Annotated in this window: 52 protein-coding genes and 1 other RNA gene (2 of these 53 running past the window's edge); 17 read left to right on the forward strand and 36 right to left on the reverse strand. The window is 58.9% G+C overall.

Features of this window, described 5'->3' with window-relative positions; all coding sequences use genetic code 11:
* Both sco and QE432_RS22755 read right to left on the reverse strand, forming a co-directional pair.
* A protein-coding gene (gene sco, locus QE432_RS22750; protein WP_003513179.1) for a cytochrome oxidase assembly protein Sco crosses the window boundary here: on the reverse strand, positions 1–496 show its 5' portion. 104 nt of this gene lie to the left of the window's left edge; the window shows 496 of its 600 coding nt (coding positions 1–496); its start codon is at positions 494–496; its stop codon lies beyond the left edge, outside the window.
* Positions 497–639: 143 nt separating this feature from the next.
* Complete coding sequence (locus tag QE432_RS22755) at positions 640–936, reverse strand: hypothetical protein (RefSeq protein WP_306625819.1); 297 nt, start codon at positions 934–936, stop codon at positions 640–642.
* An 85-nt stretch (positions 937–1,021) separates the two neighbouring features.
* On the opposite strand from QE432_RS22755, the gene QE432_RS22760 reads away from it, so the two are divergent.
* Positions 1,022–1,489, forward strand: coding sequence for a chemotaxis protein CheW (locus tag QE432_RS22760; RefSeq protein WP_003513183.1), 468 nt, complete (start codon positions 1,022–1,024; stop codon positions 1,487–1,489).
* A 208-nt stretch (positions 1,490–1,697) separates the two neighbouring features.
* Here the strand turns inward: QE432_RS22760 and QE432_RS22765 are convergent, their stop codons facing one another.
* Genes QE432_RS22765 through gcvA form a run of 3 tightly spaced genes read right to left on the reverse strand, consistent with a single transcriptional unit; the run spans position 1,698 to position 3,790 of the window.
* Positions 1,698–2,189: a CreA family protein gene (locus QE432_RS22765; RefSeq protein ID WP_003513184.1), complete on the reverse strand. Its 492-nt coding sequence runs from the start codon at positions 2,187–2,189 to the stop codon at positions 1,698–1,700.
* 46 nt (positions 2,190–2,235) lie between these two features.
* Positions 2,236–2,844: a 3'-5' exonuclease gene (locus tag QE432_RS22770; protein WP_003513186.1), complete on the reverse strand. Its 609-nt coding sequence runs from the start codon at positions 2,842–2,844 to the stop codon at positions 2,236–2,238.
* A 43-nt stretch (positions 2,845–2,887) separates the two neighbouring features.
* Complete coding sequence (gcvA, locus tag QE432_RS22775) at positions 2,888–3,790, reverse strand: transcriptional regulator GcvA (RefSeq protein WP_306625821.1); 903 nt, start codon at positions 3,788–3,790, stop codon at positions 2,888–2,890.
* Positions 3,791–3,987: 197 nt separating this feature from the next.
* Between gcvA and QE432_RS22780 the strand changes: the two genes are divergently transcribed.
* Together QE432_RS22780 and QE432_RS22785 are read left to right on the forward strand one after the other, a co-directional pair.
* Complete coding sequence (locus tag QE432_RS22780; protein ID WP_025594031.1) at positions 3,988–4,920, forward strand: DMT family transporter; 933 nt, start codon at positions 3,988–3,990, stop codon at positions 4,918–4,920.
* A gap of 187 nt (positions 4,921–5,107) precedes the next feature.
* A complete protein-coding gene (locus QE432_RS22785) occupies positions 5,108–5,638 on the forward strand; it encodes a GNAT family N-acetyltransferase (RefSeq protein WP_112154024.1) in 531 nt (176 codons plus the stop codon).
* Between the two features lie 4 nt (positions 5,639–5,642).
* Here QE432_RS22785 and QE432_RS22790 read toward each other — a convergent pair whose 3' ends face one another.
* The gene (locus tag QE432_RS22790) at positions 5,643–6,536 is read right to left on the reverse strand and encodes an aminoglycoside phosphotransferase family protein (protein WP_306625823.1); all 894 of its coding nucleotides are present in this window, start codon (positions 6,534–6,536) and stop codon (positions 5,643–5,645) included.
* 64 nt (positions 6,537–6,600) lie between these two features.
* Positions 6,601–8,775, reverse strand: a complete 2,175-nt coding sequence (gene ligA / locus QE432_RS22795; protein WP_306625825.1) for an NAD-dependent DNA ligase LigA — start codon at positions 8,773–8,775, stop codon at positions 6,601–6,603.
* Between the two features lie 130 nt (positions 8,776–8,905).
* Here ligA and QE432_RS22800 point away from each other — a divergent pair, with 130 nt between their 5' ends.
* Entirely contained in the window at positions 8,906–9,520 is a 615-nt protein-coding gene (locus tag QE432_RS22800) for a LysE family translocator (protein ID WP_306625827.1), read from the forward strand.
* Here QE432_RS22800 and recN read toward each other — a convergent pair.
* The 7 genes from recN to QE432_RS22835 form a co-directional block, all read right to left on the reverse strand.
* Entirely contained in the window at positions 9,517–11,190 is a 1,674-nt protein-coding gene (gene recN / locus QE432_RS22805; RefSeq protein WP_111803746.1) for a DNA repair protein RecN, read from the reverse strand. The genes QE432_RS22800 and recN overlap by 4 nt on opposite strands.
* 15 nt (positions 11,191–11,205) lie before the next feature.
* Positions 11,206–12,072 (reverse strand): outer membrane protein assembly factor BamD, encoded by an 867-nt coding sequence (locus QE432_RS22810; RefSeq protein ID WP_003513201.1) that lies wholly within the window; start codon positions 12,070–12,072, stop codon positions 11,206–11,208.
* Positions 12,073–12,307: 235 nt separating this feature from the next.
* Positions 12,308–13,264 carry a UDP-3-O-acyl-N-acetylglucosamine deacetylase gene (lpxC, locus tag QE432_RS22815; RefSeq protein ID WP_003513204.1) on the reverse strand — a complete coding sequence of 319 codons (957 nt, stop codon included), beginning with the start codon at positions 13,262–13,264 and terminating at the stop codon, positions 12,308–12,310.
* A gap of 271 nt (positions 13,265–13,535) precedes the next feature.
* A complete protein-coding gene (gene ftsZ, locus QE432_RS22820; protein ID WP_003513206.1) occupies positions 13,536–15,281 on the reverse strand; it encodes a cell division protein FtsZ in 1,746 nt (581 codons plus the stop codon).
* 92 nt (positions 15,282–15,373) lie between these two features.
* Positions 15,374–16,705 carry a cell division protein FtsA gene (gene ftsA / locus QE432_RS22825; RefSeq protein ID WP_003513208.1) on the reverse strand — a complete coding sequence of 444 codons (1,332 nt, stop codon included), beginning with the start codon at positions 16,703–16,705 and terminating at the stop codon, positions 15,374–15,376.
* On the reverse strand, positions 16,702–17,634 hold the full coding sequence (locus QE432_RS22830; protein ID WP_003513210.1) for a cell division protein FtsQ/DivIB: 933 nt from the start codon (positions 17,632–17,634) through the stop codon (positions 16,702–16,704). Before QE432_RS22830 ends, ftsA begins: the two co-directional genes overlap by 4 nt.
* Complete coding sequence (locus QE432_RS22835; RefSeq protein ID WP_112154028.1) at positions 17,622–18,548, reverse strand: D-alanine--D-alanine ligase; 927 nt, start codon at positions 18,546–18,548, stop codon at positions 17,622–17,624. The genes QE432_RS22830 and QE432_RS22835 overlap by 13 nt, the downstream gene beginning before the upstream one ends.
* A 542-nt stretch (positions 18,549–19,090) precedes the next feature.
* On the opposite strand from QE432_RS22835, the gene QE432_RS22840 reads away from it, so the two are divergent.
* Positions 19,091–20,395: an MFS transporter gene (locus QE432_RS22840; protein WP_003513212.1), complete on the forward strand. Its 1,305-nt coding sequence runs from the start codon at positions 19,091–19,093 to the stop codon at positions 20,393–20,395.
* A gap of 69 nt (positions 20,396–20,464) precedes the next feature.
* On the opposite strand, the gene QE432_RS22845 is transcribed toward QE432_RS22840, so the two are convergent.
* From QE432_RS22845 to mraZ, 13 genes are all read right to left on the reverse strand, one after another.
* Complete coding sequence (locus tag QE432_RS22845; protein ID WP_306625832.1) at positions 20,465–20,998, reverse strand: GGDEF domain-containing protein; 534 nt, start codon at positions 20,996–20,998, stop codon at positions 20,465–20,467.
* A gap of 510 nt (positions 20,999–21,508) precedes the next feature.
* Entirely contained in the window at positions 21,509–22,474 is a 966-nt protein-coding gene (murB, locus tag QE432_RS22850; protein WP_003513214.1) for a UDP-N-acetylmuramate dehydrogenase, read from the reverse strand.
* Entirely contained in the window at positions 22,471–23,886 is a 1,416-nt protein-coding gene (murC, locus tag QE432_RS22855) for a UDP-N-acetylmuramate--L-alanine ligase (RefSeq protein WP_306625834.1), read from the reverse strand. The genes murB and murC overlap by 4 nt, the downstream gene beginning before the upstream one ends.
* Positions 23,883–25,019: an undecaprenyldiphospho-muramoylpentapeptide beta-N-acetylglucosaminyltransferase gene (gene murG / locus QE432_RS22860; RefSeq protein ID WP_306625836.1), complete on the reverse strand. Its 1,137-nt coding sequence runs from the start codon at positions 25,017–25,019 to the stop codon at positions 23,883–23,885. Before murG ends, murC begins: the two co-directional genes overlap by 4 nt.
* Positions 25,020–25,025: 6 nt before the next feature.
* Positions 25,026–26,180 carry a putative lipid II flippase FtsW gene (gene ftsW / locus QE432_RS22865; protein WP_003513223.1) on the reverse strand — a complete coding sequence of 385 codons (1,155 nt, stop codon included), beginning with the start codon at positions 26,178–26,180 and terminating at the stop codon, positions 25,026–25,028.
* A 4-nt stretch (positions 26,181–26,184) separates the two neighbouring features.
* Entirely contained in the window at positions 26,185–27,594 is a 1,410-nt protein-coding gene (gene murD, locus QE432_RS22870) for a UDP-N-acetylmuramoyl-L-alanine--D-glutamate ligase (RefSeq protein ID WP_306625838.1), read from the reverse strand.
* Between the two features lie 3 nt (positions 27,595–27,597).
* Positions 27,598–28,698 (reverse strand): phospho-N-acetylmuramoyl-pentapeptide-transferase, encoded by a 1,101-nt coding sequence (gene mraY, locus QE432_RS22875; RefSeq protein WP_003513226.1) that lies wholly within the window; start codon positions 28,696–28,698, stop codon positions 27,598–27,600.
* A 23-nt stretch (positions 28,699–28,721) separates the two neighbouring features.
* Positions 28,722–30,155 (reverse strand): UDP-N-acetylmuramoylalanyl-D-glutamyl-2,6-diaminopimelate--D-alanyl-D-alanine ligase, encoded by a 1,434-nt coding sequence (locus QE432_RS22880; protein WP_112682113.1) that lies wholly within the window; start codon positions 30,153–30,155, stop codon positions 28,722–28,724.
* Entirely contained in the window at positions 30,152–31,612 is a 1,461-nt protein-coding gene (locus QE432_RS22885) for a UDP-N-acetylmuramoyl-L-alanyl-D-glutamate--2,6-diaminopimelate ligase (protein ID WP_013636513.1), read from the reverse strand. The genes QE432_RS22880 and QE432_RS22885 overlap by 4 nt, the downstream gene beginning before the upstream one ends.
* 59 nt (positions 31,613–31,671) lie before the next feature.
* Positions 31,672–33,414: a peptidoglycan D,D-transpeptidase FtsI family protein gene (locus tag QE432_RS22890; protein ID WP_003513230.1), complete on the reverse strand. Its 1,743-nt coding sequence runs from the start codon at positions 33,412–33,414 to the stop codon at positions 31,672–31,674.
* On the reverse strand, positions 33,414–33,974 hold the full coding sequence (gene ftsL / locus QE432_RS22895) for a cell division protein FtsL (protein ID WP_019565277.1): 561 nt from the start codon (positions 33,972–33,974) through the stop codon (positions 33,414–33,416). The genes QE432_RS22890 and ftsL overlap by 1 nt, the downstream gene beginning before the upstream one ends.
* A 1-nt stretch (position 33,975) precedes the next feature.
* A complete protein-coding gene (rsmH, locus tag QE432_RS22900) occupies positions 33,976–35,001 on the reverse strand; it encodes a 16S rRNA (cytosine(1402)-N(4))-methyltransferase RsmH (protein WP_013636514.1) in 1,026 nt (341 codons plus the stop codon).
* A 14-nt stretch (positions 35,002–35,015) separates the two neighbouring features.
* The gene (gene mraZ, locus QE432_RS22905; RefSeq protein WP_003513235.1) at positions 35,016–35,456 is read right to left on the reverse strand and encodes a division/cell wall cluster transcriptional repressor MraZ; all 441 of its coding nucleotides are present in this window, start codon (positions 35,454–35,456) and stop codon (positions 35,016–35,018) included.
* 621 nt (positions 35,457–36,077) lie between these two features.
* Here mraZ and QE432_RS22910 point away from each other — a divergent pair.
* Genes QE432_RS22910 through QE432_RS22920 form a run of 3 tightly spaced genes read left to right on the forward strand, consistent with a single transcriptional unit; the run spans position 36,078 to position 38,244 of the window.
* A complete protein-coding gene (locus QE432_RS22910; RefSeq protein WP_003513245.1) occupies positions 36,078–36,479 on the forward strand; it encodes a DUF350 domain-containing protein in 402 nt (133 codons plus the stop codon).
* Positions 36,480–36,488: 9 nt separating this feature from the next.
* A complete protein-coding gene (locus QE432_RS22915; RefSeq protein WP_306625840.1) occupies positions 36,489–37,085 on the forward strand; it encodes a DUF1190 domain-containing protein in 597 nt (198 codons plus the stop codon).
* A gap of 1 nt (position 37,086) precedes the next feature.
* Positions 37,087–38,244, forward strand: a complete 1,158-nt coding sequence (locus QE432_RS22920; RefSeq protein WP_112682117.1) for a glutathionylspermidine synthase family protein — start codon at positions 37,087–37,089, stop codon at positions 38,242–38,244.
* Positions 38,245–38,270: 26 nt separating this feature from the next.
* Here QE432_RS22920 and rnpB read toward each other — a convergent pair.
* From rnpB to QE432_RS22950, 6 genes are all read right to left on the reverse strand, one after another.
* Positions 38,271–38,676: RNase P RNA component class A (rnpB, locus tag QE432_RS22925), an RNA gene on the reverse strand.
* A gap of 56 nt (positions 38,677–38,732) precedes the next feature.
* Positions 38,733–39,923: an FAD-dependent oxidoreductase gene (locus QE432_RS22930; RefSeq protein ID WP_306625842.1), complete on the reverse strand. Its 1,191-nt coding sequence runs from the start codon at positions 39,921–39,923 to the stop codon at positions 38,733–38,735.
* 66 nt (positions 39,924–39,989) lie between these two features.
* Positions 39,990–41,177 (reverse strand): FAD-dependent oxidoreductase, encoded by a 1,188-nt coding sequence (locus QE432_RS22935; RefSeq protein ID WP_306625844.1) that lies wholly within the window; start codon positions 41,175–41,177, stop codon positions 39,990–39,992.
* 186 nt (positions 41,178–41,363) lie between these two features.
* A complete protein-coding gene (locus QE432_RS22940) occupies positions 41,364–41,903 on the reverse strand; it encodes a lytic transglycosylase domain-containing protein (RefSeq protein ID WP_003513258.1) in 540 nt (179 codons plus the stop codon).
* A gap of 247 nt (positions 41,904–42,150) precedes the next feature.
* Positions 42,151–42,930, reverse strand: coding sequence for an N-acetylmuramoyl-L-alanine amidase (locus QE432_RS22945; protein ID WP_038491639.1), 780 nt, complete (start codon positions 42,928–42,930; stop codon positions 42,151–42,153).
* Positions 42,927–43,667 (reverse strand): J domain-containing protein, encoded by a 741-nt coding sequence (locus QE432_RS22950; protein WP_013636520.1) that lies wholly within the window; start codon positions 43,665–43,667, stop codon positions 42,927–42,929. Before QE432_RS22950 ends, QE432_RS22945 begins: the two co-directional genes overlap by 4 nt.
* Positions 43,668–43,985: 318 nt before the next feature.
* On the opposite strand from QE432_RS22950, the gene QE432_RS22955 reads away from it, so the two are divergent.
* The 7 genes from QE432_RS22955 to QE432_RS22985 all read left to right on the forward strand — a co-directional run bounded on the left by QE432_RS22955 (position 43,986) and on the right by QE432_RS22985 (position 51,720).
* Positions 43,986–45,197 carry a pyrophosphate--fructose-6-phosphate 1-phosphotransferase gene (locus QE432_RS22955; RefSeq protein WP_003513264.1) on the forward strand — a complete coding sequence of 404 codons (1,212 nt, stop codon included), beginning with the start codon at positions 43,986–43,988 and terminating at the stop codon, positions 45,195–45,197.
* 51 nt (positions 45,198–45,248) lie between these two features.
* Positions 45,249–45,884, forward strand: a complete 636-nt coding sequence (locus tag QE432_RS22960; protein WP_111783565.1) for a LysE family translocator — start codon at positions 45,249–45,251, stop codon at positions 45,882–45,884.
* Positions 45,885–46,009: 125 nt separating this feature from the next.
* Positions 46,010–47,089 (forward strand): lytic transglycosylase domain-containing protein, encoded by a 1,080-nt coding sequence (locus QE432_RS22965; RefSeq protein WP_038491642.1) that lies wholly within the window; start codon positions 46,010–46,012, stop codon positions 47,087–47,089.
* A 293-nt stretch (positions 47,090–47,382) separates the two neighbouring features.
* On the forward strand, positions 47,383–48,633 hold the full coding sequence (locus QE432_RS22970; protein WP_111783566.1) for a DUF3419 family protein: 1,251 nt from the start codon (positions 47,383–47,385) through the stop codon (positions 48,631–48,633).
* Entirely contained in the window at positions 48,630–49,346 is a 717-nt protein-coding gene (locus tag QE432_RS22975) for a class I SAM-dependent methyltransferase (RefSeq protein WP_162686693.1), read from the forward strand. Before QE432_RS22970 ends, QE432_RS22975 begins: the two co-directional genes overlap by 4 nt.
* 245 nt (positions 49,347–49,591) lie before the next feature.
* On the forward strand, positions 49,592–50,371 hold the full coding sequence (locus QE432_RS22980; RefSeq protein WP_013636525.1) for a glycoside hydrolase family 25 protein: 780 nt from the start codon (positions 49,592–49,594) through the stop codon (positions 50,369–50,371).
* 122 nt (positions 50,372–50,493) lie between these two features.
* The gene (locus QE432_RS22985) at positions 50,494–51,720 is read left to right on the forward strand and encodes a lytic murein transglycosylase (RefSeq protein WP_003513276.1); all 1,227 of its coding nucleotides are present in this window, start codon (positions 50,494–50,496) and stop codon (positions 51,718–51,720) included.
* Positions 51,721–52,185: 465 nt separating this feature from the next.
* On the opposite strand, the gene metF is transcribed toward QE432_RS22985, so the two are convergent.
* The 3 genes from metF to ettA form a co-directional block, all read right to left on the reverse strand.
* Positions 52,186–53,091 carry a methylenetetrahydrofolate reductase [NAD(P)H] gene (gene metF, locus QE432_RS22990; RefSeq protein ID WP_013636527.1) on the reverse strand — a complete coding sequence of 302 codons (906 nt, stop codon included), beginning with the start codon at positions 53,089–53,091 and terminating at the stop codon, positions 52,186–52,188.
* Position 53,092: 1 nt separating this feature from the next.
* A complete protein-coding gene (locus QE432_RS22995; RefSeq protein ID WP_019565268.1) occupies positions 53,093–54,106 on the reverse strand; it encodes an ArsR/SmtB family transcription factor in 1,014 nt (337 codons plus the stop codon).
* 163 nt (positions 54,107–54,269) lie between these two features.
* Complete coding sequence (gene ettA / locus QE432_RS23000) at positions 54,270–55,919, reverse strand: energy-dependent translational throttle protein EttA (RefSeq protein ID WP_003513287.1); 1,650 nt, start codon at positions 55,917–55,919, stop codon at positions 54,270–54,272.
* 127 nt (positions 55,920–56,046) lie between these two features.
* Between ettA and QE432_RS23005 the strand changes: the two genes are divergently transcribed.
* Together QE432_RS23005 and QE432_RS23010 are read left to right on the forward strand one after the other, a co-directional pair.
* Positions 56,047–57,018 (forward strand): alpha/beta fold hydrolase, encoded by a 972-nt coding sequence (locus tag QE432_RS23005; RefSeq protein WP_174075427.1) that lies wholly within the window; start codon positions 56,047–56,049, stop codon positions 57,016–57,018.
* A 100-nt stretch (positions 57,019–57,118) separates the two neighbouring features.
* Positions 57,119–57,671 carry the start of a CaiB/BaiF CoA transferase family protein gene (locus QE432_RS23010; protein ID WP_080798121.1) on the forward strand. Its footprint extends 650 nt past the window's final position, so 553 of the gene's 1,203 nt are visible here — the first part of the coding sequence; the start codon lies at positions 57,119–57,121; its stop codon lies off the right edge, out of view.

Genomic DNA, 57,671 nt, shown 5'->3' on the forward strand with positions numbered 1-57,671 from the left:
AAGCCGTGTGATCCATGGTGTAGTCACCATTCGGATCCTTGTCATCGACCGGCACCTTCTTGGCATAGATGCGATAGCCTTTCAGCGTTTCGGCAATCTTGTCGGCCGGACCGGTGATGCCGGTGATCCGCTTCGAGACGTTGGAGACATATTGCTGCATGAGCTCAGGCGTATCGCGCTCGGGGTCTACGGATACGAAATAGGCCTGCAGCTTGTCGCCGGCCGGGTCTACCTTCTCCATCCAGCCGTTCAGCTCGAACAACGTCGTTGGGCAGACTTCCGGGCAATGGGTGAAACCGAAAAAGAGCGCCGTGGGCTTGCCCTGAAACGCCTTTTCGGTGATCGGCTGACCGTTCTGCGCCGTGAGTTCGAACGGCACGCCATAGGCCGTTTCCACCATTTCCTCACGGGTCTTGGTCATTTCGAGCGTCAACCAGCTGACGACACCGACAAGAACGACAACCACGGCCCACAATACGATGCGAATATTTCTCATTGTCCTAATCCTACCCCCGAAGCCCGGCCGCATGACGTGGGCCTCCATCGTCTGATAACGAACAGCGGTGGCGACGGCAAATCAACTGGGCGTATTTGCGTAAACCGCGCTGATTTGTCACAAAGCCGGGACGGGACGGCAGATTACAGACACCAGGCGATGCCGCTTTGCACGGCGGAGAGGAAAATATCCGTGCCGTGTCGCACCCAGCCATCAAAGGCAAAAAGCACGACGGCAAGCGAGGCCGCTACCGCAAGGCTTGCAAGAATAAACTTCAGCGGATTGGCAACGAGTGCGTTCATGCGTCTGTTATAACCTGTTTGCACCGGCACGAAAACCGCCAAAATACTGGGTTTTGCGAGCGCGGCACCGTCAATTGTTAGGGAAAGTTTAAAATCTTGCTGTGCAATATGGCCATAGCGGTTTTTAAGTTCCGACATGATGTCTCCCGGTCCACTCCGGCCACCGCATAAAGCTCAATCATGCATGGGCCTGCCTAAGAGCCGCCAGAGGAAACCTGCCGTCATGTCCAACGCCATCAAGCAATCCGGCGCATATCTCGAAATCGTTTCCTTCCATCTCGGCGGTCAGGAATTCTGCATCGACATCATGGCGATCCGCGAAATCCGCGGCTGGGCACCGGTTACCCCGATGCCGCACACGCCGCCTTATGTTCTCGGCCTCATCAACCTACGCGGCGCCGTCATCCCCGTCATCGACATGGCAGGCCGCCTCGGCATGAAAATGACCGAACCCTCCGAGCGCTCCGCCATCATCGTCACCGATATCGGCGGCAAGCTGGTCGGGCTTCTGGTGGAACAGGTCTCCGACATGATGACCATCCGCTCCGAAGATCTGCAGCCCGCGCCCGACATCATTCCCGAAGAACAGCGCAACTTCTGCCGCGGCATCGTGGCGCTGGAAAAGAGCATGGTGTGCTTCCTCAACCTCGACACCGTGATTGCCGACGAGCTGGCGCGCGAAGCGGCTTAATAGAGCCGGTGAGGTTTTGATAATATAACGGCAGGTTCCACAGCTTGCCCTGAGGGGCACGGCAGGGTCGGAAACCTCTCCTCCGTCATGCTCGGGCCTGTTCCGAGCATCTAAAACCTATCGATTTTACGATACGTGATTGTATCCTCGGGACAAGCCCGAGGATGACGTCGCGGGTTATGGTGTCAGCAGTACCGAGGGCAAAGCCTCAAGGCTTGCCCTTTTCCCACGTCACCTGCTGGTTATAGAGAGGCACCGTCGAAATCGCCATCTTGGCCGAGCCATCCTTCAGCTCGCGCGCATGGACCAGATAGATCAGCGTGTCATTCGCCTTGTCGTAAACGCGACTGACGACCAGCTTCTTCCACACCAGCGACATGCCCTGCCGGAACACCTCTTCGCCGCCCTTCGACAGATCGATATCACCGATTTCGACCGGTCCCGTCTGGCTGCACGAAATGGCGTTGTTGGAAGGGTCCTCAAACCAATTGCCATTCTTCAGCCGGTCGATGACGCCACGATCGAAATAAGTGACATGGCAGGTCACGCCCTTGATCTTGGGATCGGCAATAGCCTCGATGACGATATCGTTGCCGATCCAATCGACACCGACCTTACCGACGACCTCCGAATGCGCAACCGTCACCGGAAACAATACCAGAAAGCCTGCAAACAAACCCGAGAGCGTTTTCATCGTCATCGCATGTTCTCCGTTATGCTACTTCAAACATAAGTGCCGGGAACGGTTACGCAACCCGCGAGACAACACGTTTTTTCATGCTGCACGGCTGATAGCCCGTGGGAGTAAGACGGCCGGCAACCATGCCGATCTTTTCCGGCAGGTCACGGATATGGTCAACGCGCAACGCCCTGGCCGCCGCAATCGATGCCGCAGCGCAGACGACAGCATCTTCGGCGGCGTTATGGTGCACGAAACGCAGCTGGAGGTGATGGGCAATCACATTCAGCTTGTGCGACGCCAGCTGCGGCCAGACATGGCGGGCAATCTTGACGCTGCACAGATAGGAAAGATCAGGATAGGACTGCCGGTATTTGTCGAAGGATGCCCGCATGACGCTGAAATCGAAGGCGGCATTGTGGGCAATCATCGTGGCGCCGTGGAAATCGTCGATGAATTCTTCCATCACATCAGGGAATTCCGGCGCATCCTCTACATCGGCAGGGCGAATACCGTGCACGGCAATATTGAAGGGCGAGAACCGCATGTCCTTCGGCCGGATGAGCCGTTCCTCGACGCGAACGATCTCACCGTCTTCTATCCACGCAAGCCCGATGGAGCAGGCGCTACCCCGTTCCTCATTGGCGGTCTCGAAATCGATGGCGATGGTTTTCAAGAGTGATTCCCGTTGTTTCATTCCGGCATAGACCGGATTGGCGTCAAAGAGAACCGGCTTCGGCAGATCCCGCTTCCGCAAGCATCCAGTCAAGCAACCTCACAAGATCGGGATTATCAAGCATGCGCCGCGGATAAACCAGGAAATAGGCAAGCGTGCTGGCAATGTCCGTGCCGAAGGGAGCTATCAGCGCTCCCTCGGCAAGTTCGCGGGAAACAAGCGAGCGTCGCGTCAGCGCAACACCATGCCCGGCCTTGGCCGCGTCCAGCGCGCCGTTGCTGTCGATGAACACGGTGCCCCCGGAAGCATCGACCTCTGTAGCCCCCGCCGTTTCCAGCCAGCGCCGCCACTCGTTGCGGTTTTCATCGTGCAGAAGCGGCACGCATTTCAGATCACCGGCCACCCGAAGCGGGCCATATTTTTCAAAAAGTTGTGGTGAGCAGACCGGCAAGGTGCTGTCGTCTATGAATCGGATGCTTTCCAGCCCTTCATAGCGACCAAAACCGTGACGCACGGCCAGATCGACATCGTCCCTTGAGAAATCCACCAGCCGGTTCGTCACGCTGATACGAACATCGACTTGCGGATGTTGTTGCTGAAAGCCGGGCAATCTCGGCATCAGCCATTGCACCGCAAAAGTTGGCGTGCAGCTTAACGTCAAGACCGTAATCTCTGATCGCGCCGTCAGTTCCGCCGTCGCCTCGCGCATCATTCGGAATGCGGTGCGAAGGGAACCGTAATACCGCTCCCCTTCCCTCGTCAGCTGGATGCTGCGCGGCTTGCGGACAAACAGCTGCACGCCAAGGCGGGCTTCCAGCTCCCGGATTTGCAGGCTGACCGCGCCGGGGGTGACGTTCAACTCGTTGGAGGCAAGCGTGACACTGCGGTAGCGCGCCGCAGCCTCAAAGGCCTGCAATCCTTTCAAGGAAGGGAGTTCTGCAACCATGGTTTAGCTGAGCTCAATTATCCGACGAGAAACTATCGTTTGAAAACAGCATAATATGAGGAGTAAATAGATGCAACGGGCACGGACGGAACCAAGATTGCCAGACGACTGATTGAGCTAAACTCAACCGATATCGGGTGGCTGAACGTGGCGTTCTCTGTGACTATTTCAATTTTCCAGCGGTGGGAGAGACGAAGGTGGCAATACAAAAACAGATGGATGCCAGCGAATGGGGGATGCTTGTGGCGCTCTCGCTGCTGTGGGGCGGATCGTTCTTTTTCATCGGCATTGCCGTCAAGGAACTGCCGCCCGTCACCATCGTCACGCTGCGTGTCAGCCTCGCTGCCACGGCACTGCTGATCGTCTGCCGCATCATGGGCCTTCATCTGCCACGGCAATGGGCCGTATGGCGCGCCTTTTTCGGCATGGGCCTGCTCAACAACATCATTCCCTTCTGCCTGATCGTCTGGGGCCAGACCCATATTGCCAGCGGGTTGGCCTCGATCCTCAATGCGACGACGCCGCTCTTTACCGTCATCGTCGCCCATTTCCTCACCGCCGACGAGAAGATGACGGGCAACAAGCTGGCGGGTGTTCTCATCGGTTTTGCCGGCGTGGCGACAATGATCGGCCCGGCAGCCTTTGGCGGTGCGATCTCCGGCCTCTGGGGTCAGATTGCCATTCTCGGCGCAGCGATCTCCTATTCTTTCGCGGGCATATTCGGCCGCCGCTTCAAGGCCATGGGCGTGCCGCCACTGATGACCGCCACCGGCCAGATATCGTCTTCGACACTGATGCTGATCCCCGCCGCGCTCCTCATTGACAAGCCTTGGACGCTTGCCATGCCGAGCCTCGGCACCTGGGGCGCACTCATCGGTATCGCGCTCTTGTCCACGGCCCTGGCCTACCTCATCTTCTTTCGCATCCTTGCAACTGCCGGCGCCACCAATCTCGCGCTCGTCACCTTCCTCATTCCCGTCAGCGCCATCCTTCTCGGTTCGCTCATTCTCGGAGAACAGCTGGAAATCAAGCACTTCGCTGGAATGGCGATGATTGCCGCCGGCCTTGCCGCGATTGACGGCAGGCTGCCGGCAAAACTAAGAGATTTCCTGCGCAAGGCACCCGCTTGACAGTGACAGTTCGTAAAAGCATTCTCGCCATCATGATCGCTATCAAAACGACGACCACCCGCCATATGACGATGACCGGTCAACCGGCAGGGAAAGGCATGTCCGCGCACTGAGCGATCAACATCCACCCCTGCCGATAAGAGCAGGGGTGTCACGCCTGCTCCGAACGCGGCACAAGGAGACAGGCATGAACATGAAACCAGCGGATATTACAAACAAGCCATTCGATCTGAAGGACGTTGTCCTGCGCGCCACCCGGCTTGAAGACGTCGAAGCTTTGACGGAAATGCTCAACCTTCCCGGCGTCCGGCACGGCACGCTTCGGCAGCCTTTCCAGACAATTGAAAAGACGAGAAAATCGATAGAAAACCGAGCCCCTACCGACATCGTCATCGTCGCGGAGTGGCACGGAAAACTCGTTGGTAACGCCGGATTATACCGCAGAACGGGCAGACAGTACCATGTCGCCGATCTTGCGATGTCCGTTCACGACGATTTCGCCGGAAAGGGCGTCGGTTCAAGGCTTCTGACGGCACTCATCGACGCGGCCGACAACTGGCATGATATCCGCCGCATCGAACTGAATGTCTTCACCGACAATCTCGCCGCCCTCCGGCTCTATGAGAAACTCGGTTTCGAACGCGAGGGCACCTTGCGCAACGATGCCTATCGCGACGGCAAATATGTGGATGCCTACGTCATGGCGCGTCTGCGCTGATGTTTCAGGCGGACAAATGATCGGCAATCACTTCCCGAATGGTCCGACGTGACCATTCGGCCAGTTTCTCATCACGTCCACGTTGAGCCTCAAGCGTGATCAACGCCTTCCACAGCGCCCAGCCGCGCCCGCGCTGCCATGTGGCATTGTCGAGATCCATCGCCTGGCGAAAGACGTTCCGGCTTTCGGCGTCGAGCACGTTCCATGCCAGAATGAGATCGGAAGATGGGTCTCCGACGCCGGAACTGCCGAAGTCTATGACGGCTGAGAGGCGGCCATCTCTCACCAGCAGATTGCCTTCGGCAATATCGCCATGCACCCAAACGCCCTGGCCCTGCCAGCTGCTCGAAAGAGCAAGCTGCCATATTTCCATGGCCAGCCTCTGATCGACCTCATCGGCGAGGCGCAACGTCGCCGCCCTCGCCTCGCCGTCATAGACCGCAAGCGACCCACCGCGGTGGAAATTTTGCTCGCCCGCAAGCGGACCATCCGTCGCATCGATGCCCTGCAGGGATTTCAAAAACGCTGCTACGTCGACGGCTATTGTTGCGAGATTTATATGCCCAAGATGCCGGGCGAGAGGCTCGCCATCAAGCCAGCCATAAACGGACCATGGAAACGGATAATCTTGTCCCGGCTCCCCAATCGCCAATGGCTTTGGGATCGGAAGAGGCAAAAGAGGCGCAAGCTTCGGCAGCCAGCGATGCTCCTTCTCCACCTGTGCCACATAGCGGCCAGCGCTCGGCAGGCGAACGAGCATATTATCACCAAGGCGGAAGCTGCGATTATCCCAGCCGCTCAGTTCCACTGGCCTGACATCAAGCTCCGCCCATTGCGGAAACTGGCTTGCGATCAGCGCTCGCACCTGCTGCCTAGAGATGACGATGCGGTCATCCATGTCCCGTCCCCCGTTTCAGGATGAGACCCATAGCGGCGCGAAACAACGAGGCGATGACGGTGCTTCAGCCACCGATCAGCGCCAGCCACTCGTCCTCGTCCATGGTCTGAACGCCCAGCTCCGCCGCCTTGGCAAGCTTGGAACCTGCCCCCGGCCCGGCCACCAGAATATCCGTCTTCTTCGATACGGAGCCGGCCACCTTGGCGCCCAGACTTTCCGCACGGGCCTTGGCCTCGTCGCGCGTGAATTTTTCCAGAGACCCCGTAAAGACCACCGTCTTGCCCGCTACCGGGCTGCCTTCGGTCGAGGGCTTCTCGGCCTCCTTCGGCCGCAGCTCTCGTATCAGCCGGTCGATGACATCGAGATTGCGCGGTTCCTTGTAGAATTCGATGATGGCGCGCGCCACGACCTCGCCGATGCCATCGATACTGTTGAGTTCGGCCCAGGCATCGCTCGCCGGGTCGGCTGCCGCCTTCATGGCTTCCTCGAAATGCTCATAGGTGCCATAGGAACGCGCCAGAAGCTTCGCCGTGGTTTCACCGACATGACGAATGCCGAGAGCGAAGATAAGCCGATGCAGATCGATCTCGCGGCGGGCATCGATGGCATCGAACAGTTTCTTGACACTGACCTTGCCGAAGCCATCTATGTTTTCGAGCTTGGTAAGATGCGATGCCTCCTGCCGCGCCTTCAGCGTGAAAATATCAGGCGCGGTCTTGATGGAGAGGGCCGGATCCTCGCTTTCGAAGAAGAAATCGATCTGCTTGGTACCCAACCCCTCGATATCGAAGGCATTGCGCGAAACGAAATGTTTCAGATGCTCGACCGCCTGCGCCCGGCAGACGAAACCGCCGGTGCAGCGCGTGACCGAATCGAGCTTGCCGGTCTTTTCATTGCGCTCCCGCACCGCATGGCTGCCGCACACAGGACATTTCTCCGGAAACGCATATTTCACCGCCTCAGCCGGTCGCTTCTCCAGAAGAACATCCAGCACCTGCGGAATGACATCGCCTGCACGCTGCACGATGACAGTATCGCCAACGCGGATATCATGATCCTCGGGCCGAATGCGCTCGCCGCTATTGCCGATACCCTCGATGTAATCGGCATTGTGTAGCGTCGCATTGGTGACGACGACGCCGCCGACGGTAATCGGGGTGAGACGCGCAACCGGTGTCAGCGCGCCGGTGCGCCCTACCTGGATTTCAATGTTCTCGACCGTGGTGAAGGCCTGTTCTGCCGGAAACTTGTGTGCGGTGGCCCAGCGCGGGCTGCGCGAACGGAAACCCAGCCGTTCCTGAAGGTCAAGCCGGTCGACCTTGTAGACCACGCCGTCGATATCATAATCGAGATCGGGTCGCGCGACGCCGATTTCATTATAATGTTCAAGCAATTGTTCGGCAGAGGTGAATCGCTTCATCAGCGGATTGACCGGGAAACCCCATTCCCGGAATTTCTCGACGATACCATATTGCGTGTCGGCAATCCGCGTCGGCTGGCCGCCATTGGAGACCTCGCCAAGCGCATAGGCAAAGAACCGCAGCTTGCGTTTCGCCGTCACATTGGCGTCAAGCTGGCGCAGCGAACCGGAGGCCGTGTTGCGCGGGTTCACATAGGTCTGCTTGCCATCGGCCTCCATCTGGGCATTGAGCGCCATGAAGTCGCTCTTGGCCATATAGACCTCGCCGCGCACCTCCACCACATCGGGTACATCGGCAGGCAGCTCGTTCGGAATTTCCTTGATGGTCTTGATATTGGCGGTGACGTTCTCGCCCGTCGTGCCGTCGCCGCGTGTTGCCGCCGTCTTCAGCTTGCCGTTCTCGTAGCGGATGGACATGGAAAGTCCGTCGATCTTCGGCTCGGCGGTAAAGGCAATCGAATCATCCGGCAGGTGCCCGAGGAAGCGGTAAACCGAACTGACGAAATCGCGCAGATCACCTTCAGAAAACGTATTGTCGAGTGAAAGCATCGGCCGCGCATGCACGATGGGCGCGAAGGTGGGAAGCGGCGTGAAGCCGACTTTCTTCGAAGGGCTGTCGGCCCGCACCAGCGCCGGGAAAGCCGCCTCTATGGCATCGTTGCGCCGCTTCAGCGCATCGTAGGCCGCGTCCGAAATTTCCGGCGCGTCCTTGCCATGATAAAGCGCATCGTGGCGGGAAAGCTCGGCTGCCAGAAATGCCAGCTCGGAAGAGGCCTCAAGCTCGGTCAGGGTTTCGACGGGAATCTGGTCTTTCGACATGGAAGAAGCCTCACGGATGAATCTGCAATGCTTTTAGCGAATTATTGGCAAACGCAAAACCATCCTCGCTTTTCAACAGGCGGGAATTCGCTATTCTGAGCATCCGGATGAAACGGAAGCCGGAGCCCCCATGGAACTCACCACCCTCATTGCCTTTGCAGCAGCCTTCTTCGTGTTCGCGGCCAGCCCCGGCCCGGACAATATGACGATCGTCGCCCGCACCATCACCCATGGTGCCGCCTCCGGCCTCGCCTATGGGGCCGGAACCGTGGCAGGAATATTGATATTCCTCACGCTTGCAGCCTTCGGCCTGTCGATCCTCGCCGCCGAAATGGGAACGGTGATGGCGGTGCTGCGCTATGGCGGCGCGGCCTATCTCATCTGGATGGGCTTCAAACTCTGGACAGCGGATCCTGTGGTTCCCGATCTGCAACCCATGAATGGCCGCCATAGCCTTCTTTCGATATTCGCCACGGGAACCGCGCTCAATCTCGGAAATCCGAAAATGCCGCTCTTTTACGTGGCATTGTTACCGAACGTTGTCGGCGCCTCGCTGACGGTCGATCACCTTCTGGCGCTGGCATCCGTCATCGTCGTGGTGGAGGCGGTTGTGATCGGCGCTCATGTGGTTCTGGCTGTGCGGGCAAGAAAGCTGCTGCGTGAGCCAAGAATCGTCCGCAGGGTGAACCGGGCGGCGGGCGGGGTCATGATCGGCTCCGGCGTGGCGGTGGCCGTCAGCCGTTAATCCTTGGCGGCAAGCAGGCGGGCGGCGGCAGCCCTCGCCTCATCGGTCACCGAGGCACCGGCAAGCATGCGGGCGATTTCTTCGGTGCGATGTTTCGGCTCCATGGTAGCGACACGCGTGGCGATGCGCTCGGTACCGTCGCCGGAGGGGCCTTTGGAAATGAGAAGATGTGTGGCCGCCCGCGCGGCCACTTGGGGCGCGTGGGTGACGGACAGAACCTGCACGGTTTTCGACAGACGACGCAGCCTCTGGCCAATCGCATCTGCCACAGCGCCGCCAACGCCCGTGTCGATTTCGTCGAACACCAGTGTCGGTGCCGAACCACGATCCGCCAGCGCGACTTTAAGCGCCAGCAGGAAACGGGACAATTCGCCGCCAGAAGCGACTTTCATGATCGGGCCGGGCCGCGTTCCAGGATTGGTCTGAACGTGGAATTCCACGATGTCGATACCGTCAGCCGTCGCTTGCTCTGGGTCGGAGCTGACTTCGACGGTAAAACGTGCCCGCTCCAGCTTGAGCGCTGGAAGCTCAGCCATGACAGCTTCGGAAAGCGCGTTCGCCGCATTGTGGCGTTTTTCGGAAAGCGATTTGGCCGCGTGGTCGAAATCGGCTTTCACAACGCCGAGATTGGCTTCAAGTTTGCCGAGCTTTTCTTCGCCCGCATCGAGGTCGGCGAGATCCGCGACCATTTTTTCCGCAAGCGCAGGCAGATCAGGCACCGCGACATTATATTTGCGTCCGGCGGCGCGTAGCGCAAACAGCCGTTCCTCCACCCGCTCCAGCTCGCGTGGATCGAACTCGGTGCGGCGAAGTGCGGCCTCCACTTCCATCTGCGCGTTGGAAAGGCTGTCGAGCGCGGCATCCAGCAATTGCACGGTGTCTTCCAGCAATCCCGGCGCCTCGTGGCTCTTGCGTTCCAGGCGCCGCATCATGGATGCGATCATGGGCACTGGCGAGGAGTTGCCGTTCAGGAACTCGCTCGCTTCGGCGATATCACCGGCAATACGTTCGGATTTCTGCATCACCGCCCGACGTTCGGCAAGCTCCTCCTCCTCGCCGTCGCGCGGCGAGAGCACCTCAAGCTCCTCGACGGAGGAACGCAGATAGTCCGCCTCTCGGGCAGCAGCCTCAACCTTGGCACGATGGGTTTTCAATGCCCGCTCGGCGTCCTTCCATGTGCGGTAGAAACCCTGAACGGCACGGGCATCTTCGCTCAGCCCGGCAAAAGCATCCAGCAGCGTGCGGTGGGCATCGGTATCGACAAGAGCGCGGTCGTCGTGCTGGCCGTGAATTTCGACCAGTAGCTGCCCCAGCTGACGCATCATCTGCACGCTGATGGCCTGATCGTTGATATAGGCCTTTGTGCGTCCGTCTGCGGATTGCACGCGGCGGAAAATCAGGTCGCCATCGTCATCGAGGCCGTTTTCGCGCAGGAGATGCCGTGTGGGGTGGCTATTCGGAACTTCGAAAGTGGCAGTGACCTGTCCCTTCTCTTCCCCGTGGCGCACCAGACCGCCATCGCCGCGGCCCCCGAGGGCCAGCGACAGGCTGTCAAGCAGAATGGATTTGCCCGCGCCCGTCTCACCCGTCAACACGGAAAGGCCCGCCTCAAAGCCGAGGTCGAGCCTTTCAATCAGAACGATGTCACGAATCGAGAGCTGGACCAGCATGGCCTATGCCCTGTCTCAGGCGCCGATAAGCTTCTTGCCGGCGCGCGAAATCCAGGACCCCTTGTTTTCACGCGGCTCCAACCCACCGCCCTTCAGCAGCTTGTAGGAATCCGCATACCATTGGCTGTCGGGATAGTTGTTGCCGAGAACGGCGGCAGCAGTCTGCGCCTCGTCGGAAAGACCCATCGCATAATAGGATTCCGTCAGACGGGCCAGCGCTTCCTCGATCTGGTTGGTGTTCTGGTATTGCTCGACGACGATACGGAAACGCGAAACGGCGGCGAGATATTCCTTGCGCTCAAGGTAATAACGGCCGACCTGCATTTCGCGGCCGGCGAGCTGGTCGCGGGCGAAACGGATCTTGGCCTGCGCGTCAGCGACATATTCCGAATCAGGGTAGTCGTTGACCACCTTGCTCATCGCCTCGACCGTGCGCTGCGCGGCGCGCTGGTCCTGAGTCACGTCGGAAATCTGCTTAGAATAGGCAAGACCGATCATGTACTGAACGTACGCGGCATCCTTGGAGCGCGGATATTGGCGCAGGAAGCGGCTGCCGGACGCGATGGCCACGTCGTTCTTGTTGGTGCGAGTGGCGATGAAGGTCTGCATCACAAGCGCCTTCTGGCCCCATTCGGTGAAGGGATATTGCTTGTCGATCGCCTCGAACTTGCGTGAGGCTTCCGTCATGTTGCCGGCGTTCATGTTGGCAAGCCCCTGCTTGTACAGAACGTCTGGCGGATCGGTCTCGACGCCGAGCTTGGTAATGTCGATATCCGGATCGGACTGGCAGGCCGTGACGGCAACACTCGCACCGACCAACATCAACGAAACGGCGATCCCCCGCATCGTACCCTTCATTGCACCAGACCCTACATGCTTCATTCGACAGTTCCCACTTCCCGCGCAAATACATAAGCATCGGCTTTGCACTGGCGTTTCTAGCCATAAAAGCATCTGCAGGGCAACGCAATGATGATGCATTAACGCATTTTTATGGCATCGGCCCATGCAATCGCATGAATATCAGGCGGTATGACAAAACATACCGCCCCTCATCGTGAAAAAGCCGCCCCGAAACGGAGCGGCTTTTCCTGTCAATCAATAGCCTGCAACAAACTCAAGCGGACCAAGGTGCAAATTCCGGCATGTTGACCGGAACGAATTCGCGGGCACGTACCTGGTTGCGGGCGGCCGGAGCCTCCACGATCTCATAGGCCGAGCGGTCGCTCAGCAAAGCCTTCAGAGCGTTGGCATTGACCTTGTGGCCGCCGCGATAGGAGCGATAGCAACCGATGAACTGCGCACCGGCAAGTGCCAGGTCGCCCACGGCGTCCAGCGTCTTATGGCGAACGAATTCGTCCTTGGCATAACGCAGGCCTTCCATGTTGATGACGCTGTTGTCGTCGGAAATGACAACAGAGTTTTCAAGCGAGGAGCCGAGTGCGTAACCAGCAGCCCACAGGCGCTCCACGTCACGCATGAAGCCGAAGGTGCGGGCGCGCGAAAGCTCGTTCTTGAACGTATCCGCCGTCAGGTCGCCTTTCCAGGACTGCTTGCCGATCAGTGGCGTGTCGAAATCGATATCGACCTCGAACCGCGTGCCGTCGTAAGGGCGGAACTCCGCCCAGGATGCACCCGAATCGATGCGCACCGGCTTGATGACGCGGATATAGCGGCGCTTCACACCAAGGTTCTTGATGCCAGCCGATTCGATCGCATCGATAAATGGCGCAGAGCTGCCGTCCATGATCGGCACTTCCGGACCGTCGACCTCAACGACGAGGTTATCGAGGCCCATGGCGTAGATGGCAGCCATGACGTGCTCGACCGTTGCCACTGACTGGGATAGCGAGCGGCCGAGCACGGTGCACAGATCGGTATTGCCGACATTGGAAGACACCGCCTTCAACTCGGTTACGCTGCCATTTTCATGAAGGCGCTGAAACACGATGCCCGTTCCTGCTTCTGCGGGCTGGAACGTCATCGAAGCCGGATTGCCGGAATGCACGCCAATGCCCTTGAGCTGAACAGCATTTGCGATAGTCGTCTGAAATCCGAGCAGTCCGATAGTCATGCGTATATGCCTTGTTTTGAAAACCGCGCCGTATATTCAGCGCCGTTCAAGTTTTTCAAGCCGGTGTCAACAACCGGCGAGGTCAATGTTTTCCCTTACCCAGCCTCATACATACGCACATGAAAGTGCCAGGACAAATCACTGTTCGTTTCGGATTGTTACACGCACAAGCCATTGAAAAGATGAATTAATTTACTGTTAATAACGCAAAATAAAACAAAACGCCCGGGTCGTGTGACCCGGGCGTTTGGAGAGGCGAACGGAATCGCTGTTAGTTGGACTGGCGACGCAGGAACGCCGGAATTTCCAGCTGGTCGTCGTCATGGTGGCTTGCCGAAGAAGGCGTCGCACGACCGTGATCGTCAAGCTGGCCACGACGCGGAGCGTAGAGGCTGGCTTCCGGCGAAAGTGCGCGGCGCTGCTGCGGCGCCATGCTCGGCGCATCCATCATTTCGGAAGGAACTTCTTCCTCTTCGCGTCGGCCAAGCGAGTTGGTGATGCGCTTCAGAAGACCCATCGGGCCACGCTCTTCCTGGGCTGCAGGAGCTGCGTGGGCACGGTGATCCATCTCGGCCTTCACGACCGGCGGAAAGTCCTCGACCTTCGGCATGCGGACAGGCTCGGGCTGGCGGGCAACAGGAGCCTGCTCCTGATAGACCGGAGCCTGCGGCTGCTGCAGACGCGGAGCGGCAACCTGTTCCGGCGCGTGATAGACCGGTGCCGGGGCAACCGGTGCCGGAGCAGCCTGCTGAACCGGCTGGGCCGGACGGAGAGCCGCCGGTGCTTCAGCCGGAGCGGATGCAAAAAGCTTGCTCTGCGGACGGAAATCCTGAGAGGGCTGCTGGTGTGCTGCGAAACCAAGTTCACGTTCCATTTCGGCTTCCGCCGAACGGATGGTCTGGGCGATCTGGTCTACGGTCTTTGGTGCCTGCGATACTGCTTGTGCAGGCTGAACTGCGGCCGGAGCGGGAGCAACGGCCGCGGAAGGACGGATAAGCGGCTTGGCGGCTGCGGCGCGCATATCGGCAACGTTCTGTTCGCCAACGCCCGCAACGCGGTCGATGCCGGTCGCGACGACGGAGACGCGGATGAGACCTTCAAGTGCCTCGTCGAAGGTTGCGCCGAGGATGATGTTCGCATCCGGATCGACTTCTTCGCGAATACGGGTAGCCGCTTCGTCGACTTCGAACAGGGTAAGATCGCGACCGCCGGTGATGGAGATCAGGAGGCCCTGTGCGCCCTTCATCGAGGTTTCGTCGAGCAGCGGGTTGGCGATTGCCGCTTCCGCAGCCTGCATCGCACGGCCCGGACCGGAAGCTTCGCCAGTACCCATCATTGCGCGGCCCATTTCACGCATGACCGAGCGAACGTCAGCGAAGTCGAGGTTGATGAGACCTTCCTTCACCATCAGATCGGTAATGCAGGCAACGCCGGAATAGAGAACCTGGTCAGCCATAGCGAAGGCATCGGCAAAGGTCGTCTTGTCGTTGGCAATGCGGAAGAGGTTCTGGTTCGGAATGACGATCAGCGTATCGACGGACTTCTGCAGTTCCTCGATGCCCTGTTCGGCAAGACGCATGCGGCGACCGCCTTCGAAATGGAAAGGCTTGGTAACGACGCCGACCGTCAGGATACCCTTGTTGCGGGCAGCCTGTGCGACGACAGGTGCAGCACCCGTGCCGGTACCACCACCCATGCCGGCAGTGACGAAGCACATGTGGGTGCCGTTCAGGTGATCGATGATCTCATCGATGCATTCTTCAGCGGCGGCGCGTCCGACTTCCGGCTGGGAACCGGCACCGAGACCCTCGGTGACGTTGACGCCGAGCTGGATGACCCGGTCTGCCTTCGTCATGGTCAGAGCCTGTGCATCCGTGTTGGCGACGACGAAATCGACACCCTGGAGGCCAGCCGTGATCATGTTGTTGACAGCGTTACCGCCACCGCCGCCCACACCGAAAACAGTGATGCGTGGCTTCAGCTCGGTGATATCAGGCTTTTGCAGCTGTATCGTCATTTTACCATTCCTTCTTTCTCTGGCCGCATCGCCCCGCTGGCCGATTCTTGAAAACTCAACTTGGAAACCTCAGGCTCACGCCACGAGGCTACTCAGAAACTCTCTTTCAGCCATTGCCCTACCCGGGCTATCCGGCCGCTACCCGTACCAAACGGCGAGAACATTCCGCCTTGCGCCGCATGAATTTCGATGTCCGCCACCTGCGGATAGATCATCAGTCCGCATGCGGTTGAAAATGCCGGTCCCTTTGCCGCAACCGGAAGACCCGCAACCCCCATCGGGCGGCCGATACGAACGTTGCGGGCAAGAATGCGCCGTGCCGTTTCCGGCAGCCCCGTCAGCTGGCTCGCGCCGCCCGTCAGGACAACACGTTTGCCGACGATGGGGCTGAAGCCGGACTTCTGGATACGATCACGGATCAATTCCAGCGTCTCTTCGATACGCGCCCGCACGATGCGGGTAACAAGTGCCCTTGAAACTTGCGATGGTTGATCGCGATCATCTTCGCCAATCGGCGGGATCGAAATCATGTCGCGCTCATCCGCGCCATTCAGCAAAGCCGAACCATGCACCACCTTCAGTCTCTCCGCATCTTCGATTCGTGTCGAGAGGCCTCGTGCAAGATCTGTCGTAACGTGATGGCCGCCAAGGCCGATCGCGTCGGTATGAATGAGACGGCCTTCGGCGAAAACCGAGATCGTCGTGGTGCCGCCGCCCATGTCGATGGCGGCACAGCCAAGCTCGACCTCGTCATCGACCAGTGCCGCAAGACCGCTGGCATAGGGCGTCGCCACCATGCCCTCGACCGAGAGATGCGCGCGATTGACGCAAAGCTCGAGGTTCTTCAGCGCCGTGCGTTCGACAGTCACCACATGCATGTCGACACCGAGAAGATCGCCATACATCGACAGCGGATCACGAATGCCGCGCTCGCCATCCAGCGAATAGCCTGTTGGCAGCGAATGCAGGATCGCCCGGTCCTGACGCATGGACTGCTGGCTCGCCGCCACCAGAACCTTGCGCAGGTCGCTTGCTTCGACTTCCTGTCCGCCGAGATCGATGCTCGCGGTATAGATGTCGCTTGCCAGCCGGCCGGCGGAGACATTGACGATCAGGCTGTCGACGGTCAGGCCTGCCATGCGCTCGGCCGCATCCACCGAAAGACGGATCACGCCTTCGAGCGCGTCAAGATCGGCGATCACGCCGGATTTCACACCGCGCGAGCGCTGGTGACCAATGCCGATGATTTCCACCTTGTGGGTGCGACCCGGCAGGATTTCGCTTTCCTGGCGCGGCGTCAGCCGTCCGATCATGCAAACGACCTTGGTCGAGCCGATGTCGAGCACCGAGACGATGTGGCTGCGCTTGGAAGACAGCGGCTTCAGGCGAGGCAGACCGAAATGGGAAGAACCAAAAAAGCTCATGTGTTCTTCTCCGCTTTCTTGAGTGCCTTCGTGCGTGCATCTACCGCCGTCTGGCGGCGCTCTGCTGCACCTTCGGTCAACTGGATCGTGGTGCGGTCCGTCAGACGCAGATCGACGGCAGCGACATCACGCGACAGAACCTTTTCCTCGAGATCGAGCCGTGCCAGCAATTGCAGTGCCTGCGGCAGGTTCTCTTCCGGCAGCTTGACGACAATGCCGTTGTCGAGATGCAGATCCCAGCGGCGGCCGGCAATGCGAACATAGGCGCGAACGCGGTTGCGAATTTCCGGCCAATCGGCCAGTTGCGCGACGAAACCGGCAGCACCCGTTTCCGCGTCACGTCCGACGAACAGCGGCAGGGCGGCAAATTTATTGTCACGCAGCGGCGCGATCACGCTGCCGCTTTTTTCGATCAGCGACAGTTCCGTGCCATGCTGCCAGATGCCGAAAGCTTCACGCTCCTTCAGGCGAACCTCAACCGTCTTCGGGTAGACCTTGCGGATATCAACATCTTCGACCCAGGGAAGCTGGACGAGCTTGCGGCGTGCCGCATCGATATCAAGCGCAATCAGGGAGGTGCTGCCGTCAAGGCCGAGAAGCTGGAAGACTTCGATTTCCGATGTCTGCAAATTGCCGGATACCTTGACGTCCTCAACCGCAAAACCGGCGGCCGAGGTCGTGGTCTGGGTGACGATATTCGTATGTCCGCCAAGCGACATGCCGTAAAGCCCGATCACCGCGTAAAAGGCAACAGCCGAAATCGTGCCGGTATGGGCGGGAATGTGGATGCGTCCGGTCGCAAGGCTGACACCGAAACGCACGAAACGACGCAGCGGACGCGGCAGCACCCTGCGATCGTCGGCATTTGCCGTCGCCACGAATTGCTCGCGCTTTTTTGCCGTCGACTTTTTGCCGGTCACCGCAAACACGAAGCGTCCTCCACCATCCAGCTGACAAGGTTACCAAAGGAGCGGCCAGCATGGGCCGCCATTTCCGGCACCAGGGAGGTCGGCGTCATGCCCGGCTGCGTATTCACTTCAAGCCAGATAACTTCGCCATCTTCTGAGAAGCGGTCGTCGTAACGAAAGTCTGAACGGCTTACGCCACGGCACCCGATCGCCCGATGCGCCATAACCGCCAGTGTTTGAATTTTTTGGTAAATTTTTGGTGAAATTTCTGCCGGAATGACATGCTTTGAGCCACCGGCTGCGTATTTAGCGTCATAATCATAGAAATTGTGACCCAGCGGCACCACTTCCGTAACACCTAGCGCCTCGCCGTCGAGCACGCCGCAGGTCAGTTCGCGACCATGGATGTAACGCTCGACCATGACGTGATCGCCGTAACGCCATTCGGACGAGGTAAGGATTTGCGGCGGATGCGACTGGTCTTCCTTGACGATCACCACACCGAAGCTCGAGCCTTCGCGCACCGGCTTCACGACGTAGGGCGGCGCAAGCGGATGTTCGCTGGTGAATTCGAACCGGTTCATGACGCGTTCGTCAGCCACCGGAATGCCAGCAGCCGCAGCCACTTTCTTGGCCTGCGTCTTGTCCATGGCAAGTGCAGAAGCAAGCACGCCGGAATGGGTATAGGGAATGGCGAGATATTCGAGAATGCCCTGAATGGTGCCGTCTTCACCGAAGGGGCCATGCAGCGCATTGAAGGCGACATCCGGGCGCAGTTCGCCGAGTACGGCGGCGATATCGCGCCCCACATCGACCCGGGTGACCTTGTACCCCTCGCCCTCAAGGGCGAGCGCGCAAGCGTTCCCGGACGAGAGGCTGACCGGCCGCTCCGACGAAAACCCACCCAAAAGAACAGCTACGTGCTTGCCGCCCATCGATACCTCTGACACCAAATCTCCGCTACGATCCGCACCGGAACCAACCGAATTTGACGAACGGTGATTCTGGCACATGATCCTTGAGATCAGTTAAACGCCATTAAGGTTAATGAATCGTTTACTTTCGTTAACCGCCGCGCCCAACATGCCAGTTCCATTAAAGAATCAGCATCGATCCGAATTACCTCCTTGGAATCAGAGAGTTGGACGGATTGCAACATGCAGGTTTTCAATGATCGGAAATAGAACGAGGGTGCCGCACACTTCTATCCCTGATAAAGACAAGGCGAAAACGTTAACGGATGACGCTTTTCCCCAGCGAAAATTATCTGACGTTTCAGCATTTTAAATCCGTCGCCTGAATCAGTCTCTCAATCTTGAGACTGCGTCCTTGCACACGCTGCGGTCCCTGTCGCACCAGCCGATCACATTGTCCGCATTATTTCTTTTTTAGCATTCCAAAAGAACAAAAATTGCGTTAACGCAGTCAATGCCTCCCAAGGCATGACATGCAATCATCCAAAAATGGGACCAAAACCATGACTGACGCGATATCTCCGGTATCGCCGACAGCTGGCAATTCGAACGTTGTAAAGACAAATTCGCCTGCACGAGTTCTCACTGCCAGCCTGGTCGGCACGACCATCGAGTTTTTCGATTTTTACGTTTACGCCACGGCCGCAGTGCTCGTGTTTCCGACATTGTTCTTCCCGAACAATGATCCGATGACGGCACTTCTGGCATCCTTCGCCACCTTCTCCATCGCCTTTTTCGCCCGTCCGCTCGGCGCCGTCGTTTTCGGCCATTATGGTGACCGCGTCGGCCGTAAAGCTACGCTTGTCGCCGCTCTGCTGACCATGGGCGTATCGACGGTCGTGATCGGCCTTCTGCCGTCCTATGAGACAGCCGGTGTTCTGGCACCTCTGTTGCTGGCGCTTTGCCGCTTCGGTCAGGGCTTCGGTCTTGGCGGAGAATGGGGTGGCGCGGTCCTGCTGGCCACGGAAAACGCTCCTCCCGGCAAGCGCAGCTGGTACGGGATGTTTCCGCAGCTCGGCGCGCCCGTCGGTCTGTTCCTCTCCTCCGGCGTCTTCTGGATCCTGCTGCACTTCATGTCGCAGGAAGCGCTTCTGAGCTGGGGCTGGCGCATTCCCTTCGTCGCTTCGATCATCCTGATCGCGGTTGGCATGTGGGTTCGTCTGTCGATCACCGAAACGCCTGCCTTCCAGAAGGCAATCGAAAAGGAAGAACGTGTTGCCGTGCCGGTCGTGGAACTGTTCCGCAACCACAAGCGCAGCCTCGCGCTCGGCACTTTCGTGGCGCTGGCTACCTTCGTGCTGTTCTATATCGGTACCGCCTATCTGCTGTCCTACAACGTCAAGGTTCTGAAAATCCCGTTCCTAGACGCACTCGAAGTGCAAATCATGGGCTCCATCGTTTTCGGCATCTTCATCCCGATTGCCGGCAAGCTCGCTGAGCGCTTCGGCCGTCGCGAAATACTGATCCTGACGACGGTGCTGATCGGCCTGTTCTCGTTCCTGCTTCCTACCCTGATGACAGGCGGCGAAGGCTCGATCTTCATCTTCGCGGCCCTTGCGATGACGCTGATGGGCATGACCTACGGCCTGATTGGAACGGCGCTTGCCGCCCCCTTCCCGACAAGGGTGCGCTACACCGGCTCGTCCATCACCTTCAACATGGCCGGCATCTTCGGCGCATCGCTGGCACCCTACATCGCCACATGGCTGCAGGTGAATTACGGGATGGGATATGTCGGATATTACCTCTGCGTATCCGCCCTCATCACGCTCGCCTGCATTCTTCTGTCCCGCAAGGATGAAGTCTGAGCGTCAGGCCACTAAAAGATCGAGGCCGCGAAATCACCTTTCGCGGCCTTTTTTCGTCTGTGATGATCCTCAAGCGATAATTTGACGGCCACCTTTCGCGCCCGACGAACAGATGCGATTACGCCCGCCACGTTTCGCCTCGTAGAGCGCCATATCCGCACTGTGCATGACCTTCTCGAAAATCTCCCTGTTCCCGCGCAAGGCCACACCTATCGAGATGGTGGTACTGATCTGCAAATCCTGAAAATGAACCGTTGTCGTCGCGATCTTCTCACGGACGCCTTCGCACTGTTCCAGGAACCGGTCCGGGGCAAGGGTGTGGACGACGACAAACTCTTCACCGCCCATCCGCGCCACATGAGCGGCTTCATCGAAACCTTCCCGAATTGTCTTGGCAACACTGGAGATAACCATGTCACCAGCCAAATGGCCGTACCTGTCATTCACGGACTTAAAATGATCAATGTCGATAAATGCGACGCAATACGGCGTGCTCAGATGAACGCAATTCGAATAAAGACCTAGCCGGTTGTGAAGACCTGTCAGAGCATCAGTCTGGCTGAGCTGCGCAAAACGCTCGTGTGACTGGATCAGTAACTGCATCTGCCTCGCATTGAGCCAGCAAATTAAAAAACCGACGGTGAAAGAGATTGTCGTACTAAGGACCAGGCCGATTGTGAGCCCATTGCTCAAGTCCGAGACTAGGTCCAACTGCGCCAATCGTCAGGATCGCAACGACACAGATAACGGCGGCTATGGAAGCGATCAGGCAAGCCAATCGAAATGATGACTGTACCGGGTCAAGCCGACGCCATCCATCCGGTGTCGCCACGGTGAATGTCGTTATCGCGACGAGTTCGCTTAAAAAACGTGACAGCTGTCCGCTTACGCGATCGGCAATGAAAATGCTCATAAATATCACCCAAGCAGTAGAGCGGCGCAACGCTGCCTCTCCCGTAATCTAAATACTGCTTATAGATAAAAACTATTGATCGACCGTTACCCTTCGCCAAGGATGATATGAAACAAAAACTCCTGGCCGCTTGGTGCTGCCAGGAGAGATATGAAACGGCTAACGCAGTTGCTCATGGCAATCGCGAGGCATCGCAATTTTCAGGCGCCGAGGAAGGGCTCCACTTCACGACCCGGCATGAATAGGCCAAGCCGTTTGATTTCCCACTCCAGCCGAATGCCCGACTTCTCGAACACGCGCTTGCGAATGGTCTCGCCCAGATATTCCAGATCGTAACCGGTCGCATGGCCGGTATTGATCATGAAATTGCAATGCAGCGATGACATCTGCGCACCGCCGATGACCAGACCGCGACCGCCCGCTTCGTCGATCAGCTCCCAGGCGGAATGACCTTCGGGGTTCTTGAAGGTTGATCCACCGGTCTGTTCACGGATCGGCTGCACGGTTTCGCGGTGGTGACGCACGGCGTCCATATCGGCGCGGATCTTCGCGCGGTCTTCCGGATAACCCTCAAACAGGGCGCCGGTGAAGATCAGACCAGCATCGGCGCCGGAGTGGCGATAGCTGTAATCCATATCCGCATTGGAGAGCACATGCTGGTTGCCCTGACGGTCCACCGCATAAACCTCCACGACACGCTCACGCGTTTCACCGCCGTTGGCGCCCGCATTCATGCGCAGCGCGCCGCCGATGGAGCCGGGAATACCGTAATAGAAATGGAAACCGCCAATGCCATTATCCATGGCCATCGCGGCAATATGCTTGTCCGGGCAGATCGCGCCTGCCTTGATGCGGTTTTCACCCGAAAGCTCCACCGAGCCGAAACCTTTGGCGGAAAGACGGACGACGACACCTGGAATGCCGCCATCGCGCACCAGAAGGTTCGAGCCGACACCGACCACGGTCAACGGCACGTCCTCCGGAAGGATTTTCAGGAATGTAACCAGATCGTCGGTATCGTGCGGCTGGAACATGACTTCCGCAAGACCGCCGGCTCTGAACCACGTCACGCGGTCCATGGGCGCATCCGGTGTCAGACGTCCCCGCAATTCCTTTACCCCGTCGCCGAGCCTCCCCAGCAATTTAACCCCATCGACCTGTCTCATTCAGACTTTCCTGATATGCTCTTCAATTCCGAAGGCAGCGCTGCCGCCCATTGCGTGATATTTCCGGCCCCCAAGAGAACCACGAAATCGCCCGGATTCGCAATGCCTGCAACCATTGACGCGAGACCTTCCCGTTTTTCGAGAAAACGGGCATCGCGATGGCCGGCAGCCTTGATTGCGGAGACCAGCGCTTCCGAGCTTGCGCCCTCGATCGGATCTTCGCCCGCTGCATAGACCGGAGCAAGAATAATCGTATCGGCATCGTTAAAACAATGCGCGAAATCATCGAACAGGCTGGAAAGGCGGCTGTAGCGGTGCGGCTGGTGCACGGCGATGATGCGGCCCTTGCAGGCTTCGCGCGCAGCCGCGAGCACAGCCTTGATCTCAACCGGATGGTGGCCGTAATCGTCGAAGACCTGCACGCCATTGGCTTCGCCGGTCAGCGTGAAACGACGCTTGACGCCGGCAAAGGAGGCGAGGCCCTTCTTGATGTCCGCTTCCGAAATACCAAGACGATTGGCGACGGCAATCGCAGCCGTTGCGTTCGAAACATTGTGGCGACCGGGCATCGGCAGGACGAGGTCCGTGAAGGAGAATATCTTGCCGGTGCGGCGCCGGCGAATTTCCACATCGAAGATAGACCGCGTGCCATCGATGCGCACATTCGAAAACCGCACGTCGGCCTGTGGGTTCTCACCATAGGTGATGACCTTACGGTCTTCGATACGCCCAACCAGAGCCTGCACCTCGGGATGGTCGAGACACATCACGCCAAAGCCGTAGAACGGAACATTCTCCACGAACTGCCGGAAAGCAGCGCGCACGGCGTCGAAATTGCCATAGTGGTCAAGATGTTCCGGGTCGATATTGGTGATCACGGCCACATCGGCCGGAAGCTTCAGGAATGTGCCATCGGATTCATCGGCCTCCACCACCATCCACTCGCCCTCGCCCATGCGGGCGTTGGTGCCATAGGCGTTGATGATGCCGCCGTTGATCACGGTCGGGTCGAGATTGCCGGCTTCCAGCAGGGTCGCGACCATCGAGGTCGTCGTGGTCTTGCCGTGCGTGCCACCGATGGCAATGGCGTTGCGGAAACGCATGAGTTCAGCCAGCATTTCCGCACGGCGAACGATCGGCAGGTGTTTTTCCCGCGCGGCGATCAGCTCCGGATTGTTCTTCTTGATCGCGGTGGAAACGACCACGACCTCGGCATCACCGAGATTATCCGCCGTGTGGCCGACGAAGACCTCGATGCCCTTGTCGCGCAGGCGCTGCACATTGGCGCTGTCGGCCTGGTCGGAGCCCTGTACGCGATGACCGAGATTGTGAAGCACTTCGGCAATGCCGCTCATGCCGATCCCGCCTATGCCGATGAAATGGACAAGGCCTATGGCTTTCGGCATCTTCATGCCTCAACTCCTTCAATGTTCTTCTTGAATTCCTGTACGGACTTTCCGCTCGCAATCGCCTCGACCAGATCGGCCAGTACATCCGCCGCATGCGGTTTTCCTGTCGCCCTGGCCGCCGCCGCCGTTGCGGACAACCGATCCGGCTCGGACAGCGCCGAGGAGAGAAGGCCGGAGAGCTTCTGCGGCGACAGTTCCGCCTGCTTGATAACGCTTGCACCGCCGGCTGCCGAAAGCGCTGCCGCATTGGCCGCCTGATCGTGATCCAGCGCATGCGGATAAGGCACGAGGATCGAGGGTCGGCCGATCACCGAAAGCTCCGATACCGTCGACGCACCCGAACGGCTGATGACCAGATCGGCCTCACCGATGCGCGAGGCCATGTCGCCGAAGAAAGGCGAGACATCCGCCTTCACGCCCAGCTTCTGATACGAGGAGATCACGCTGTCCTTGTCTTCGGGGCGCGCCTGCTGGGTCACGACGATGCGCTTGCGCTGCTCGTCCTTCAACAGGCAGATCGCCGCCGGAACCGCGCTGGAAAAGAACTGCGCTCCCTGGCTGCCACCGAAAACCACGAGCTGGAACGTCTCGCCGGTCTGTGAAGGCGTATAGGGTATCTCTGACGCCGCCAGCACCGCCGGGCGCACGGGATTGCCGGTCGCAACCGTCTTGTCGGAATATTGGCCGTTGGCGGGCGGCAGAAAACCACCGGCAATCGCCTTCACACGGGCCGCCAGCGCCTTGTTGGCTCGACCCATCACCGCATTCTGCTCGTGAATGATCGATGGCACGCCAAGCCCGGTCGAGGCAAGCAGCGGCGGCACGGTGGGATAACCGCCAAAGCCGACGACCGCAACCGGCTTCAGCTTCGAGATCAGCCGGCGCGCTGAACGCAGCCCTGTCCACAGCTTCCACAGCGAACGCGCCACGGAAATCGGGTTTTTCGAACCGATGGTGGCGGATGGAACGACGTGAATTTCTTCCGCCGGAAACTTGCCCGCATAACGCTCGGCGCGGCTATCGGTGACCAGATGCACCTGATAACCGCGCGCTTTCAGCGTATGCGCCAAGGCCTCGGCTGGAAAGACATGGCCGCCGGTACCCCCGGCGGCGAGCAGAACAATACCCTTGCTCATGATCATTTACTCCGCAGGAACGCCGGAACCGACGCGGAAGAAGCTGCGCTCCTGCGCCCTCTTTTCCGGCCTGTGGCGTGTCAGCGCCAGAAGGAAGCCTGCCGTGACGCAGATCGCCATCATCGACGAACCACCATAGGAAATCAGCGGAAGCGTCATGCCCTTGGCGGGCATCAGCTCCAGATTAACGCCGATATTGATCATCGACTGCATGCCGATCTGCAGGACCAGACCGGCCACGGCAAAGCGGCAGAAATCGTCTTTTTCCCTGAAGGCGTGCGAGAGGCCGCGCAACACGATGAAGGCGAAGATCGCCACAAGGAACATGCAGAAAACAATGCCGAATTCTTCCGCCGCCACCGAGAAGATGAAGTCGGTATGGCTGTCGGGAATGATACGCTTGACGATGCCCTCACCCGGGCCGCGACCGAACCAGTCGCCACGAATGATCGCCTCGCGCGCCGTATCCACCTGGAAGGTATCACCCTCACCGGTCCAGAAACGGTCGATACGGCCGGCGACGTGCGGCAGGAGCAGATAGGCGGAGACGATGCCGAGAACGCCGAGGCCGCCGAGCACGATGATCCAGAACCAGGGAACACCGGCCATGAAGAACATGCCGCCCCAAACCACCGATGTCAGGATGGTCTGGCCAAAGTCGGGCTGGGCAATCAGAAGTGCCGCCACGATACCGAAGGTGATGATAGCAAAGAGGTTACCGGGAATTTCGGGGTGGCGCGCGCGTTCGGCAAACAGCCAGGCGCAGACAATGACGAAGGCGGGTTTCATGAATTCCGATGGCTGGATCGAGAAGCTGCCGATGGAAATCCAGCGCCGTGCGCCCTTGACCTCGATACCGAAGAACAGCGCGAAAATCATCATCAGCAGCGACGCGATCAGCATCATCACCGCCACGCGCCGGACCTGACGCGGCGACAGGAAGGAAAGACCGATCATGATCGCCAGCGAAGGCACCATGAACATCGCCTGACGTTCCACGAAGAAGAAGCTGTTGAGACCGATGCGTTCGGCAACCGCCGGCGACGCCGCAAATGACAGCATCAGGCCGATGCCCATCAGCGCGATGAACGCCGCCAGAAAGAAACGGTCGATGGTCCAGAACCATTCCGCGACCGGACCGCGATCAACTCGGCTTACCATGGCCTCAGCCCCCTTTTCCAGAGTGAACGAGCATCGTCATGCCATCGAGCGCCGCAACCTGCGCGACGAACGAATCACCTCTGATTTCAAAGTTCTTATATTGGTCGAAGCTTGCGCAAGCCGGGGATAACATCACGATACTGCCGGCCGTCGCATCTTTTTCCGCATCCGCCGCCGCATGCTGCACCGCCTTGTCCAGCGTGCCGGATATTTCATAAGGCACGGCTTCGCCGAGCGTCGCTGCAAATTCCGCCGCCGCCTCGCCGATCAGATAAGCCTTGGCGATGCGCGGAAACAGGGGCGCAAGGCTGGCAATGCCGCCGGCCTTTGGCAGACCGCCCGCGATCCAGTAGATGCGCTCATAGCTCGACAAGGCCGGTGCTGCGGCATCGGCATTGGTTGCCTTGCTGTCATTGACGAAAGTGACATTGCCGCGCCGACCGACCGGCTGCATGCGATGTTTTAGGCCGGGGAAGGACTTGAGACCTGCGCGAACGTCCTCTTCGGAAACGCCGACGGCAAGGCATGCGGCAATTGCAGCCGCTGCATTCTGGGCATTGTGGCTGCCGCGAAGCGTCTGGATGCCGTCGAGATCGACCAGCGGCGAGGACTTGCCCCCATGCGCCCGCAGGATGCGGCTGCCTTCGGCATAAAGACCTTCGGAAACGACATTGCGCTTGGAAATGCGCTCCACCTTCACCCCGGCACGCTCGATGCGGTCGGCGATCAGCGTGGAATAGCTGTCATCAACGCCGACAATTGCCGTGCCACTACCGGCCACAAGCCGTTCCTTGACATCGGCATAATGCTGCATGGTGCCGTGCCGGTCGAGATGGTCGGGCGTCAGATTGAGCAGAATGCCGGCCGTCGGATTGATCGTCGGCGCCAGATCGATCTGGTAGGACGAGCATTCAACGACATAGAAACGTTGCGCTTTCGGCGGATCGAGGCTCAGCACCGCAGTGCCGATATTGCCGCCGAGTTGTGTATCGCGGCCCGAAGCCTTGAGGATATGGGCAATCAGTGCGGTCGTCGTGGATTTGCCGTTCGTGCCGGTGATGGCGATGAAGGGGCAATCCGGCGCATGCGCCCGGCGCTCGCGAATGAAAAGCTCGATATCGCCGATAATCTCGACGCCGGCCGCCCGGGCAAGATCGACCGACCAGTGCGGCTTCGGATGCGTTAGCGGCACGCCGGGTGCGAGCACGAAAGACGAAAAGGAATGCCAGTCTATCGTTCGAAGATCAGCCGTCGTTATCCCTTCGGCCTCAGCCTTGGCGACGCTGTCGGGATTATCGTCGAAAGCAACAACATCCGCCCCGCCGGCAACCAGTGCCCGGGCCGTGACGAGGCCCGAACCGCCAAGCCCGAAAAGCGCGACCTTCTTACCTCTGAACGACGAGACCGGGATCATCGCTCACCTCAGCTTCAGCGTAGCGAGGCCGAGCAGCGCCAGACCGACGGAAATGATCCAGAAACGGATGACCACCTGGCTTTCCGTCCAGCCTTTTTTCTCGAAATGATGGTGGATGGGCGCCATCAGAAAAACGCGCCTGCCGGTGCGCTTGAACCAGAAAACCTGGATGATGACCGAGAGCGTTTCCATCACGAACAGGCCGCCGACGATGACCATGACGATCTCGTGCTTGGTGGCGACAGCGATGGAGCCGATGAGGCCGCCGAGCGCCAGCGAACCCGTGTCACCCATGAAGATGGCGGCGGGCGGCGCGTTGAACCACAGGAAGCCGAGGCCAGCCCCGACCACCGCGCCGACGATGACAGCGAGCTCACCCGTTCCGGGCACGAAGTTGATCTGCAGATAATTGGCGAAAACCGCGTTACCGGCGAGATAAGCAATCACGCCGAAGGTGGCGGCTGCAATCATGACAGGCACGATGGCGAGACCATCGAGACCGTCGGTCAGGTTAACCGCATTGCCGGCGCCGACAATCACGAAAGCACCGAACAGCACGAAGAAATAGCCGAGATTGATCACGAGTTCCTTGAAGAACGGAAAGGCGATGGAGCTTCCGAGCGTGCCGCCGTGCGGTGCGGAAGCAAGCGCCACCTTCATCATGAAGAACACGGCAATCGCCGCAATCAGGAATTCGATGCCGAGACGGGCTTTGCCGGAAAAGCCCTTGTCGCTCTGCTTCGTCACCTTGAGATAGTCGTCATAAAAGCCGATAGCCCCGAAGCCGAGCGTCACCATCAGAACGGCGACGACGTAGACGTTCGACAGGTCACCCCAGAGCAGCGAACCGCCGAGAATACCGGCGAGGATCATCAGCCCGCCCATGGTCGGCGTGCCAGCCTTCTTGAAATGCGTCTGCGGCCCGTCGGCGCGGATCGGCTGGCCCTTGCCCTGGCGCACGCGCAGCGAATTGATGATCGCCGGTCCGAAAAGGAAGACGATCAACGCAGAGGTGAACATCGCCGCACCCGCCCGGAAGGTGATGTACCGGAAGAGGTTGAAGACTTGAATTTTATCCGACAGTTCGACGAGCCAGATCAGCATAATTGCCCTTTCAAAAGGCTATTTCAGACTTGGCGTTCCGTCTCGGGGAATGCCGGATACTTGTCAAGCAGTGCCGCGACAATCTTGCCGAAACCCAGCCCAAGTGACGATTTTACCATCAGCGCATCGCCCGGTTGCACCCATTGCAGGGCAAAATCGGCAAGTTCAGCTGTCGTCGGGAACCAGATGACAGTTACACTCTCCGGAAGCGCATCGCGAAGGGCGGCCATCGCCTCCCCCGCCAGCCAGACATGTTCGATACCACCCGCCAGCAGCGGTCCGGCCAGTTCCTCGTGTAGCTGGGCTGAGAATTCGCCCATCTCCAGCATGTCGCCGAGAACGGCAACGCGACGGCCATAACCCTGCGTTTCTGTTTCCGCAAGCACGGCAATCGCCGCCCGCATGGAGGCGGGGTTGGCGTTGTAGCTCTCATCGATCAGCAGGAAGGAACCGCTTTCAATCGTCAGGCGATGGCGCTGTCCGCGCCCCTTGACTGCCTCGAGCGTTCCGAGCACCTCGAAGGCGCGGTCGAGATTGGCGCCGGTAACGGCAACAGCGCCAAGCACCGCCATGGCGTTGTCGGCAATATGCCTGCCGGGAATGTTCAGGTGCAATTCGCTCGTTTCGCCGTTCAGGATCGCCCAGATGGTCGAGCCCGTGGACGTGCTTTCGAAATCGGCCAGCCGGAAATCGGCCTTGGCATGCTGCCCGAAGGTCAGGATATGCTCGATACCCTGGTCCTGCGCCGCTTCTTCAAGTTGCTCGAACTGGGCGTTGTCACGGTTGAGGATGACGAAGCCGCCCTCCTCCAACCCTTCGAATATCTCCGCCTTGGCGCTCGCGATCTCTTCTATGTTCTTGAAATTGCCCAAATGAGCTGGCGCGATGGTGGTAATGATCGCGACATGCGGACGTACCATCTTGACCAGCGGACGGATTTCGCCGGAGTGGTTCATACCGATTTCGAAAACGCCGAATTCGGTATCGGCGGGCATGCGCGCCAACGTCAGCGGCACACCCCAGTGATTGTTGAAGGACGCCACCGCCGCATGAACCCGGCCCGAAGGCGCCAGAGCCTGCCGCAACATTTCCTTCGTCGTCGTCTTGCCGACAGAACCGGTCACCGCGATGATCCGCGCCGTGGTCCTTTCACGCGCCGCAATGGCGAGCTTGCCAAGCGCCGCGAGGACATCCTCCACGACGATCATGGGCACGGTCAGGCGGCCGAGGGCCGGCAGCTTGCCTTCGGCGACGACCAGCAGGCCCGCACCATTGGCGACAGCAAAACTCGTATAGTCATGGCCGTCGACCCTATCGCCCTTGATGGCGAAAAATGCTTCACCAGCCTTCACAGTCCGGCTGTCGATGGAAATGCCGGTGATACCGGTCGGCAGGTTCCCGACGGGACGCCCTGCCGTGATGGCGATCATGTCGGCGACTGTCCATAACCAATTCAAATCTTCAATCCTTCCAGCGCGGTACGCACCTGTTCATGATCGGAAAACGGCAGCGTCACGGAACCGACGATCTGCCCCTCTTCATGCCCCTTGCCCGCGACGATCAGCGTATCGCCGTTCGAAAGCAGCGACACCGCGTGACGGATCGCCTCTGCCCTATCGCCAATTTCCAACGCACCCGGCGCAGCCGCCATGACTTCGGAACGGATCGTTGCAGCGTCTTCCGAGCGCGGATTGTCGTCGGTAACGATGACGATGTCGGAAAGTCGTGTCGCCACTTCGCCCATGATCGGGCGCTTGCCCTTGTCACGGTCGCCGCCGCAGCCGAAGACGGTGATGATGCGGCCGGAGGTGAAGGGCCTGACCGAGGTCAGAACATTTTCAAGCGCATCCGGCTTGTGGGCATAATCCACATAGGCAAGCGCGCCGTTCTTCGTCTGGCCCACAAGTTCCAGGCGACCGGCAGCACCGATCAGCTTTTCAAGCGCCTTCATGGCCGTTGCGGCGGAAACGCCGGTGGACATGGCAAGACCGGCGGCGACGAGAGCATTGGCTACCTGAAAATCGCCGGCCAGCGGAATGTCGACTTCGTGGATCACGCCGTCATGGTGCACTTCGATCAGCTGCTTGTGACGGAAATGCTCTACACGCTTCAGCGTCAGATAATCGCCCTTCCGGCCAACGGTGCGCACATTGAGGCCTGCATCCGCGGCGGCGCGAATGGCCTTATCCGACCAAGGGTCGTCGGCAAAAATGACGGCTGGCGCGCCCTTTTCCATCAGCGTGTCGAACAGCCGCATCTTCGCGGCCATGTAGTCCTCGATGGTCGGGTGATAATCCATGTGATCACGGCCGAGATTGGTGAAACCGGCCGCAGCGAGCTTCACGCCGTCAAGGCGACGCTGGTCGAGGCCGTGGCTCGAAGCTTCCATGGCTGCATGGGTCACGCCTTCGGCAGCAAGCTCGGCGAGAAGCGCATGCAGCGTCACCGGATCAGGTGTGGTAAGCGCGCCATAATCTTCGCGGCCGGGAGCGATGACACCCGTCGTACCGATCTGGGCGGCGGCATGGCCAGCGAAAGCCCAGATTTGCCGCACGAAGGAGGCAACGGAGGTCTTTCCCGCGGTGCCGGTAACGGCGACCATGGTTTCCGGCTGTTTTCCATAAAAACGGGAAGCGGCGAGCGAAAGGTAGAGGCGCGGGTCAGTGACAGCGAGGACCGGCACATCGGCATCCACCGCATGCCCGGAAACGACGGCGACCGCACCCTTGGCGACCGCGTCCTTCACATAGGCCGCGCCATCCGCCTTGGTTCCCGCAACCGCCACGAACAGGCTGCCGGGCGCAGCCTTGCGGCTGTCTGCGGTAATTCCCCCGATTTCGATTGCCCCTATCTCAGACAGGAGCAATTCATTCAATTCCGGAAACGCCGTCCCGGATATATCTCGCAAATTCATCGACTGTGTCCGTCTTGTCCCCCCGGCGCGATTCGCCGGAACACCATAAGCTCTAACAATCAATAAGACACGAGCAAGGCCGAGCCATCCTTGCCGAACTTCGGCTTCACGCCCAGCACTGCCGCCGTGCGGCTAATGATATCGTGCACCATCGGCGCAGCCGATGTGCCTGCAAGTGCCGCGCCATTGCCCTTGTCCGTCTTCGGTTCGTCGATGAAGGAGAGCACCACATATTGCGGGTCGTCCATCGGGAATGCCGAAAGGAAGGCATTGAAGTTCTTGTCATGCACATAACGCCCATTGACGACCTTGTCAGCCGTACCGGTCTTGCCGCCGACATTGAAACCGTCGACGCGCGCATTACGGCCAGAACCGTTGACACCGTTCCATTCGAAAAGGAAGCGCATATCCTTGCTGGCGCCGGGCTTCAGCACCTGTTTTGCGACCTGATCCGCCTGTTCGCGCGTGCGCGGCAGGAATGTCGGCTCGATCAACTTCCCACCATTGACGAGCGCGGCACCGGCAACTGCTGTCTGCAACGGCGTTGTTGAAACGCCGTGGCCGAATGAAATGGTGATCGAGTTGATCTTCTTCCATTCGCGGGGCTGCGAAGGCAGCGCCACTTCAGGCAGCTCGGTCTGCATGCGCGTCAGAAGGCCAAGCCGCGTCAGGAATTCCTTGTGTCCTTCGGTACCCACGGTGTCGGCGATTTTTGCCGTACCGATGTTCGACGAATACTGGAAGATTTCCGGCACCGAGAGCATGCGGCCCTTGCCGTGGAAGTCCTTGATGGTGAAGCCACCGATGCGGATCGGATAACGCGCGTCGAACATATCACCCAGGCGGACGCGACCCGAATCGAGACCCATGGCAATGGTGAAGGATTTAAAGGTGGAGCCCATTTCGAACGTGCCGTTCGACATGCGGTTGAGCCATCCCTCCTTGGCACCTTCTGCCGGGTTGTTCGGATCATAATCCGGCACGGAGGCCATAGCTAGCACTTCGCCGGTATGCACATCCAGAACCACAGCCCCCGCGCCGATCGCCTGGAACTTGGTAATGGCCGAGGTCACGACTTCACGCACGATGGACTGGACGCGTAGATCGATGGATAGCTTCACCGGCTCCAGCGGCTGATCGCTGGTCATGCCGAGCGCCGTCAGATCGGCCAGTCCCTGGCTGTCGACGTAACGTTCCATTCCGGCAACACCGCGATTGTCGATATTGACGTGACCGACAACATGGGCAGCTGTTGGCCCGCCAGGGTAGAAGCGGCGCTTTTCCGGGCGGAAACCGACACCGGGAATGCCGAGCGCCAGGATCTGGCTCTGCTGCTTCGGCGTCAACTGACGGCGCAGCCACTGAAAGCGCGAATTGGAGGAAAGCTTCTGATAGGTGCCGCGCTGGTCGAGATCCGGCAATACAGTGCGCAGCTTCTCGATGGCTTCGTCAATATCGACGATGCGATGCGGCTCTGCAAACAGCGACACGGTGCGGATATCGGTCGCCAGAACCTCGCCGTTACGATCAAGAAGATCGGGACGCGACGCCATCAGCCGGTCGGCAGGTGCAATGCTCGAAACCGTTTCCTGCTCGGCAAGGCCATATTGCACCAGACGGCCGCCCACGACGCCGTAAAAGGCGATGAAGCCGAAAATGATGAGACCGACGCGGCTTTTCGCCTGGGCCGCCCTCTTCTTGCGAGCGCCCTCGAAAGCAGCATGGTCAGTGTGAATGCCGGTGGTGCTGGCGGAAAAGTGAGCCTTGCTCTTCAGAACCATGACGCGGGAGAGAAAAGACATCAGCGGTCCACCGATCCAGTTATGGTTTCATCCATTTCGCCATCTTCATCGCCTGCGACAGCGGCGACGGCAGGAGCCGGAGCCGCCGTGGGACGGGAAACACGCGCCCGCGGTGTTGGAACAGGAGCGCCATTGGCGGCAATCTGGCCGGCGGGCGGTGATTTTTTCTTGGCAGTTCCGCCAAGCGTAGCGCCCGGCTTGGAGCCGTTGACGGCAGCGGCGATGACATCCGCAACGCTCATGCCTTCCGGCTCGGGCGGCTGCGGCAATTGCGAGCGCAGCATCGGCAATTCGCGCGGCTGCGCCAATTGTGTCGGCAGCGTCGGCGAAAGGCCAAGCTCGTCCTGATAGGCATTCACGAGACGATGGAGGCGGTTCGGCTGCGTCAGCAGTGCCCAGTCGGCCCGCAAAAGATCGATCGTGTCTTTTTCGAGCTTGATTTCGGTCTCGAGCTTGCGGACCTGTTCCAGCTTGAGATCGGTCTTGTGCTTGATCGAATAGGTCACCACCGCCGCAGCGACCATGACCCCCATCAACACGACATCGAATGTGCGCAGCATATCAGCCTCCCATCTTTTCAAGGCTGGCGAGATCGGGAAGTTCGAAAATCGAAAAATCTGCCGCCCGGGCAGGTGCCGCCGTGCGCAGGCCAGCGCGCAGCTTGGCCGAACGGGCCCGCGGATTGATCTCCGCCTCCTCGTCGCTTGCAGCGACCATCGGCTTGCCGATATTTTCGAAAATGGCGGGCTTGTCTTCCACCATCGGCAGATGGCGGGAACCCGCCGCCTTTCCGGAACGTTCGGAGAAGAATTTCTTGACGATGCGGTCTTCGAGCGAATGGAACGTGACGACAACCAGCCGGCCGCCGGGCTTCAAGGCCCGCTCGGCAGCAAACAGGGCCTGCGCCAATTCGCCGAGTTCGTCATTGACGAAAACGCGCAGCGCCTGAAACACCCGTGTTGCGGGATGGATCTTGTCTTTAGCCTTGCGCGGCGTAACGATTTCAATGAGGCCCGCCAGATCACGCGTGGTGCGGAATGGCTCTTCCGCCCTCCTCTTCTCGATGGCGCGGGCGATGCGGCCCGGCTGCTTTTCCTCGCCGAGAAAACCGAAGATGCGGATGAGATCGCCGACCTTGGCGCGATTGACGACATCCGCCGCCGAAACGCCGGAGCTGGACATGCGCATGTCGAGAGGACCGTTCTTCTGGAAGGAAAAACCGCGCTCGGCCTCGTCTATCTGCATGGAGGAAACGCCGATATCGAGAACCACGCCGTCAAGACCGCCTTCCGGCGCGTGCCTTGCCAGATCGGAAAATTGCGATTGAATGAGGGTAAGCCTGCCGCCATTTGCAGCAACCATGGCCTGGCCGCCGGCGATCGCGTTCGGATCGCGGTCAAGCGCGATGACATTGGCACCTTGATCGAGAATTGCCTGGGTGTAGCCGCCGGCGCCGAAAGTGCCGTCGAGGATGACCTTGCCGGATGCGGGTTCGAGCGCAGCGATCACTTCGCGAAGCAGGACCGGGATGTGACGCTGAGGTCCCTCACCGGCATCAGAAGATCGCCCGCCAGAATTCGCCGCCATTCCGTGTCCCCGTCCTATGCGGGGCGTGCAGCCGAAAAACCGCGCCCCGCTCTTGCTGCCGCCTGCGCCGCCAAAAACGCCTGCGGTTGCCAAAGCTGAAAATGATCCGCTCGTCCAACGAAGGTGACATCCGTGGATATGCCGGTAAATTCCCGGACGAAATCCGTCACCATCAACCGACCTTCCTGATCGAGCTTCATGAAAACGCCGCCGCCGTGTACCAGCAGCGACATTGCGTTCGCCTCCGGCGAGAAGGCATCCATGGACGCGATCTGCCGCTCGTAGCGCTCCAGCAAATCCGGACCGCCGACACTGATTGCCGGAAACGCGAAATCCTGAAGGCAATAAAGCTCCTGAATCCCACGCTGTGCCAGCACCGAACGAAACGGAGACGGAACCGAAACGCGCCCCTTGGCGTCGATCCTGTTCGTTACGTTCGATAAAAAGCGGTCCATTACTCAACTCGCCAAAACCGCATTCCACAAAGCGAATCATCCGCCCCACAGACAACACCGGTACGCACGACACATCGCCAAGCGTCAGGGCGACATGCCCTGCAGCAGCCCGTTGCAGGCTCCTCACTCGTTTCAGCGATTGCGGGTCAAAAACACGACCCAGTGTGGTGTGCATTTGGGATACCATGGGACACTATGGGCGTCAATGGGAGAAGCCGGCACGATACCGACTCCGCATCGGAAATTCATAAGCCGTTAAGTTTAACGAATGGTTTACTTCGCGAACTCATGTGCCAGCGGAAACAAATAAAACTTGGGTCGATATGCCCATTTTTTGCTTGCGAAACAGATACTTGGCAACCCTCGCCGAACACGCGCCACTTAAATCGCAAAAGGCGCTCTGATGCTGCCGTGGGAATGCCAGCTTGGTTGGTGTTACGGCTATCTGTGTGATTTAGCGATAGACCAGTTGCAGAGGTTCGATTTGACGCCGAAGCAATGCGCATGTTGCGCTCAGCCAGAACCGTCATTCTCTACAAACAACAACGCCGCGACGCTTGACTTTTTAAACTTTCAATTGATTTTGATTTCTGAAGTTGTGTTTTTCATTGTGAGACAATAATGCCGAATTACGTGGCAGGCTTACCTGCCTTCTTAAGTTATTTTCTGATCGGCCTGCTCTGCCTGGCAACCTTTTCCGCTATTTACACCCGCCTTACTCCCCACCGCGAGGGGGAGTTGATCAAGGCCGGCAACTTTGCCGCCGTCGTCGCTTTTTTGGGGGCACTGATCGGCTTCAGCCTGCCGCTCGCCTCGGCGGCGGCTAATTCCGTCAGCCTCCCCGACTATATCGTCTGGGCAGTGATCGGCCTGCTGGTACAGGTTCTCGCATTCTACATCGCCAAACTCTCCATGACCGACCTGCACCTGAAAATCACCGAGGATAACGTTGCGGCCGGGCTCTGGAGCGGCGGCATCGCTGTGGTCATCGGGATTTTAAACGCCGCCTGCATGGCCTATTGAGGAACAGACATGTATTTGGACGTGACAGAACACCCGCGTCTCGCCCTCGGTACGATTGCCGCAATAGGCCTTTTTATGGCTTTTTCATCGGAGGAAGAGGTTCTTTATACCTCAGTTGAAAAATGCGTTGCCTCCGGTGTCTATCCCAAGGCTTGCCAAGCGGCATCCGAAGACGCCGGCCAACATCACCTCTCCACTGCACCTAAATTTCTCAATATGGTCGCATGTGAAATGGAATACGGCGCGGGAAACTGCTTTGAGCTGAAACAAAATCTCAATTCCACTAACCCCACCGGCATAGGTGTCTTCACACCCTCACCCGCCGGTTTTGTTATGCCTCGGTCCATCGAGAACTTTGCCGACTACAGCAACTATCGCCGCAGGCAGAAAAACAGCGAGTCGGGTTCCAACGGTGCGATGTCGGCCTATCGAAAACGCAACGGCGACCTCGTCATACCGGATGTGACGGCCAGTAAACAGGACCAAGGCGGCGGGGGAATCACGTCAGGAGGAGGCGCGCTAGCGAATGACGTGAAGACGTCCAACGCCAAAACGAACGTCAAGGGCCGTGGTGGATTCGGCGGCCACTCCTTTTCAGGAAGCTGACATGCGCCGCATCACAGTCCCGCCGCGCCCGGATTGGCGCGAGAAAGCCAATGCTGTCGGTTTCTCCTTCCATGAAATGCATGGCGAGCCTTACTGGGTGGACGATGCAGCCTATTGCTTTGGACTGGCTGAAATCGAGCGCGACATCGAAGAACCGAGCCAGATCCTGCACGACATGTGCATGGATCTCGTCGCCGACATCGTACACAGTGAGGAGGCTTTAACCCGTCTTGCCATCCCCCGCGATCACCATGATGTCATTCGAAATTCTTGGCGGCGGTGCGACCGCCACCTGTATGGCCGCTTCGATCTTGCCTATGACGGGCATGGCCCTGCAAAGCTGCTGGAATACAACGCCGACACGCCCACTTCCGTATTCGAAACGGGATATTTCCAATATAACTGGCTGACCGATCAGGTCGCCCTTGGAACGCTCCCGCCGCAAACCGACCAGTTCAACTCGGTTCAGGAAGCCTTGATTGAGGCCTTCGGGCAATTCTCGCGAGACAGGATTTTCCATTTCGCGGCGGTGAGCGACAACGCCGAGGATTGCGGCACGACGATTTATCTCATGGACTGCGCCATTCAGGCGGGCCACCGTGCCCAATTCCTCGATATCAGAGACATCGGCATCGATGCGTGCGGGCGTTATGCTGACCTTCAAAGTCGCGTCATCGAACGCTGCTTCAAGCTTTATCCCTGGGAATACATGTTACGAGAATCTTTTGCCACGCATCTGCCTGCGCAAGGCGATATTTTCATCGAGCCGGCCTGGAAAGCCGTGCTGTCGAACAAAGGCCTGCTGCCTTTGCTCTGGCAGCGGCATCCCAATCACCCGAATCTGCTCCCGAGTTTCTTCCCGGACGATCCTGAAATATATCAATTACAGGATTACGTGGTGAAGCCGCTTCTTTCGCGTGAAGGCGAAAATGTCAGCCTTTACCGAAACCGGCGCGAAATTTTATCGGCCCCCGGCAATTATGGCCAAGAGGGGTACGTTTTTCAGGCCTACGCACCATTGTTCAAGAGCGATTTCGGATACGCCGTGTTAGGAAGCTGGATCGTCGCCGATCGGCCCTGCGGGCTCGGGATTCGCGAGGACGCGTCACCTATCACCGCAAATCTCTCCCGCTACGTGCCCCATATCATCGAGGGCTGATCGCCACCGAAAAAAGCGGCAGGAAATTCGCCAGTTGGCCTGTAAGCCGGGTTCTGTATGGCCCCGGTTTGACCCGGAACGTGGCAGCCATTCATCTGGGACGGCATTTGCATGCCGCCTCTCGCAACCCACCCGGATGACGGGCCCGGAAACCGGCTGTAGACGAAGGCTTTCGCCCGCGCCCCGTGTCATCCCTATTCGGTCTTGCTCCCGGTGGGGTTTACCTTGCCACCACTGTCACCAGCGGCGCGGTGGGCTCTTACCCCACCCTTTCACCCTTACCATGCCAGGCATGGCGGTTTGCTCTCTGTGGCACTTTCCCTGGGGTCGCCCCCGCCGGACGTTATCCGGCACCGTATTTCCGTGGAGCCCGGACTTTCCTCACCTTACCGTCTTTCGACATTGGTAAAGCGCGGCTGCCCAGCCAACTGGCATGGCGTCAATACCCATGTTCTTTGGCGAAAGCCACCGAAAAGCGTAACGGAAGATCAAAGAAATGCAGGCTTGAAATCCGTTGCATAGGCGTCGTTGCCAATTTTTCCATCCCGCAGCAACAGGGCGCCTAACCGCCCGATCTCGTCGGAACTCTTGGCTGCCGTACCGTTGCCGCCAGTCAGAACAGCAATGCGCGGTGACGTCGTAAAGCCGATGGCCGGATAACCGCCCGGCGTTTTGGACACTACGCAGGCGGCCATGGAAATGCGCGACCGGTCGATGGATGGCACCAAGGTCCCGACGATGGCAGAGAGATGGTCGCGAACGCTTTCGCGCCCGCCGGAACGGAACCATGCGCGGATTTCGGGATCGCTATCGAGCTTCTTATCATCGGGATCGCCGCCGATTTTCAGATAGAACCTGCCATCGGGATAACGGACGGGCGGCAGGAGATAGATATGTTTCATCGTGTCGCGCGGCTCGTAAATCAGCGACGGCATGCCCGCATATTGTCCCAGCTCCGCCTCGTCCACCTCGAAGAAGGCGACGGTGCGCGCATAGACATTGAGAGCGACGGGCTGCGGCAACAAATCCTTCGTTATCGAAAAGCCACCCGCAGCGACCAGCACCCGGTCTGCTGTATAAACCGCACCCGAGGCCGTCTCGACGCGTGCACGGCCAGCCTCTTCCCGCGTTGAGACGACTATATCGTCGATGAGCGTAACGCCGGCTTTGTCTGCCAGAACGCTCTGCGCGTTCACCAGCGCGCGCGGATTGACGTAACCGGCATTGTCCTTTTCGAACACGCCCTCGCAGCCCGGCTCGAAGAAGAAATAGGGAAAGGCGCTTTTCAGACCTGCGTCGTCAAGAATTTCCGTGGAAACCCGCAGACGCGCCGCTGCCTCACAGACGTTGTCGACAAAGGGATTGTCGCCACCGCGTTCAGGCCCAACCATCAGGCAGCCGACGGGAGCGTAAAAATTCACGCCGCTCCTTGCCGCGATGTCGGTGTAGCGCGCGATCGAGCGGTTGGCGAGCAGTGCCCAGTCCGCATCGCCATCAATGGTGCGGGTAATGCGCGCCTCATCATAATGGCTGGCGAAAACACCCGGATGTGACTTGATGTCGGCAGGTTCACCGGGGCCGATCAGGGCCACACCTTCGGTGGTTTCCGCCAGATGGCGGGCGGCGGCAGCACCCATCATGCCACGACCGACAACGATATATTTGAAATGTCCCGACATGCCGCCCTCTTCGCCTCAACCCGCTCTAGTACAGCTGCGATTTTGTAGCCACTTCGCTGCTGAATGTCAGATAAAAACCGGCGACATTTCGGCGGCAAAATCACTCTCGGTCAGCTGGCCATGCAGAAGCAGCACCGCGCCTAGCCGCCCGATTTCGTCGGAAGACTTGGCGGAAACGAAATTGCCACCGGTCAGAACCGCGATATTGGAAGATTGCGTATAGCCTATATATGGATAACCGCTACGAGTAATGGATGCGACGCAGGAACCAGAGGTCACGGGGCAGCCCGCAAGTTCCGGCATGAGCGATAGCGCCCGTTTCGTCAGGAATTCCACTTCGCCCGGCGTGCCGTCGGAATGAAACCAGCCGACTGCTTCGGCCAGCGTTTCCAGCCTGCCCTTTTCGCTCTCACCGCCGATCTTCAGATAGACCTTGCCGTCGGGGTAACGCACAGGGGGCAGAATATAGACGATATCGTCCTCGGTCTCCGCCAGCACGATGCTCGAGGGCATGGAGCCGAAGAGGGCCTGCCTTGCTTCGTCGAGTTCGAAAAACACGATGGTGCGGCCCGTTGCCGCCATATCGACCGGGGAAGGCAGAAGATCAGCCATGTTGGTGAAACCGCCAGCGGCCACTATGACCTTTTCGGCCGTGTGTACGGCCCCTTCCCTGGTGGAAACTTCCACTCCTTGGGAGGTATCGCGAACATGCGCCGCCGTCTCGCGGATCAGTCGCGCGCCCTGCGCAGCAGCAATCGTGCATTGCGCCCTCACAAGCGCACGCGGATTGACGTGGCCGGCATTCTGCGCCTCGAAGTAACCGTCGTGATCCGACGGCAGGGAAAACATCGGGAACCGGGGAGCCAGCGCATCGCCGCCGATCGTTTCCACGCCAAGACCGAGACGGTCGGTCGAGACCAAGGCTCGCGAAACGTAGTCTCCGGCAAGCCCCTTGCCGTTTCCGGTAAACAGACAGCCCGCTTCGGTGAAGAAACGGATGCCGCTTTTTGCTTCGATCTCGGCATAGCGCCGGATGGAGCGTTGCGCCAGCTCCGCCCAGACGGGATCGCCATCGAAACCACGGGTGATGCGCGCCTCGTCATAGTGACTTGAAAACACACCGGTATGGGTCTTGCGATCGGCGGGTTCATCCGGCCCGATCAGCGCCACGCCATCCGTTTGCGCCGAAAGGTGCCTCGCTGCCGCCGCACCCATCATTCCGGCACCGACCACGATATATTTGAAATCCGGCATGTCATGCTCCGCATCAGGTTTGCTCCTGACTACAGCATGCACGCATAAACCGGAATCGATTTTCGTGACGTCCGAAACATGCCGCGCAAGAGCGTGCAGCGGTTTTGCAATAACGAGATGCGATAAAACGAGGACTTAAAGCTTATCGCCAATCTGAAACATCACGACACGCTTCAGCAAAAGACCTCAGCTGGCCAGAAGCGCCTGGACCTTGCCGCAATAACGCTTGGACACCGGGTTCATGCGGGTGGCGCCGTGGCCGGCATTGTAACGCAGGATCGTGCTGCAAACCTCACCGCCGCCAAGCTGGTGTGCGGTTGCCAGATATTGCATGCCCCAGCGAATATTGGTCTCGGGGTCGAAGAGGGCTTTGGTCGTGCCGCGAAAGCCCATCATGCGCGCCGTTGCCGGCTTGATCTGCATCAGCCCGACCTCGCCTGCGCTGCCGCGAGCCCTAGGGTTGAACTTGCTTTCTACAGAAACGACGGCATGGGCCAGATTGGTGGGGACGCCGTAACGCTTGGCATATTTGACGATCAGATCGGAATAGTCGTTCTTGAGCGACGAAGGCAGGCTCTTTTCGGGAACGGGATAACCGGGCGTACGGAAGAAGGTCCCCAGCGTCACGGTTTTGGTCTTGACGTCCTCGTCTTTGGCAAAAGCAATCCCCGCCTGCGAAACGAGCATAGCAACGCCCGCTGCGACAGCAACAAAAACTCTGTTCATCTGTTGAAATAGTCTCCAGATCGGATAACCGGAACAATGAAACGATAAAAACGTCCAGCGCGCGGAAAGTCGATTACGACCTTCTACCGTCCAGTCTCCTTGATTGATATTGACGGCAAGCTCCCCTGAAGAACAGCACCGCGTCCACTGCGGCTCTTAGACTTCCTCAATGCGGATTAACTGTGGCACAACAAAAAAATCGACTTGCGCGACCGGGAAACGGGGAAGGCTTTTCCAGAAACGGCGTTCAAACGGCCGAAAATTTCGGAAGGCTGGCAATCAGCCGATGCAGCGTGTCGATCGTGGAAAAATCCGCGATACCATCCACCAGCGCCGGGCGGAAATGCCGCTGAAAGGCGGCCACGGCACCTTCTGTTTTTTCGCAATATGCGCCTGTTATTTCAACGCCATATCCGTAAATGGATAGCATGGACTGGAGCGCTTCCACCGGCTGACCGTGATCGCCGCGCTGAAAAAAACGTCCGCCGCGGATCGGCGCAGGCTCCACCCAATGACCGACACCGTGCCGCGACAGGATGTCCCATGGGAATTTTTCACCCGGATCAACCTTGCGGATCGGCGCCACATCGGAATGCGCAAGCACCCTTTCAGGGGCGATAGACCACCGCTGGCCGCAATCGCGACACAATTCGATGACGGCAGCCACCTGTTTTTCCGGAAATTCCGGCAGGCCGCCCGGATGGCCCTGATTGGCGATTTCAATCCCGATGGAGCGGGAATTGATGTCCGCCTCCCCCGCCCAGCTGCTTTTGCCCGCATGCCAGGCGCGGCGAGTTTCCGCAACAAGCTGCATGACACGCCCGTCTTCAAAAACGAAATAGTGGCTGGAGACCTGGCTTTCGGGATTGCAGAGCCACGAAAGAGCGCCATCGGCTGTCGTCATGCCGGTATAGTGCAGGAGAATGATATCCGGGCCTGCCACGCCCTGTCTTTCGCCGTGGTTGGGAGAAGGCGCAATGGTTGCGCCCCCGAAATCCGGGTTGAAATCCGGCAGAAATTCACTCATGCGACGCGGCGTTCTTTCTCGATGGCCTCATAGGCGGCATTGAGGGCCGCCATACGCTCATTCGCGGCAGCGTGCAATTCCATCGGCACACCGCGCGCGATGAGCTTGTCCGGATGGTGCTCGGCAACCAGCGAACGGTAACGCTTGCGAATATCCAGAAAGTCGTCCGAGGGCGAAACGCCAAGTACGCGATAGGGATCGCGCCCATCCATATGAACGTGGCGTGCCATAATCGTTTCGAAATGATCTTCGGTAATATGGAAGATTTCCGCGATACGGCCGAGGAACGCCAGTTCCCGCTCGTGGATCAAGCCGTCTGCCTTGGCGATGTGGAACAGGCCATCGATGACGCTTTCCAGCATCTCGCAATTGTCATGGCCTGAGCCGCAAAGACCGGCAAGACGTTCGGCATAGGCCTCGTATCCCGCAACGTCCTGGCGTGCGAGATTATAAAGGCGGGCAACGTTTCTGGCTTCTTCTTCAGGAAAATCGAAAATCTGCCGGAAGGCGCGCACTTCGGCGTCGTTCACGACACCGTCTGCCTTGGCCATCTTTGCCGACAGCGCGATAATGGCCACGGAAAAAGAAACCTTGCGGCGGGTCTCCGGGTCTCCCTCGAAAAGGGTCCGGATCGCCTCTACCACGCGACCGAGCGTGCTGCCTGCCGCGTCACCGATCGCGCCGAGCAGCCGTTCCCACAGGGATGAAATATGCAAACAGGCGAAATCGAACATCATGACGCCAAGCATGACGGCATATCGCCGTGAATGCAATATGCGCGGCGCCGCTGCGGCATTAACTTTTATTCATTTTTGCGACAGTTTTTCTTCAGGAGCAAGGGGGCGGCAAACGGGAGAGCAACGGTTTTCCACAGACGGCGAAGCCTGGTGCAAGGTTGGAGGCGATTGAAACGATTATATTCGGCTTCTTTGCCCAAGCTGCTGAAAAACCGCGAGAAATCGGCATTTTTCGTGATAAATTCACTTTACACCTACACGTGGCTGTCGCATCCATTTGCCAGACATATCTTTCTATCCAAGCAAAGGAGAGCCACAATGGCCAAACAGAAAGTCGCAATGCTGACCGCGGGTGGCCTTGCTCCCTGTCTCTCTTCAGCCGTTGGCGGCCTGATCGAGCGTTATAGCGACGTCGCGCCTGATATTGACATTGTGGCCTATCGTTCCGGCTATCAGGGCGTGCTTCTGGGCGACCGGATCGAGATCAACAAGGACATGCGCGAAAAGGCGCATCTGCTGCACCGTTATGGCGGATCGCCGATCGGCAACAGCCGCGTAAAGCTCACCAACGCTGCCGATTGTGCCAAGCGCGGGCTGGTGAAAGAGGGTGAAAATCCGCTGCGCGTTGCCGCCGAACGGCTGGCTGCCGACGGCATCACCATTCTCCACACCATCGGCGGCGACGACACCAACACGACGGCCGCCGACCTTGCCGCCTATCTCGGCGCCAACGGTTACGATCTGACCGTCGTCGGGCTGCCGAAGACCGTGGATAACGACGTGGTTCCGATCAGGCAGTCGCTCGGCGCATGGACCGCGGCCGAAGTGGGCGCTTCCTTCTTCGACAATGTCAGCAACGAGCAGAGTGCTGCGCCGAAGACCTTTGTCATCCACGAAGTCATGGGCCGCCATTGCGGCTGGCTGACGGCTGCGACCGCCCGCGCCTACATCCAGAAGACCAACGGCAATGAATATGTCGAAGGACTGATGATGAACACGCAGATGAAGAACATAGACGGCATCTACCTGCCGGAAATGGCGTTTGACATCGAAGCGGAAGCCGAACGGCTGAAGGCGATCATGGACAAACACGGCTACGTCACGTTGTTCGTTTCCGAAGGTGCGGGGCTCGATTCCATCGTTGCCGAACGCGAAGCCGCCGGTGAGGCCGTCAAGCGCGATGCCTTCGGCCATGTGAAGATCGACACCATCAATGTCGGCGGCTGGTTCCAGAAGCAATTCGCCGGCCTCATCGGCGCCGAACGCTCCATGGTCCAGAAATCCGGTTACTTCGCCCGCTCCGCTCCCGCCAATGGCGATGATCTGCGCCTCATCCAGGGCATGGTCGATCTTGCCGTCGAAAGCGCGCTGAACAAGGTCTCGGGCGTCACCGGCCACGACGAAGACCAAAAGGGTAAATTGCGGACCATCGAGTTTCCGCGTATCAAGGGCGGAAAGCATTTCGACCTGTCTGCAAAATGGTTCACCGAAGTGATGGAACACGTCGGTCAACCGTTCACAGCGGCCTAATTTTACGATAGGCTGGATAAAGCGGCGACAGGGAGGGCAAGGAGGAAGAGAATGTCTGGACAGGCGTGGCTGGTTTTTTGTGCAGCATGTGCCGTTGTGTTCGCACTTCCCTCTCCCCTTGTATTCTCTGTCGCCTCCTATGCCGCTATCCGCGGCAGAAAAACGGTGTTTGCCTCTGTCACTGGCGGCGCGCTTGGCATCGTCACAGCTATGACGATATCTGCGATTCCAGCGGCTGGCCTTGCCTATCTGCCGCATGCCTTTGTGGAAATCGTTCAGTGGACTGGTATCGGCTGGCTGATTCTTTTCCTGTTATGGAACTTTGCCACCCCCGCCGCCCAGGCTGCCAATGCAGACAATGACAATCTGCCCGGCAAATCATCCAGCGGCATTTTCCGTGATTGCTACGCCATTGCAGCGTTGCGTCCGCGCTATTTCATGTTCTTCCTGGCACTGTTGCCGCAATTCGTTTCCACCTCCGGCAATGCGGTCGAAACGCTGGCCGTAGCGCAGGCCGCAATCCTGTTGCTGGCACTTGGCATTCTGGCAGCGCAGGCACTCTTTGCCGGCTCCACGCTGGCACTGGTGCGCCGCATGTCCGGCAACAAAAAAATCCGGCCGAAATACCGCACTCACTTCATTTCTGGCCGTGCCGTCAGCGCCGGATACCGCCGCATCGCCGCCTGAAAAACCGCGACGCCACGTCCCGGCTTGCCGCTATCCTTACAATAGGTTAATGAAAGCTCGATGGGACACTGCCTGCTTCGCTCGACGCGGGGGTATCGACAGACAGGCATAACGAAGGCGGCAACATGCGAAATTCGGCAAAATTCCGCGGAAGAAGCGCACTTCTTCTGTCTTCCACGGTGGGCCTTGCACTGGCTTTGGCCGGATGCACCAGCGTCGAATATGCCGCAAAGGAAGGGCCGAACGGCCCGAAAATAGCCGCAGTCAACCAAACCGCACCGGCACAAGCCTCCGCACAGTCGGAAACGGCTGGTACCCCGGCTGATGCCGCCGCACCGGCAGCACATGCCACTGACGTGGCAGCCTCTTCCCAGCCCGAATCGCTTCCAACCGTCGCCGCCGTCAAGGGTGGCCGCGTGGCGCTGCCGCCGGCAGCCGAAATTGCAGCGGCAGTGGCAAGCCCAACCCAGATGCAGCCGCAGCAACAACAGACAGAGGTCGCGCAGGCAACGGTAACGACAGCCGCGCCGACGACGGCTGCGGCTCTTGCACCGCACGCCGCAACGCCGGCAGCCGCAGCGATCGAAACCGCAAGTGCCGCCGCGAAACCGGCGGCCCACAACTCTGCCGCCGACCTGCCGCAGGTGGTTGCCGTCAAGGGCAGCTTCCCGCCCGCACCGCCGCCGCCCGGAACGCCGTCGATCGGTACCGAACTGACCGCGGAACGCAAAGTCATTCCCCTGCCCAAGCCGGACAGCACGGTTCTGGCCTATGCAGCCGGCCCGACCAACGCCGCCCTTGCCGCTATCCGGCAGAACGAAACGATGACGGCGCCGTACAAATCCGCGCCGGCCGGACGTGAAAAGCTGAGCGGGCTTATTTCGAAATACGCTGTCATGTATAATGTGCCTGAAGATCTGGTGCATCGCGTGGTGCAGCGTGAAAGCAGATACAATCCCGGCGCCTATAATGGCGGCCACTTCGGTCTGATGCAGATCAAGCACGCCACGGCCCGCTCCATGGGCTTTGATGGCCCCGCTTCTGGCTTGTTCGATGCCGAAACCAACCTCAAATATGCCGTCAAATATCTGAGCGGCGCCTGGCTTGTTGCCGACAACAACCGGGACAATGCTGTCAGGCTTTATGCACGCGGTTATTATTACGATGCCAAGCGCAAGGGCATGCTGCACGTTCTGCGCAAGTAAGCCTTTGAGCAGCGCCGGGACTGCAATGCAGCAAAGCGGCTTTTCTTAAAAACGTCGAGCACGTCACTTTTGTCATCCTCGGGCTTGTCCCTGGGATCTGCAAGCTTTTGATTTTACGATATGTGGCTGGATCCTCGGTACAAGCCCGAGCATGACGTCGCATCCAAATCAAAGCTTGAGACCCGAGTGGTTTCACACCGCCTTTTCGATTCGTTACGTCGGCCCACAACCCCTGTCATCAAACTGTAGCGTCGTGACTGTAGACGCCTCTCAATCTATTGAGAGGTGAACATATGACGAGTGCGGCACCCAAGACCGGCTTCAGCAAGAATACGAAACTGAAGTCCGCATTGCTCCAGCACAAGGCGCTCTCGAAAAGCGGTTTTTCCGAACGGTTCTTCGGGGTTCTCTTTTCCGGTCTGGTTTATCCGCAAATCTGGGAAGACCCGGAAATCGATATGGAAGCGATGGAGCTTGCTGAAGGCCACCGTATCGTCACCATCGGCTCGGGCGGCTGCAACATGCTGGCCTACCTCTCCCGCAACCCTGCCAGCATCGATGTGGTGGATCTTAACCCGCATCACATCGCTCTCAACAAGCTGAAGCTTGCCGCCTTCCGCCATCTCCCGGCCCATCAGGATGTGGTTCGCCAGTTCGGCCGCGCCAATACGCGCAGCAATAGTCATGGCTACGACCGATTCATCGCCGACCATCTCGACGACACGACCAAGGCCTACTGGTCGAAACGCACCCTGTCCGGCCGTCGCCGCATCTCGGTATTCGACAGGAACATATACCGCACCGGTCTGCTCGGCCGTTTCATCGGCGCCGGCCACCTTATGGCGCGCCTGCACGGCGTCAGGCTGACTGAAATGGCCAATAGCCGCACGCTGGATGAACAGCGTCGGTTCTTCGACAGCAAGGTCGCACCGCTGTTCGACAAGCCGGTGGTGCGCTGGCTGACGAAGCGAAAAAGTTCGCTGTTCGGCCTTGGCATTCCGCCCCGCCAATATGACGAGCTGGCAAGCCTTTCCAACGACGGCACAGTCGCCTCCGTCCTCAAGGAGCGACTTGAAAAGCTTGCCTGCAACTTTCCACTCAGCGACAATTATTTCGCCTGGCAGGCCTTCGCGCGCCGTTATCCCGAGCCGCATGAGGGTGCCCTGCCCGCTTATCTCAAGCGGGAATATTACGAGACGATCCGCGACAACACCGCCCGCGTTGCCGTGCACCACGCCACCTATACCGAGCTGCTTTCCAAAAAACCGGCAAACGGCGTCGATCGCTACATTCTGCTCGATGCGCAGGACTGGATGACGGACGTGCAGCTCAACGAATTGTGGTCGCAGATCAGCCGCACCGCCGCTCCCGGCGCCCGCGTCATTTTCCGCACCGCTGCCGAAAAGAGCGTGATCGAAGGCCGTCTCTCGGCCGATATCCGCAACCAGTGGATCTATCTAGAGGAACGCTCCAATGAGCTCAACGCCATGGACCGTTCGGCCATCTATGGCGGCTTCCATATCTATCAGAGGGCTCTGGCATGAAAACCATCGGCGAGAATGTCGGCCTTGCGGATGAGGCGCATGCGAGCCTGATGGACCGCATGTATCGCCACCAGCGGCATATCTACGATATTACCCGCAAATATTACCTTCTGGGCCGCGACAGGACCATTTCCGGCCTCGACGTGCCCAAGGGTGGCACGCTGCTTGAAGTCGGCTGCGGTACCGGCCGCAACCTGCTGCTGGCCAGCCGCAAGTTTCCTGAAGCAAGACTGTTCGGTCTCGATATCTCCGCCGAAATGCTGCTGACCGCATCCGAGAATTTTACCGGAAAGACGGAACGCCCCGTTCTGCGCGTGGCCGACGCCACCGCTTTCCGCGCCGTAGAATTCGGTCAGCCGGACGGTTTCGACCGAGTCATGATCCCCTATGCGCTTTCGATGATACCGGACTGGGAAAAGGCGATCGAACAGGCGCTGACAGCTCTCAAGCCCGGCGGCTCGCTGCACATCGTCGATTTCGGCCAGCAGGAACAATTGCCCAAGTGGTTCCGCGCACTTTTGCAGGCATGGCTCACCCGCTTCCACGTCACGCCCCGCGCCAATCTCCGTTACGTTCTGGCCAACATGGCAGGCCGTTTTGACGGTAATCTCGAATTCGAGGAGATTGCCCGGGGTTACGCCTGGCGGGCCATCATCACGCTTCCGGTCGCCGAAGTGCAGCCAAAAGTCAGCCGTATTCTCGCAGACGCCTGATCATCAAGGGTTAAGGCGCCTCGCCTCTGCAAATGCGGGCAAGACGCTGCCAGCCAGCGGTCCTACAAGTATACGCCACTGGGACTGAAAGACCGCAAATCTCTTGGAATCCAGCGACTTGCCAGCCGAAAAAAGGCCACTGCCCCTTGCCATAACGGCTTGTTTACCATGTTATGGGTAAATCGGGAGACGCGGCGCGCCATTTTGCGGCTGCGGATGGGCAACAATAATTCATCAGGGTTCCAATGCGGCTGCGTCTATCGGCACTTTTGTCGGCTATGTTGTTGATCGGCGGCTGTACGTCCACGAGCTATGACTTGCTTGAAACGGCTTCTGTTTCCAAGCCGAAATTCTCCGATACCGACCCACAGGATTTTGGCACGAACAACCCGCATCGCCACGAGGTGCATGGCATCGACGTGTCCAAATGGAATGGCGACGTCGACTGGCGGACCGTTCGCAAATCCGGCGTTTCCTTCGTCTTCATCAAGGCCACCGAAGGCTCAGACCGCATCGATCCGAAATTTGGGGACCACTGGCGCAGCGCGGCGGCGGCAGATATCCTGCACGCGCCATACCATTTCTACTACTTCTGCTCGACAGCGGACGCTCAGGCCGACTGGTTCATCAGCAACGTGCCAAAGGAAGCCGTCACCCTACCGCCGGTTCTCGATGTGGAATGGAACCCCTCCTCCCCCACCTGCAAGACGCGCCCGGCTCCTGGCATCGTCCGTGCCGAGATGCAGCGTTTCCTCGACCGCCTCGAGGCCCATTACGGCAAGCGCCCGATCATCTACACCTCGGTCGACTTCCACCGCGACAACCTCGTTGGCCAGTTCAAGAATTACCATTTCTGGGTGCGCTCCGTCGCCGCGCATCCCGCCAAGATTTACGAAGACCGGCAGTGGGCCTTCTGGCAATATACGGCCACCGGCGTCGTGCCCGGCGTCAACGGCCCGACCGACATCAATGTCTTCGCCGGAAGTGAGAAAAACTGGCGGAAATGGATCGCTTCGGCCAAATAATACGGCCAAGAAGCAACACATTCGAAAAATCGGCGTTCTTCTGCACCGGCAGATCGCTGGACCCGTTTTTTTGTCGCAAACATGTGGGTAAAGCGGGCTAACAACCTATCGAGGAAATTCCCATGCCCACTTTTCGGTCGCGCAGCATCATTTTTGCCGCCGCTCTGTCGCTTCTCTCCACCGGCTCCGCCCTTGCCACACCGCCTGTGGCCTCGCCTGACGATCCAAAGCAGGTTGCCTGCGGCGGTGATCTCGGCGCATTTCTTGAGGGCGTGAAGGCTGAGGCCGCTGCCAAGGGTGTTCCGGCGGCTGCCATCGAAAAGGCGCTGGCCGGCGCGCAGATAGACCCCAAAGTGCTTTCGCGTGACCGCGCACAGGGCGTCTTCCGCCAGACCTTCCTCGAATTTTCCCAGCGCACCGTCAGCCAGGCCCGTCTCGATATCGGCCGCAAGAAGCTGCAGGAGCTGTCATCGACCTTTGCCCGTGCCGAGAACGAATTCGGCATACCGGCTGGCGTCATTGCCGCCTTCTGGGCCATGGAGACCGATTTCGGTGCCGTCCAGGGCGATTTCAACACCCGTAACGCGCTGGTGACCCTCTCGCATGATTGCCGCCGCCCGGAACTCTTCCGTCCGCAATTGCTGGCCCTCATCGAAATGGTCCAGCATGGCGATCTCGACCCCACGTCCAACACGGGTGCGTGGGCCGGCGAAATCGGCCAGGTACAGATGCTGCCCAAGGACATCATCGCTTTCGGCATCGATGGTGATGGCGATGGCCATGTCAACGTCAAGAGCAGCGCACCGGATGCGATCCTCACGGCGGCGAAATTCATCCAGCACCTCGGCTTCAAGAAGGGCGAACCTTGGATGCAGGAAGTTTCCGTACCGGAAAACCTGCCCTGGGAGAAATCCGGCCTCGGCGGTTCGCTTACCGCCGGTGACTGGTTTACCCTCGGCGTGACCCCGCGCGACGGTAACAAAAATTTCGCCTCCCTGCCCGCAGCCCTCATCATGCCGCAGGGCCGCAAGGGACCGACCTTCCTCACCTATCCCAACTTCAACATCTATCTGGAATGGAACCAGTCGTTCATCTACACGACCTCGGCTGCCTATTTCGCCAACCGTCTGATGGGCGCCCCTGTCTATAACAAGGGCAATCCCGATCCGGGCTTCGATGACGCGACGATGAAAGAGTTGCAGACCAAGCTTGAAGCGCGCGGCCACGATGTTGGCAAGGTGGACGGAATTCTCGGTTCCGGCACCCGCGTCGCCATCCAGAAGGAACAGCAGCGTCTCGGAATCCCTGCGGATGGATGGCCGACCCAGGCACTTCTCCAGGCGCTTTAACCTGTGTTAATCGCACCTTCGGGCCTTTAATCTATCGGCCGGAATCAAGGCTTAAACTGTTAATCTCGACCGGATGACTGGGGATAACACCCCGGTCATTTACTTTTTTTAAAGATATGAAGCACTGCGTGATGAGAAAATAATCTTTTATTTTCAATTAATTACAGAAGTTACTTTTTTAAGCGGCGACAAAGCATGCTGCACCGCATCACAGAAACCGCTTTTCAAGTGCCACAAAACGGTCATATTATCGAACCTGTCAACAACAGGAGGCACCCATGGGACTTACAAAATCTCTCAATGCCTTGGCAGTCGGTTTGGCGTTTTTGTTCGTAGCGATGATGCTTTTCATCTGACGAGACGTGAAGACCAAACGCAGAAAAGAACCGTAGATGACACGAGTTTGAAAAGCGCAGGTCCTGTCGGGCCTGCGCTTTTTTCCTGTCGTAAATGGGATATCTGAAATCAGGCGGCGCTGCGGCGCAAACGCTCAAGACCGAGGTTCTCAAGCACCGCATCGACCAGCGGCGCACGGTTCATGGTGTAGAGATGGAACTCGTTGACACCGCGCCGTTGAAGATCGGCGATCTGCTCGGCAGCAACTTCCGCCGCAACGCGGGCGCGTCCCTCGAGATCGTCATCATAACCTGCAAAACGCTCATCCAGAAAACTGGGCACACTGGTACCGCAGCGGCCGGCGAAACGCTTGAGCTGGGTCAGGTTCTGGATCGGCATGATACCCGGAACCACCGGAATGGTGATGCCCGCAGCCGTAACCCGCTCCATGTAGCGCTCGAACACGTCATTATCGAAGAAGAACTGCGTCAGCGCCCGCGTTGCGCCGTTGTCCGCCTTGCGCTTCAGCATATCGATATCGACCGCATCGCTGGCGCTCTCCGGGTGCTTTTCGGGATAGGCAGAAACGGAAACCTCGAAATCGCTGATATCGCGTAGCCCCTTCACCAGAGCGGCAGCATTCTCGTAACCTTGCGGATGCGGCCTGTAATCCGTGCCGATACCGGTCGACGGATCGCCGCGCAGCGCCACGAAATGGCGAACGCCGGCATTGCGAAACTCTTCAACGACCTGATGCACGTCGTCACGGCTGGCATCAACGCAGGTCAGGTGCGCGGCGGTCGGCAGATGACTGTCACCGATCATCCGGCGCACCGCATCCAGCGTCGGCGCCTTGGTGGAACCGCCCGCGCCATAGGTGACGGAGACGAAATCCGGATCCCATTTCTTCAGCTCGGCAACCGTTTCCCAGAGCTGGTTCTCCATCTCGGGGTTCTTGGGCGGGAAAAACTCGAAAGATAACCGGATATCCCCCCGGATTTCGCCATTGTGGCGCGCGGTTTCCGATCTCAACATATCATGCCCTCCCGGCAGCAAGTAAAACGGCCTCTTGCACCACATCGTCTGCCATCAGCAGCCGCTGGTCGCGGGCAACCCATATCGTGACGTCCAAGGATTCATCGGACGCCCGTTCAGAATGAAGATCGACGGCACGGTCGAGCACGAGCCCGGCCTTTTTCAGCCATTCATCCATAAGCGGATGCGAAAAGCCGAGCCGCACATGCGCATGCTCATCACGAAGATGCTCGAAGGAATGCGGTGCAAGATCGATGACGATCAGCCGGCCACCCGGACGCAACATGCGGGCGGCTTCGGAAAGCGCGATCTCCGGCTGGTCGAGAAAATGCAGAACCTGATGGATGACGATCAGATCGAAATCCTGGCCTTCCAGCGGCAGGTTGAGAATATCACCATGGCGAACGGATGCATTGACCACGCCCGCCTTGTCCAGATTGGAGCGCGCCACCGACAACATGTCGCGGCTGGCATCGACACCGATTGCCCGGCGATAGATGCCGCTCAGAAGCTGGAGGATGCGGCCCGTGCCAGTACCGAGATCGAGCAGCGAGTCGATCGGGGTGGTTCCGACCAGCTTCAGCAATGCACCTTCCACGGCCTCGTCGCTCACATGCAGGCGGCGCAGCTCGTCCCAGGCGGAGGCATTGCGGCTGAAATAATCCTGCGCCCGCTCCGCCCTTACCCGCTTGACGGTGGCAAGGCGTTCGCTGTCGCGCTGGAGAACGGCGTCAGAGGGCGATGCGGCGCCCAGCAGCTGCCTGATAACAACGGCGGGCTCTCCATCCTGCCGCAGGCGGAAATAGGCCCAGGCGCCTTCCTGATAGCGCTCGATCAACCCCTCTTCCGTCAAAAGCTTGAGATGACGGGAAATACGGGGCTGCGACTGGCCGAGAATTTCGGTGAGATCGGTGACGGTCAGATCGCCGGCCGCCAGAAGCGCCAGCAAGCGAAAGCGCGTCGGCTCGCCGGCCGCCTTCAAGAGATCCACCAATTTATCCAAACCGAACGCCACGTCTGCCGCACCTTGCAATCTAATCAACATATAAAGATATCTTTATGTCGGCGTCACGCGAGATGCAAGCGCAATTTGCCACGCTCTCCCCTTAAGCCCCATTTATTGCATCAAAAAAGGCCCGCTTTTGGGCGGGCCTTTCTGAAGTGATCCGAGAACAGGATTAGCGCGTCAGGCGCTTGTAGCTGACGCGGCCGGGCTTGATGCTCTCAGGGCCGAGACGACGGACCTTGTCCTTTTCATAGTCTTCGAAGTTGCCTTCGAACCATTCCACGTGGCTGTCACCCTCGAAGGCGAGGATGTGAGTGGCCAGACGGTCGAGGAACATGCGATCGTGGCTGATGATAACGGCGCAACCGGCGAAGGCTTCCAGCGCTTCTTCGAGCGCTGCCAGCGTTTCCGTATCAAGGTCGTTGGTCGGTTCGTCGAGCAGCAGCACGTTGCCGCCTGCCTTCAGCATCTTGGCAAGGTGAACGCGGTTACGCTGACCACCGGAGAGGTTGCCGACCTTCTGCTGCTGATCGCCGCCCTTGAAGTTGAAGGCGCCGCAATAAGCGCGGGAGTTCGTTTCGAACTTGCCGAGCTTGATGATGTCGTTGCCGCCGGAGATTTCCTCCCAGACGGTTTTGTCACCCGCCAGCGTATCGCGGCTCTGGTCGACGTAACCAAGGTGCACGGTCTCACCAATGGTCACCGAACCGCTATCGGGCTTTTCCTGACCGGTGATCATGCGAAACAGCGTGGTTTTACCCGCACCGTTTGGGCCGATGACGCCGACGATGCCGCCCGGAGGCAGCTTGAAGGTGAGGTTTTCGATCAGAACCCGGTCACCATAGGACTTTGTGAGGTTTTCCGCCTCGATAACGACGCGGCCCAGACGCTCGGCGACCGGAATGACGATCTGCGCGTCGCCGGGACGGCGATTTTCAGCGGCTTCCACCAGTTCGTCATAAGCGCGGATACGCGCCTTTGACTTCGTCTGGCGAGCCTTGGGGCTGGAAGCGATCCACTCCTGTTCGCGGCTGATGGCCTTCTGGCGCGAGGCGTCTTCGCGGGATTCCTGCTGCATGCGCTTGGCTTTTGCCTGCAGATAGGCGGAATAGTTGCCTTCGTAGGGAATACCACGGCCACGGTCGAGTTCGAGAATCCAGCCGGTGACGTTGTCGAGGAAGTAGCGATCGTGGGTGATCATCATCACGGCGCCGGGATAGTCGCGCAGGTGCTTTTCGAGCCAGGCGATGGTTTCAGCGTCAAGATGGTTGGTCGGTTCGTCGAGCAGCAGCAGGTCAGGCTGCGAAAGCAGCAGCTTGCAGAGCGCCACGCGGCGACGCTCACCACCCGAAAGGCCGGTTACTGCCGAGTCGCCAGGCGGGCAACGCAGCGCATCCATGGCCATTTCGACCTGATTTTCCAGATCCCACAGGTTCTGGCTGTCAATGATGTCCTGAAGCTTTGCGCCCTCATCCGCCGTTTCGTCGGAATAGTTCATCATCAGCTCGTTGTAGCGGTCGACGATTGCCGTCTTGCTCGCCACACCTTCCATGACGTTTTCCATCACGGTCTTGTTTTCGTCGAGCTTCGGCTCCTGCTCGAGATAACCGAGCGTCGCACCCTCAGCGAGCCAGGCCTCACCGGTATATTCCTTGTCGAGACCGGCCATGATCTTCAAAACGGTCGACTTACCGGCACCGTTCGGACCGAGGATACCGATCTTGGCATCTGGATAGAAGGAGAGATGGACGTTCTCAAGAACCTTCTTCGCGCCATAGGACTTGTTCAGCCCGGCCATGTGATAGATGAATTGACGTGCCATTGTAGCGAATGCTCCACATCGGATTTTAAAGAGTACGTATCGGGAAATTTGCCGCTATGTAGGGTAAATAGGACCTTGGGGCAACCTCTGGCACGATTATGACCCCATGATTATGACAAGGGATACCATGGCAGGCACGGGCGAAAGCATGAATGAGACGACGGATGACTTGACGTTCAGCCGGATTGAGAGGCTCGACGCTCCATCAGGCGCATCCATCGCCTTTCGCCACCAGCCCTCTGCCCTTTCTCCGGCGCGCGGCGTGCTGATGATCTGCCACGGCCTGGTGGAGCACGCCGGCCGTTACCGCCGTTTTGCCGATGTCATGGCAAAGCAGGGTTTCGAGGTCTATGCCCACGATCATCGTGGCCATGGCCGCACAAAGGCTGCCGATGCGCCGATTGGCCGCTTCGCCTGGAAGGACGGAGCCGAGAAGGTCGTTGCCGATGTCATGGCGATGCGCCGGATGGTCGGCGAAAGACATCCCGGCCTGCCGGTCATCCTGTTCGGCCATTCCATGGGCGGCCTTGTGGCGCTCAACACCGCCGTCAGCCATCCGGATGCCTTTGATGGTCTGTCCATCTGGAATTCCAACCTCAATCCCGGTGTCATGGGCCGTCTTGCACAGATTGTGCTGCGCCTTGAAAAGATGCTGAAAGGCTCTGATGTGCCGAGCGCCATCCTGCCCAAAGCAACCTTCCGTGCCTGGAATGCCAGAATGCCGGAAAAACGCACTCATGCGGACTGGCTGAGCCATGACAGGGCAGCGGTGGACGCTTATGTGGAGGATCCGCTTTGCCAGTTCGAGGCCAGCGTCTCCCTGTGGCAGGATGTTTTTGAATTGTCCTATCGTGCGCCGAGGCTCATCGAACGCCTGCCGAAGACGCTGCCGATTTTGCTTGTCAGCGGCGATCAGGATGCCGCGACCAATGACGGCAAGGAGATCGTCTGGCTTGCCGAACGCTTCCGCAAAGCGGGTTTCGGCCATGTCGAACACACGATCTATCGGGGCATGCGCCACGAAACCCTGAACGAGATCGGCTGGCATGCCGTGGCTGCGGATTTCGCCGCCTGGTGCAGCCGCGTCGTTGGCAACTGACGAGCCTTTGCCGAAACGGAATAAGTCCATGAGATAAAATCACATGCGGCAATGCGGGGAGACGTCTATAAACCGGCAAGCAGAAAACACCGGGGGACAAATGACCGAAACGCCGAACAGGAAACCGCCACTATCAGGCATTCGCGTCATCGAACTGGCGCGTGTTCTGGCCGGTCCCTGGGCGGGGCAGATGCTGGCCGATATGGGTGCGGATGTCATCAAGGTCGAGAACCCTGAAGGTGGAGACGATACCCGCGCATGGGGTCCGCCCTTTGTCGAAAGCGCCGATGGTGAAAACCTCTCCGCCGCCTATTACCATGCCACCAATCGCGGCAAACGCTCCATCGTCGCCGATCTCAAGACGGCGGAAGGCTGTGCGCTGGTGCGGCGGCTCGTGCGAACCGCCGATGTTGTCATCGAGAATTTCAAACGCGGCGGGCTTGCCAAATATGGCCTCGACTATGAGAGTCTCAGGGTTCTCAATCCGAAGCTGATCTATTGCTCCATCACCGGCTTCGGCCAGACCGGGCCCTATGCCGATTTCGCCGGTTACGACTATATCGTGCAGGGCATGTCCGGTTTCATGTCGATCACCGGCGAACCCGACGGTCAGCCTATGAAGGCGGGCGTTGCCGTTGCCGATATCTTCACCG

Source organism: Agrobacterium sp. SORGH_AS_0745 (assembly GCF_030818995.1).
Lineage (GTDB): Bacteria > Pseudomonadota > Alphaproteobacteria > Rhizobiales > Rhizobiaceae > Agrobacterium > Agrobacterium tumefaciens.

What these genes read in the sequence shown, in the direction of transcription:
- QE432_RS22755 (WP_306625819.1), bottom strand. Translation starts at nt 936, where the DNA reads ATGTCGGAACTTAAAAACCGCTATGGCCATATTGCACAGCAAGATTTT.
- QE432_RS22760 (WP_003513183.1), top strand. Translation starts at nt 1,022, where the DNA reads ATGTCCAACGCCATCAAGCAATCCGGCGCATATCTCGAAATCGTTTCC.
- QE432_RS22765 (WP_003513184.1), bottom strand. Translation starts at nt 2,189, where the DNA reads ATGACGATGAAAACGCTCTCGGGTTTGTTTGCAGGCTTTCTGGTATTG.
- gcvA (WP_306625821.1), bottom strand. Translation starts at nt 3,790, where the DNA reads ATGGTTGCAGAACTCCCTTCCTTGAAAGGATTGCAGGCCTTTGAGGCT.
- QE432_RS22785 (WP_112154024.1), top strand. Translation starts at nt 5,108, where the DNA reads ATGAACATGAAACCAGCGGATATTACAAACAAGCCATTCGATCTGAAG.
- QE432_RS22790 (WP_306625823.1), bottom strand. Translation starts at nt 6,536, where the DNA reads ATGGATGACCGCATCGTCATCTCTAGGCAGCAGGTGCGAGCGCTGATC.
- ligA (WP_306625825.1), bottom strand. Translation starts at nt 8,775, where the DNA reads ATGTCGAAAGACCAGATTCCCGTCGAAACCCTGACCGAGCTTGAGGCC.
- QE432_RS22800 (WP_306625827.1), top strand. Translation starts at nt 8,906, where the DNA reads ATGGAACTCACCACCCTCATTGCCTTTGCAGCAGCCTTCTTCGTGTTC.
- recN (WP_111803746.1), bottom strand. Translation starts at nt 11,190, where the DNA reads ATGCTGGTCCAGCTCTCGATTCGTGACATCGTTCTGATTGAAAGGCTC.
- QE432_RS22810 (WP_003513201.1), bottom strand. Translation starts at nt 12,072, where the DNA reads ATGAAGCATGTAGGGTCTGGTGCAATGAAGGGTACGATGCGGGGGATC.
- lpxC (WP_003513204.1), bottom strand. Translation starts at nt 13,264, where the DNA reads ATGACTATCGGACTGCTCGGATTTCAGACGACTATCGCAAATGCTGTT.
- ftsZ (WP_003513206.1), bottom strand. Translation starts at nt 15,281, where the DNA reads ATGACGATACAGCTGCAAAAGCCTGATATCACCGAGCTGAAGCCACGC.
- ftsA (WP_003513208.1), bottom strand. Translation starts at nt 16,705, where the DNA reads ATGAGCTTTTTTGGTTCTTCCCATTTCGGTCTGCCTCGCCTGAAGCCG.
- QE432_RS22835 (WP_112154028.1), bottom strand. Translation starts at nt 18,548, where the DNA reads ATGGGCGGCAAGCACGTAGCTGTTCTTTTGGGTGGGTTTTCGTCGGAG.
- QE432_RS22840 (WP_003513212.1), top strand. Translation starts at nt 19,091, where the DNA reads ATGACTGACGCGATATCTCCGGTATCGCCGACAGCTGGCAATTCGAAC.
- QE432_RS22845 (WP_306625832.1), bottom strand. Translation starts at nt 20,998, where the DNA reads ATGCAGTTACTGATCCAGTCACACGAGCGTTTTGCGCAGCTCAGCCAG.
- murB (WP_003513214.1), bottom strand. Translation starts at nt 22,474, where the DNA reads ATGAGACAGGTCGATGGGGTTAAATTGCTGGGGAGGCTCGGCGACGGG.
- murC (WP_306625834.1), bottom strand. Translation starts at nt 23,886, where the DNA reads ATGAAGATGCCGAAAGCCATAGGCCTTGTCCATTTCATCGGCATAGGC.
- murG (WP_306625836.1), bottom strand. Translation starts at nt 25,019, where the DNA reads ATGAGCAAGGGTATTGTTCTGCTCGCCGCCGGGGGTACCGGCGGCCAT.
- ftsW (WP_003513223.1), bottom strand. Translation starts at nt 26,180, where the DNA reads ATGGTAAGCCGAGTTGATCGCGGTCCGGTCGCGGAATGGTTCTGGACC.
- murD (WP_306625838.1), bottom strand. Translation starts at nt 27,594, where the DNA reads ATGATCCCGGTCTCGTCGTTCAGAGGTAAGAAGGTCGCGCTTTTCGGG.
- mraY (WP_003513226.1), bottom strand. Translation starts at nt 28,698, where the DNA reads ATGCTGATCTGGCTCGTCGAACTGTCGGATAAAATTCAAGTCTTCAAC.
- QE432_RS22885 (WP_013636513.1), bottom strand. Translation starts at nt 31,612, where the DNA reads ATGAATTTGCGAGATATATCCGGGACGGCGTTTCCGGAATTGAATGAA.
- QE432_RS22890 (WP_003513230.1), bottom strand. Translation starts at nt 33,414, where the DNA reads ATGTCTTTTCTCTCCCGCGTCATGGTTCTGAAGAGCAAGGCTCACTTT.
- ftsL (WP_019565277.1), bottom strand. Translation starts at nt 33,974, where the DNA reads ATGCTGCGCACATTCGATGTCGTGTTGATGGGGGTCATGGTCGCTGCG.
- rsmH (WP_013636514.1), bottom strand. Translation starts at nt 35,001, where the DNA reads ATGGCGGCGAATTCTGGCGGGCGATCTTCTGATGCCGGTGAGGGACCT.
- mraZ (WP_003513235.1), bottom strand. Translation starts at nt 35,456, where the DNA reads ATGGACCGCTTTTTATCGAACGTAACGAACAGGATCGACGCCAAGGGG.
- QE432_RS22910 (WP_003513245.1), top strand. Translation starts at nt 36,078, where the DNA reads ATGCCGAATTACGTGGCAGGCTTACCTGCCTTCTTAAGTTATTTTCTG.
- QE432_RS22915 (WP_306625840.1), top strand. Translation starts at nt 36,489, where the DNA reads ATGTATTTGGACGTGACAGAACACCCGCGTCTCGCCCTCGGTACGATT.
- QE432_RS22920 (WP_112682117.1), top strand. Translation starts at nt 37,087, where the DNA reads ATGCGCCGCATCACAGTCCCGCCGCGCCCGGATTGGCGCGAGAAAGCC.
- QE432_RS22930 (WP_306625842.1), bottom strand. Translation starts at nt 39,923, where the DNA reads ATGTCGGGACATTTCAAATATATCGTTGTCGGTCGTGGCATGATGGGT.
- QE432_RS22935 (WP_306625844.1), bottom strand. Translation starts at nt 41,177, where the DNA reads ATGCCGGATTTCAAATATATCGTGGTCGGTGCCGGAATGATGGGTGCG.
- QE432_RS22940 (WP_003513258.1), bottom strand. Translation starts at nt 41,903, where the DNA reads ATGAACAGAGTTTTTGTTGCTGTCGCAGCGGGCGTTGCTATGCTCGTT.
- QE432_RS22945 (WP_038491639.1), bottom strand. Translation starts at nt 42,930, where the DNA reads ATGAGTGAATTTCTGCCGGATTTCAACCCGGATTTCGGGGGCGCAACC.
- QE432_RS22950 (WP_013636520.1), bottom strand. Translation starts at nt 43,667, where the DNA reads ATGATGTTCGATTTCGCCTGTTTGCATATTTCATCCCTGTGGGAACGG.
- QE432_RS22955 (WP_003513264.1), top strand. Translation starts at nt 43,986, where the DNA reads ATGGCCAAACAGAAAGTCGCAATGCTGACCGCGGGTGGCCTTGCTCCC.
- QE432_RS22960 (WP_111783565.1), top strand. Translation starts at nt 45,249, where the DNA reads ATGTCTGGACAGGCGTGGCTGGTTTTTTGTGCAGCATGTGCCGTTGTG.
- QE432_RS22965 (WP_038491642.1), top strand. Translation starts at nt 46,010, where the DNA reads ATGCGAAATTCGGCAAAATTCCGCGGAAGAAGCGCACTTCTTCTGTCT.
- QE432_RS22970 (WP_111783566.1), top strand. Translation starts at nt 47,383, where the DNA reads ATGACGAGTGCGGCACCCAAGACCGGCTTCAGCAAGAATACGAAACTG.
- QE432_RS22975 (WP_162686693.1), top strand. Translation starts at nt 48,630, where the DNA reads ATGAAAACCATCGGCGAGAATGTCGGCCTTGCGGATGAGGCGCATGCG.
- QE432_RS22980 (WP_013636525.1), top strand. Translation starts at nt 49,592, where the DNA reads ATGCGGCTGCGTCTATCGGCACTTTTGTCGGCTATGTTGTTGATCGGC.
- QE432_RS22985 (WP_003513276.1), top strand. Translation starts at nt 50,494, where the DNA reads ATGCCCACTTTTCGGTCGCGCAGCATCATTTTTGCCGCCGCTCTGTCG.
- metF (WP_013636527.1), bottom strand. Translation starts at nt 53,091, where the DNA reads ATGTTGAGATCGGAAACCGCGCGCCACAATGGCGAAATCCGGGGGGAT.
- ettA (WP_003513287.1), bottom strand. Translation starts at nt 55,919, where the DNA reads ATGGCACGTCAATTCATCTATCACATGGCCGGGCTGAACAAGTCCTAT.
- QE432_RS23005 (WP_174075427.1), top strand. Translation starts at nt 56,047, where the DNA reads ATGGCAGGCACGGGCGAAAGCATGAATGAGACGACGGATGACTTGACG.